Raw genomic sequence first — 57,010 nt, 5'->3', positions numbered from 1 at the left:
ACACAAAAATCTCGTGGTTGATCAATAACTGTGGGGTTCGTTCTCAAGTAACATCGCTGTCAACAAGGCCTATTGGCTATTTATTCACCACCCCTAGCAGAGTGAATAACAACAATTAGGGGTATTGAGCAGGGAAAAGAAGATGTGGATTCCTTCTAAGTTAACCCGACCGGGTCGATTACATAATGCTATCGTTCGTCCGCGAGTTTTAGATTTGTTGCAACAAGCCCCTTGCTACAAACTGGTCCTTTTCCGCTCTCCGGCGGGGTATGGCAAAACCACGATGGCGGCTCAATGGCTATCGGACAAAGTTAACGTCGGTTGGTACAGCATAGACGAAAGTGACAACGACTCTTTCCGTTTTATGAACTACCTATTACAAGCATTGAACAAAGCAACCAACAACGCTTGCCCTAACGCGCAAAAACTCGCCGAGAAACGCCAGTTCTCCTCTCTTCATTCTCTGTTTGGCGAAGTCTTCTCTGAAATGTCGGCGTTCCATCAAGAGTGCTACCTCGTGCTCGATGATTATCACCTGATCAGTGATGAAGAAATCCACGAAGCCATGCGTTTCTTCCTCAAGCACATGCCAGACAACCTAACGCTTGTCGTCACGAGTCGCGCCGCGCCTCCATTGGGCACCGCAAACTTACGCGTTCGTGACTTGATGATTGAAATTGGCAACGAGCTGTTGGCGTTTGATACCGAAGAGACCACAAGATTCTTTAATCAGCGTGTGGCTGATGGCATTGATGACATTACCGCAAACAACCTACGAGCGTACGTTGAGGGGTGGCCTTCCGCATTGCAACTTATCGCGTTGCAAGCGCAGCATCAGCATAAAACCTTAGCCCAGTCCGCCGAGTCATTTTCTGAATTTAACCATGCTCATCTATGGGATTACCTTGTCGAAGAGGTGTTTGATTTACTGGATGCAGAAACTCGCTTATTCCTACTCCAGTGTTCTATCCTTGATCACTTCAATGATGAGTTGGTGTCTGCCCTCACCCAGCGTGATGATGCGCTGAGCATGATTGAATCGTTAAACCGCTTTGGTCTGTTCATTCACCCGCTGGAAGGCGAACAAAACTGGTATCGCTTCCACAATCTGTTTGCGGAGTTCTTAACGCACGAACGCTCTGCGCGTATTCCCCAGCAGGAAACCGAGCTACACCAAACCGCAGCGAAAGCGTGGCTGAAGCTCTCTTCTCCTCATCAAGCGCTTTACCATGCGCAAAAAGCAAAAAATAGCCAGTTAATTGCCGACATCTTGCTGCAATATGGGTGGAAAATGTTCAATGGCGGCGAGCTGCAAAGTGTCGAAAAGGCCATTGAGACGCTCAGCCCTGAGCAACTCTACAGCGAACCGAAACTGTGCATGCTTCAGGCTTGGCTAGCGCAAAGCCAGCACAGATACAATGATGTTGGCGATTTGCTCTCTAAAGCCGATGCGCAAATGAAAGCCTTTAACGTGGTTTTAAGCACCAAAGAGCAAGGCGAGTTCAACGCACTACGTGCCCAAGTTGCAATTAACCAGAATGAGCCTGAAAAAGCCCTTGAGCTAGCGGAATTGTCACTGAGCCAACTCGACAGTACCGTCTATCGTAGTCGTATCGTTGCGACCTCTGTTGTGGGCGAAGTTAACCACGTATTAGGCCACTTAAGCCGTGCACTGCCAATGATGCAACAAACCGAAAAGCTGGCAAGACAATACCAAGTCTACCACCAAGCCTTATGGGCCATGCTGCAACAAAGCGAAATCTTGATCGCTCAAGGTTACGTTCAAGCCGCGTACGAAGTGCAAGACAATGCCTTCAAACTGATAGAAGAGCAGCAGTTACAACAAGTTCCCCTGCATGAGTTTCTGCTTCGTGTTCGAGCGCAAATCCTTTGGTGCTGGAACCGCTTAGATGAAGCGGAAGAGTGCGCATACAAAGGGCTTGATATCCTAGGGAATCACAGTCCAAGTAAGCACTTACATAGCTACTCAATGTTGGCGCGTATTGCCATTGGCCGAGGGGAGCTCGACAAAGCGGGTAAGTTCATCGACCAAATTGTGCATCTGCAGAAACAGTCAACCTACCACGTTGATTGGACAGCGAACGCCTCACTGTCATTGATTTTATTCTGGCAAGCGCGCGGCGATCTGGAGGCCATTCGTCAATGGCTGGACACCACCGTTAAGCCAGAGCAAGCGTGTAACCACTTTACTCAACTTCAATGGCGTAACATTGCCCGCGCGCAGATTGCACTGGAAGAGTTCGAGCAAGCGGAGCAAACCTTAGCTTTCTTGCAAGAACAAGCAAACAATAACGAATTGCTTACCGACACCAACCGCAACTTGATTGTGGAAGCGGTTTTGGCTATTTCTCTCAAGGACGAAGAGAAAGCCCGAGATCGACTTAAGCAGGCGTTGGCGCTGACCAATCAGACGGGTATGTTGGGCAACTTCTTGGTTGATGGCGCGAAGATTGGCCATATTCTGGAGAAACTCAATAACAAGAATGAACTAGGGGATTTGGAACGTCACAGAGCTCAGCAACTGCTGAAGGACATTTCCACTACTCAGCGTAGCCGCTCGGTACATTTCGATGAAGAGTTCGTCGAGAAGTTGGTTAATCACCCAAACATCCCTGAACTTGTTCGTACTAGCCCACTAACCCAACGCGAATGGCAAGTGCTGGGTCTGATTTACTCAGGGTTTAGCAATGAACAAATCGCCCAAGAGTTGGATGTCGCAGGGACAACCATTAAAACTCACATTCGTAACTTGTACCAAAAACTTAATATCGCCAACCGCAAAGAAGCCATCAAAACCGCTGAAAACTTGCTTCAATTGATGGGCTACTAGCTCAAATAGAAACAAAAAGCGCAGCGATACCGCTGCGCTTTTCTCACCCGTAAAAGAAGAAGTTAATCATCGATCTCTGGCAAACTCGCCACTTCAATGTCTAACTGTGCACCCCATGATGGGTCATCACGCTCTTGCTTCACAACACCACGATTGTTTAGCCAAACAACGTTCTTGTCTGTTACAGGGTTAGCAGCGCCAGCTCCCCAATGGGTGTAACTGACCATATGACAAACATCAAACTCACCCGCCGCCACTTCAATCGAACGTTTGCCTAAGAACTGCTGAGTATAGGTAAAGTATTCCGATTGAAGCTGCTCAACCAAGGTACCTTCCGCTGCCTCAGTCACTTGAGTTAAGCTCGCGACTGCTGCGTCTTCATGCTCAACCGTTTTGCCCAACAGCAGTTCAGACTTCGCTACAGGGGTTGGTAGAACCACTTTGACATTACCCCAGCTGTTGCCACTTTCATCACGACCAATTTGACCGTAGTAATGATCTTGGTCTTCATACTGCGCTTCCACAAACACCACGCTATTGGCTTCATCATAGCCTTTCACTCGTGTTTGAGTTAGCGCTCCAGACGCATACTGCGCAGGTAAATCAGTGACATTGGAATCTGCAAGCCAAGAGAAGTTATCTCCCATATGCTCTAAGTGATACGTCCAATGCTGAGTATGACCCACCCAAGACATATTACGCGTTACATTTTGAACCCAAGTATCGCCTACTTGTTTTTCATAGTCGGCATCAGGCAATGAGTCTAGACAAGCTTGAAGAGTGAAAGGTTGGTAACTCGAGACAATAAATTCAGCAGCGGTTGAACCGAATAGATACTCATCCCCTTCTGCCTCATCACCATCGACATACCAAGTCACGCGCACGAAATCGTTATAAACAGCGAGGTAAAGCTTGTTATCCTCTCTGTTGAAATCACTCCAAGTTAGGTCATCTTCGAACGCTTCAGGGAGCGTGATTTCACGCAAGGTCTGGCCTTTATGTTCGATATCTTGCCAACTTCCTTGCGCCGCAAACTTGGTCAAAGCTTCCTCACCTTGATAGGCGTAATAAACAACGTCACCCACCGTTGTTAGCTGCGCGTATAAAATACCGTGGTTCGTCCCAGCCAATGGGATCAAGTCGGCGGTATCATGTGTTCCACTGCGGTCAGAGTCATTCACCGCAATCGTTGATGCAAGCGTCTTCAACCATACGCCGCCAGCACTAATACCGTTACACATGTTTCCTAGCGCTTGGTAACGATCCGGATCGGACTTCTCACACCAATCTCCTTTGTTGAAACCGTAGTACCCATCTTCAACCATGCTTGATTCAACTTTATAGGCCACACTATTGACTGGGAAAACGAGATCGCTATCAATGTGGTCAAGCCAATATTCAGAGTCATCCGCACCTTCTAGGATTTCACGCACATTCAAGTTGCTGATATTGACACGATCCGCGGAGATTTCCTGATCCAGTTCAGACAGCGCTGTTTTAACAAGTACGCTGCCGTCTTCACGACTCACCACTTCAACAACCGTATCATCCGCTGCAACCCAACCTTCTGCGCTTAGGAGCATTTGACCATCATCAGAGCCCGGCTCTTGGTGATGTTGCTCGAAGTCACCGGTTTGGTAGTCGTAGAAGAATTTAAGCTCTTCCACTTCAGATTCTTTGTTCACGCGGATGGCGCCAAACTCCAACTCAGGTGGAGCGTAGTCCTCTGCGTAGCTGTCAAACCAAACTAAACCGTCCGATTTTAGAACCTTAAGCAGGTCAACATCTTCACTGTTTTTAACCGCATCAAGCTCATCAAGTTTGTCTTTCAAGTTTTCTTGAGCCAGTTCTAACGGGAGTTCCTCAAGAATCTTGTCAATGTCGATGTCATCTTCTGCATTCCCGATATGAGACAACACGTCATCGACCACCTGCATCACTTGCTCGATGATCAGCTCCTTAAGTTCGTCGTCTTCAATGCCGGCCTTTGAAGCATCCAAAGAGTCGGTCGCGTTGGCCATCACCGATGCTGCAACTTGTGCAACCTTGTGAAGAGACATATACGCTTCGCGTTCCTCTTGAGTCATGGTGCTCGAAGCCTTTGCCGCAACATAGTCTTGTTCGAGATCGACTTTACCACCTAAGCTACCAAGTTGTCCTTTCACGACCGCTTTTGCATCTTCTAAGCTCTTGCCCTTTTCCACTTCATTTTGAACCAGTGTCGTCAACGGGCTAACAAATTCTGAGCCCGGAGGCGCGGTAAGTGTGTAGGCTTTAGTGAGGGGCGTGCCGGGGTTGTCTTGGTCGATGGTTTGACCTGGCACCACTTCAATCACAACCACGCCGCTTTGGCGCTGCTGAGCGGTCAGATTTGTTAGAGTGAACTCGCCATTTTCATCGGTCACCGCTGATGGCTCATCCGCATCACATGCCTTGTTCGCATTCAGATCCAGACACGCTATCGCGCCCTCTAGATAACCATCTGCCGCCCTTGCGGTAAAGGAAGATGTTGCCGGTGCGGTCGGGTCCGGATCCGAGCTTCCACCTCCGCCGCCACAAGCAGTTAAGCCGATTGCCACAGCCATCGCTAATACGGTACGTTGTGTGTTCATATCATTTCTCCGTTGAGTGAACTAATTCTTATAGCGCAGAGATATATAACCAATACTCAATAGAATCATTCAGTTACATTACAAGCGCGAATATGTCGCAAACATAGCAACTCAACGCGTAGGGAAATAATGTCATCATCGATTTTCATGATGACCATAGCGAGAACCAACAAAGAACAGATGTGAATTGCGGCGCACATCTAAACTTTGATGTCCATTGACAATAATTTTCACAACGTTCACTGAAAATAACGACCAACTCCCGCTAATTGGCATTTCACTGCATATCACCAAATTCGCTCCTCATGTTGCACTCTCTCTCAAAGCTGCCAAAATGCACATTAGTCACGGTGTAATAGGATTAAATTCAATGGGTTGGTTTCGCTCTAATAGGCTCAATCTCGCTGTTTGTGCAGCACTGGTTCTCCCAGCAACAGGTCATGCCGAAGTGGGTCAAACCCCTCTAATCGGTGGATTGTTTAACTCATCTGAGGTACTGAAAAACCAGATCGCTGACTCACTCTCTTATTCGACGCGCTTTGCCCGAGACATGACTCTGTTCACTGTGGGCGGATTAACTCTCGAAGCCTACCTGCTCACTCTGCCACTTGACGCCAAAACCAAAGCCAAAGTGATGGCGCAGCTTGCCAACCCAAACTACGCCATTCCTTTGGGTTATTTTCTCTATCAGTTTTATGACCGTTATACCGGCATCGGCAACGAAGATACGTTTAAGCAATATTTGAAAACCGTCTACGACGATGAGGTACTGACCGGATTTGAGCACTCACTGTTTACGCTTAGTGAGCAAAGCGCCCAGCCAGAAAAAGAGCACCACAAAGATCAAGCACACCGAGAAGGCTTAAAAGTCGATCGCCACTTTATGGCGTCAATGGTGACGGTCTATGATGCGTTGGTTCAGGTTGGTGAATGGCAAGACCTCGACCGCCTACCAGACACCTATACCTATTTATCCAACCGCCCAGAAGACTTAGCGCTGGTAGCCAAAATTCAACCCATTGTCGTCGGTATCTTGAATCAAGTTGGTCAGGGTATGGATGAGGGCGACATGAAGAATGCCATTTTGGCTATTGCTCAAGATGGTTTGCCACAGTATGTCGACAAAACCAACAACAAAGCTCAAGCGATTACCATTAGTTTGATCGATTTTGTGCGACTCAACGTGCTTAAAGCGTATCGACAGTTTGTGTTTCAAGATGAAAGACAGCATAAGCTGAACGACTGGCTGCAAACCAACTTTGATGACCACCCAGAGTCGGTGATTGCTTTCTTAGAATCGCAGCAGAATCGACGCTTTGCCGTTCAGATTACCGTCGACGGGTTACAGCAAGGTTTGATGGAAGGCTTAGTCGACCCTGAAAAGCCCTTCATTAAGCACGCGTATCAACAGCATCTTACACTCACCGCCGAGCAGCCTGCTTTTGCTCGAGCCACGCCAGATCATGTCCAAAGTGTTCGATTCTTAGAGATTTTATCGGAGCAAACCTACAAAGACCCGCACTACCTGCCGTTCTTCAAACGCCTTTACCGAGACCATTCGGATTCCATCGCTCAGGTGGGCATCTCTTCAACGCCGACCATCAGTGTGCGCAACTTGCCCATCATTAAAACGGGCGCAAAGGTCTCTGGAAAAGAAGGGACTGGTATTCCCAATTTCCATTTTGTCGATCGAGAGCAAGACCGCGCCTACTACTTTTTTGGTAACGATGCACTGCAACTCGATAGGCTAATGCAAGTCAACAAGGTTCAAACCATGTTTGATCGTCTTGTCCACCTTAAAACTCTCAACTGTAACGCGCAGTACGATTGGAACGCGCACACTAGCTATGATGGATTAGTCAACCTGGGAGCAGGCGAAGCGTTGAGGGACTTTGGCGAAAAACGCTGCCTAAGAGAGCTGGACGAACGCTCTGTGGTTGAGATTGAGTTAACCAAAAAACGTCAATCTCTGATCGATAACATCCAAGGCTATCAAGACATCCCAGTGTGGGACTTCTATACCCGCTTAACGCGCAAATGGAAAATTGAACAGGATTTGGAAGACTACACCAAACTTGATGGCAAAGGGATGCCCGACTTCACCTTAATCTATAACCCTTGGCCGGATCATTTTGCCCATTTTGTAGGCCCGTTTAGTGATGAAATCATCATGCCAAGTGGTGAGCTAAATAGACTCGATTACTGGATTACCTCCGTTGAGCAAGCCTATAAGCGCGCTGGGGTGTATCACAACACCCTATTCGGCATGGCAGGCGATCATGGTTTAGCGCCGGTCTATCATGCGCTTAACCCTGAAAAAGCCATTTTCCCACCGCTAGAGAAACAGCTCGGCTACCCGCTGATCATCCGCAAAATTTCATCGGACGAAGGGGAAGGTCCTAAGATCACCAATGCGCTTAGCTACCCAAGTAACAAGAACATCGATGTGGTTGTCGCCTCGACAGCTGGCGGTAATTTCATGATGGATATGTTTAACTCGCAGCAAGGTTGGCATGTACAACCCGTCTACCATGAGTTGACACAGTGGGCGCCCGTCAATGCGCCACAAGGTGAAACCGTTGATATTATTCAACGCTCACTGGATTACTTGGGCGCAAGTTTAGACTACCTCGTGGTACGAGAATCTCAGTGCAGCGAACAGTCTTGCCACATTCGTTTGGTATCAACTCGAGAAGGTCAACGCGTTGATGAGGAAATCATCCGCAAAGGAGACAGGTTTTTCTATCGTGGGCTCAACGACAAACCTCGATTATTGCAAACCCAAATATTGAACCCATACCTACCGGCGCCGACAGATGCCGCCTTGTCACGATTTGGTCAGTTGGTCGACAAATGCCTCTACCAAGCCGAGGTGAGTAATCCTAACTCTTGGTGTAACGCGGAAGAATGGAAGTCACTGACTCGCTTCACGCCGCGCCCAGACTCTGTCGTCGAACTGGCTCAGTTATATGCAGAAGATAGAGCGGGCACCATTAACTTGTTCCCAGCAGAAGGCGTCGGCTACAACACTAAGGTGCCTGGGCGACACGCAGGTGAAAGCTATCTAGAGAAAGACGCATTTATCGGCTTTTGGGGCAAGCCCATTGGCAAAAACGTTACGCCATTGGAAAGTGAGGCGAATGGTTCGCTGGCGCCAACACTGTATCAGTACCTAACGGGAGAAGAGGTGGTCGTAAACGAGAACGGCTGGGGCTATCCTTCCTTACTGAATAAACTGGACATCCAATAAGCAAAAAGCGCCGTGAAGGCGCTTTTTTAATGAATCTGATTAAAATGGTTTAGGCGCGTAACCTGTCATCACTTTCAGGTGAAGCTCTTTGCCTAATTTTGTCATTGGGTGAACCACAACCAACCCTTTTACTGACTTTTTGAGTTTACCCATATCTGCCTGCTCTGCTTTAGTGATTTCGCGCGAAAATGGCATGTCCAACAAGCTCTTACGCTCCTTGTTCATATCATATTGCTGCTTGTGTTTAACCGAGCTCGCTTTCTTGGTCAGCTTTTCAATCTCATCAGTAAACTTAGAAATCATTTCCTGATCACCACGACCTTTTGCTGCATCCAGCTTACGTTGACACGCGTCTAGACGGTTATGAAGGTTTTGCAGTTCTTTCTTTAGGCTCATGGTATATATCTCACTGTGACAGAAAAGGGCGGCGAGTGTAGCACAAGCTGCCCCACCACCCTAACAATTATCTAAGCGACTTGTCTTAATCGCCCGAGGACCATTCATTTCACTAGCCGTATCAATGTTGAGTATCGGAGTAAGCGAAAAGCCCATTTTTATGTCAGTATAAAGTAAAGCTATCGATTGATTAGAATAATAAGGATTTTTTATGTTTTCTCGTTCTCTGCTGCTTGTTGGCGCATTGCTTAGCGCACAGGCGGTCGTAGCCAGCGACAACATCACCATTCGTTATCTTGAGCCACTTGATGCAAAAGAAGCACAGGCACTCAAAGAGATTCAGCAAAGCGGCGTCAACGACACAATGGTCGCCTTATCCGAACGCTTGATGCCGTTCAACAAGCCGCTTGTTATTGAGTATGGCAGTGATGATGGTCCACTCTATGATCCGCAAAAGCATGTCGTTCAAATGCCTTACACCTTCTATCAAGAAGCATGGAGCTACTTCAAAAAGAACAAATACGATGAAAAGTATGGTAAATCTGCCGAACTTGGTGCAATCGACACCATACTCTATACCCTCATTCACGAAGCTGGGCACGCCTACATCGCGGATCAAAACATTCCCATTCTCGGAAAAGAAGAAGATGCAGTAGACAACTTGGCCGCTCTGCTGATGATTGATTATGTCGACAACGGGGATGATGCCGCAATCAGTGCCGCCGACATGTTTGCTTTTGAATCGGGAGACAAACCCGACTATTACGAATTTGGCGAATACATTGATGAGCACAGTTTTGACTTGCAGCGTTACTTCTCTACTTTGTGTCTGGTGTATGGCAGCGATCCAGAAAAGCACAAACAACTTTTAGATGAAGTCGAAAAAGATTACCTAACGGAGCGCAAAGACTTTTGCATCTATCAATATCAAACTATTAGCCAGAACTGGCACCACTACTTAAAGCAGGCTGATTCAAAAGAATAGATTAAAATCGTCGTAGAAAGTCTCATGCATTTCCAGACGATGTGCATGCCTTTCTTCGACGGCTACTTTTAAACTTTGGCTCTCATCCAACGACTCCAAACCATTGTTAAAGGAGGGTAGATTTAGCTCTTACCCATTTTCGCTTCCTACGTTCGCCATTCCATTTCAGACAGTTTCATATTACCGTGATTGCTATCACTTAAATTTAAATGCCACTGATATTTATTATCATTTGTATTTTTATGAGTTTGTTTTCTTGTGATAATCCACACGTATACAAAATGGATGGAATACTATGTTTAATAAATCAATCGCATTGCTAGCCACTTTATGTTTAGCATTTAGCGCTAATGCCAAAATAACGGTTCAAGATGAACTTGGTGAAATGGTTCTAGAATCGGTACCCAAAAGAGTTGTTGCCCTAGAGTTTTCTTTTGTTGATGCCCTAGCTAACTTAGACGTTAAACCAATTGGCGTCGCCGATGATGGTGATAAAACACGAGTAATAGAGCCGATTCGAACCCGAATTGGTGACGATTGGACATCACTTGGCAAACGTTCTCAGCCGAGCTTAGAAGTGATTGCATCACTAAAACCGGATCTCATCATTGCTGACCGCGAACGTCACGAAGCTATTTACGAAGACCTCAAACGAATTGCACCGACTCTAATCCTCAAAAGCCGCGGGGAGACTTACGAGGATAACCTCAAGGCTGTCGTGAAAGTCGCAGCCGCATTTGATCGTGAAGATGAGATGAAACGGCTGGTTGCCGAGCACAGCGCTCGCATGGATGAATACGCCACAAAAATCAACTCTGATGCCTCAGTCCTTTTTGCCGTATCAAGTTCACGCGGTGTCACAATGCATACGCCCAAAGCCTACGCAGGTGGTGTCATTAATCGATTGGGCCTAAATTCCCCAGTGCCGGAAGAAACGGAAAAGGCTTATGTGCGCATCACCATGGAGCGCCTATTAAAAGCTAACCCTGACTACTTTTTGGTCGGTGAGTATGGCGATGAAACAGCGATTGATGAGTTTAAGAAAAACGGTCTTTGGAAGGTGATGACAGCGGTCAAAAATGACAAATATGTTGAAACCGATCCACGTTTATGGTCTCTCAACCGTGGGATGATCGCGGCTGAAATCATGGCAGAGCAAGTAGTAAATCTGGTTCAGTGATGTCTCAATTAGCCCTCTCCGCGCCAGCGTCCCGCTGGCGTTTTTCTGTTTTCATCCCTGTCGTTTTAGGGCTACTCGTGCTCGGCTTTGGCTGGTCTTTGTTTGTTGGCTCCGATTTCGAAATGGGGTGGATTGACGTTTGGCATTGGTTAATCGGTGCAACGGGTAACGAAATCCATCAGCACATCATCAAAGAAGTGCGCCTGCCGAGAGTGCTGTGCGCTGTTGGTGTGGGAGCCAGTCTGGCTGTCGCGGGTTTATTGATGCAGGCATTGACAAGAAACCCTATCGCTTCCCCCTCAGTTTTTGGTGTGAGTGCTGGCGCTTCCTTTGCGTTTGCTTTCGCCTCTACTGGACTTATCGGCTGGTTTTCCGCTCTACCGATATTAGTCGTCACCTTTATCGGCGCAACGATCGCGGGGCTTGCGGTCTTTTTCCTTGCAGGGTTGCACCAACATCAAGTCAATCCCGTGCGCGTTGTGCTCGCGGGCGTTGCTCTGAACTTCCTTTTCTTATCTCTTACTCGTGCCGCCGTTATTCTTGCCGACGAAAGCGCTTATGGGGTTATGCATTGGATAACAGGTACGATAGCGAATGTAGATTGGAGCCACGTACAGGTGCTCTATTGGAGTTTGCTTGTCGGTCTTGCCGCTGCCCTGTACCTAAGCTACCAACTTAACCTGCTTGCCTTGGGTGAATCCATGATGAAAAACTTGGGTGGGAAGCTTGCTCTTGTACGCATCGGTACGAGTTTAACGCTCATTTTGCTAATCGCAGCGTCTGTATCTGTAGCGGGGCCCATCGCTTTCATTGGTCTAGTCATTCCCCACCTTTCGCGCAGCTTAGTCGGGCATGATCTTCGCCTACTCGTGCCGGTCTGCGCTCTACTTGGTGCCAATTTATTGGTCTACGCAGACGCAATTACTCAACTTCTCGCCCGAGGTTCAGAGAGTCCAGTCGGCATTCTCACTAACTTTATTGGCGCGAGTTTCTTCCTCCTACTGGCCAAAAAACAGGTTAAAAAGCAATATGCCTAACGCGATCAAAGTAACCTTGTCCCTTTTTGTTGTCTGGCTGCTATTTGCAATCTGGCATGTTGGAGCGGGCGCAGTACAAATATCAGCGACAGAGGTGGTCAATACACTGCTTGGCGATTCTAGTGATAATGAGTTCATTGTCATGGGTTACCGTCTGCCCCGAATGTTAGTCGCAACACTCGTGGGGGCTTCGTTAGCTTTATCCGGATTGCTGGTACAAGGTATTGTCAGAAACCCTCTCGCATCGCCCGATATTCTTGGCGTTACGACTGGAGCGAGTTTAGCGGTCGTAGCAGTGAATGCCATGTTTCCCGATGTATCCGCGACTCTGTTTCCCTTCATTGCTATGGTGGGCGGTGGTATCGCAACGTTAGTACTATTTTCCCTCGCCAGGCACGTTCTCAACCATGCAGCCGCTCTCGCACTGATCGGGGTCGCTCTAGCGGCACTATTTAGCGCAGGCGTCGATTTTCTTTTGCTTGCTTTCCCCTTGGAAATCAACGTTTCAATGATTTGGTTAACGGGGTCCGTTTGGGGGCGTAACTGGACGCACATTCCCTACCTTATCGGCTTTTTATCAGCATTGCTGCCTATCGCGGTTGTTCTTGCCTACAAGTTGGATTTGTTCGCATTAGGCGATGAAACAGCACAGGGGTTAGGTGCGAACATCGACAAAGTGAGGCTACTGACCTTGTGCGTTGCAATCACTCTGGCTTGTGTTGCGGTATCCGTTTGCGGCAACATCGGCTTTATTGGCCTAATTGCACCTCATGCGGCACGTTTTCTTCTGGGGAACCGGCATATAGCATTGATACCTGTATGCATGTTGATAGGAGGCAGCTTACTGTTAAGTGCCGATTTGTTTGCCCGAATTCTAATGCCCCCAACCGAGCTCCCTGCTGGTGTCATGACTGCCATGATCGGTGGTCCATACTTCATTTTCTTATTAAGCCGCTACAAACATTGGTAATCGATATGAACGCAATCAATATCCAAGATCTCACTGTACGTTATAGCGATAAGCTAGTGTTAGACCAAGTTAGCTGCGCATTTAAAAACAATCACCTAACCGCATTAATTGGTGCAAATGGCTGTGGAAAATCAACGCTGCTCAAAACAATTAATGGCAATATTCGCGCTCAATCCGGCCAGATAACATTGGCTGATGGTCAAAACACATACCAAATAGACACCAAACTGTTAGCAAAAAGAATATCTATGCTGCCACAAACGCCCATTACCCCTGAAGGCGTAACGGTAAAACAGTTGGTCAGCTACGGACGTGCGCCGTACTTAAACTTTCTTGGTCAACTCAGTGATGACGACAAGGAACATGTCGACAAAGCGATGAAGCTCGCAGATATAAGTGACCTAGCTGATCGTTCGGTGTCCGCTCTATCCGGGGGTCAAAGACAACGCGCTTGGATAGCCATGGTGCTCGCACAAGACACTGAAACCATTTTGTTGGATGAACCCACCACCTATTTGGACATGTCACACCAATATGAACTTTTAGACATTGCAAGAGACTTAGTAGACCGCTATGGAAAAACCGTCATCGTCGTGCTTCACGATCTAAATCAGGCATGTCGATATGCTGACCAACTCGTGATCGTGCATAAACAGACTATTTATGACCAAGGCTCACCAAAAAAAGTATTCACAGAGCAGATGCTTTCTGAAGTGTTTAATTTAGACGCTAGAGTGATTGAAGATCCGGAGAGCAAAACACCAATGGCAATTCCTCGTGCTACACGCCAAACACCAACAGCGGCTCTTATCTAAACACTCTTACCCTATAAACCTTATGTGGGTGCGAAACCGCACCCTTTGTCATTTCCCACTCCACCTCGTAAACCAGCAAAAAAGCCACCGCTATACCGTCTCTAAGTGACTGACAAGAAAGAGCAAATGTGACAGCGGTCAATGTTCCCGCTGACCTAGTACTAATGTCTAATAACTGATGCCTAATTAATCATCAAGAATCACAGATGACTGCCGATAAATTAGCTAATCTTATGCACGATAAACTTAAGATTGACTACTATTAAATCTATAACAACAACTACTTTAACAACACTTAACGACAATTACTGTGTTAAGGCATCACGGAATCAGGATGTTTGTATGAGTCTTACTATCAAAAGCCGCCTCTATATTTTAGCACTTGTGCCACTGCTCGTTATTGCTTTGGGCATGCTCAGTTTTACGTACATCAAAACCAATGAACTGAACAACGAGCAAATCGAAATCACCCGCACCAACATGATGAACATGAAGAAGGCGGAATTAAGAAACTATCTGCAAATGGCAAAGTCTGCCATTCAGCCTTTCCTTGATAAAGGCGCTTCATTTGAAGAAGCGTATCCAACGCTGAAGACCCTAGAATACGGCAAAACAGGCTACGTATTTGGCTACGACTCCAAAGGGATTCGTCGAGTACAAGGGAAAAGCGAAGCAGGTATTGGCGACAATATGTGGAACCTGCAAGATAAGCAGGGGAACTACCTTATCCAAGACCTGATTCGCAACGCGAAAACGGGTGAGTTCACCACCTATTACTTTCCAAAACCTGGTGAAACGGTTGCCCTGCCAAAGCTGAGTTACTCCATTTTTGTTCCAGAATGGGATTTAATGCTTGGCACTGGCTTTTACACCGATGACATCGATGCGATCATTGCCGAGATGGAAGAAGCCACCAACAGCGCACTACAAACCACACTTTCCGCTATTATCGTTTTCTGTTTAGTTATCGCGATCATTGTCGCTATCTTCGCCGTTGCGGTTAACCGCACCATCATCAAACCGCTGGAAATGTTTGACGACTCAATCCGTTCGTTCGCTAGTGGTGATGCAGATCTGACAGCACGAATGGAAGATTTCAAGGCGCCTGAATTCGCCCAACTCAGCAAAAACTTCAACGCCTTTGTTGCCAGCCTGCAAAACATCATTCGTAGCGTGAGTGATGTTGGCCAACAAGTCGTGTCAGAAACAACCAATATGTCTCAGCGTGCAGCCAAAGTAGATGAGCTTGCGACAGGTCAACGTGAAGAGACAGAGCAAGTTGCCACAGCAATGACAGAAATGACCACCACGGCAACCGAGATTTCAAGCAACGCGAATCAAGCCGCTCAGTCAGCAAAAGAAGCGGACGATAATGCCAAAGACGCGCAAAATATTGTTAACTCTGCGGCTCAATCGGTGGAAGCGCTAGCAGAGGAAGTTTCGCAGGCTAGTGGCGTTATTTCTCGCTTAGAAGGTGATGTACAAAACATTTCATCGTCCCTAGAGGTTATTCAAGATATCGCAGAGCAAACCAACCTACTCGCTCTGAATGCCGCAATCGAGGCAGCGCGTGCAGGGGAGCAAGGCCGAGGCTTTGCTGTCGTTGCCGATGAAGTTCGTAAACTCGCGAGCCGCACTCAAGACAGTACGGGTGAGATCCATAAAATGATCGAGCAGTTAAAAGCCGCTTCTGACGACGCAGTAAAAGCCATGGAATCAAGCCAGAAACGTGGCGCGAGTACTGTTGAAGAAGCCAATGCTGCCGCTAGAGCATTGATTCAGATTCAAGAGTCGATTGGCACCATCATGGATATGAACTCCCTGATCGCAACGGCAACCGAAGAGCAAAGCCTAGTGGGTCAGGAGATTTCACAGCGTATTGTGGTAATTTCAGACCAAAGTGCCCAGTCTGCCGAACTGGCGAACGAGAACCGAGCAGGCAGCCAAGAGCTCAACCAAAGAGCTAACGAGCTATACGAATTGGTTGACCGATTTACAGTGTAATTTGAGCTTTATAAGACAAAGCCCGCGACACAGTCGCGGGCTTTTTTGATCAGCTATTGGGGGCAAGAAGGCTGTGTGATTTGCGACAGAAAAGCTTCGCACTCTTTCGGGCTACCAAGCCGAATAAAGTGGATGTGTTGATAATCAGGGTTGCGCATGTCGTCTAAGTATCGCTCTCGGTTTGAATGATACGTTCTTATTGTCCAGGCAATAATGGAGTCTTTGCTACAAAACGATTTTTGAAATGTCTCTCTATTGCCCGTATTTGGCCAAAGCTCTTGACCTGTCCACACTCGGTCAATCGCCCGCTTTACTGCTTGCAGCAAAGTTCGAGCGAAGGAGTAGTCAATCCAGATCACCGTATCAACATCTCTCCATTTGGTCTCACGAGTACGATTGTAATTACCATCCAATACCCAACTAGGGCAGTCTAACGCACGTTCAATATTAGAGAAAAATACCTCATCGCTAGACTCTTGCCAATTCGGTAGCCAGAAAAGAGTATCCATTTCGATATGCTGACAACCCAGCACTTTCGCAAGCTCGGCACTAAACGTCGATTTACCACTTCCACTGGTGCCAACCACATTTACTCTACGCATTTCAACTCCTTGTATAGGCAATAAAATTGGGGGCGAGAGTAGAGCACACAATAAACGGCGGTTCAACAGCTTTTATGCATATTTTTCGAGCATTTCACGCATCCAATCCAGTTGAAAGGGTTTCGCCAACACATCATCAAATCCAGCACTCAAGTACGCGTTCACATCACTGTCAAAGGTATTAGCGGTGAGTGCAATAATGGCTGAGTTTGGCGCGAGTTGATGGCGCGTGATCTGCTTGAGCGTTTCCAACCCATCCATAACGGGCATTTGAATGTCCATGAAAATCACATCAAATTCTTGGTCTTGCAGACAATCGAGACACTCTTGACCATTATTGACCATAGTCACGTCGACATTAAGCAGTGACAACATCTTCTGCGCGACGATTTGGTTAATCTCCATATCCTCAACCACCAGCACGCGCAAGGTACTTAAAAATGACTGCGAACTAGTGGCTGATGCCTGCGTTATTCCCGTTACCATCGAGCCAATGGCATTCGCAACAGAGAAAAAGTCGTAGGGCTTGCTTACTCTGAACACATCATCTTGGTCAAGGGTCATTGTCGCGTTACACAAAACAATATGATGGCAATTCGTCACTCCCTCTTGTGACAGGGTTTCTCTGCCTGAAAGATAAGTGAGCGTCACCTCCGCGTCCTCATCATACAAGTCCGCATTGATTAACTCACGCTTGATAAGGCGCTCAGCAAATTCGTTGGACGCCTGTACTCGCACTTTTTGCCCTGCCGCGGCGGTGGGGACTTTCGGCTTTTGTTCCATTAACATCACAGGAACTCGGACGGTAAAGGTCGTCCCTCTCTCCAGCTCACTCTCAACGTCGATTTTGCCTCCCATTAGTTCAATTAACGATTGGCTAATCGATAAGCCTAAGCCGGTTCCCCCGTACAAACGAGAAATAGAATCGTCCGCTTGGGTAAACTCGTTAAAGACCTGTCCAAGCTGCGCTTCGCTCATGCCTATCCCGGTATCGGAGACGGTCAGAATCAAGCTTTGTAATTGAGAATCCAGCGTAAGATTGACTTCAACATGGCCATGGTGGGTAAACTTTAGTGAGTTGTAGCCAAGGTTTGTAATCACTTGCAGCAACTTAGTTTTATCGGCCATAAGCAAATAATCAGCCGCTAATTGATGGGAAAAGAACACATCCACATCCTCTTTACCCGCCTCAACAAAGACGATTTTCGCGGCATCGATAAGTTCGCTGCAGTAGAAACGCTCCTCGTACAAGGTAACATTCCCTTGCTCGATCTTGCTGAGATCCAACACACTATTGATCAATTTCAATAAGTGCTGACCAGAACGATTGATTAATGACGCATAGTTTTTTACTTGTTCATCACTCGCAAGGTAATGCTCTTTCTGGCTCAACCCGATGATCGCATTCAGAGGGGTACGCATCTCATGGGACATGTTGGCTAAAAATCGCGCTTTCGCTATCGCACTTTGTTCCGCAAGCCGTCTTGCCTCTTCCAAATTCAACGTCCGCTCGGTTAAGTCTCGGCTTAGCTTGGTTTGATTAAAGTACAACCACGAAACGATCAGAATCATCGCAATGGTACACAGCAAAATAATACCCAAATTGAAAAACTGTTCCTTGTAGATATCTTCTTTGTGTTGATTAAACTGCAACTGGTCTTTTTGAACTTGGGAGATAAAGTCGGAGAGATAGCTGTTGAGCATCACGTAGATATCATCCACTTTTTGAGAAGCAATTTTAAGGGGCTGACTGTTGTCTAGCGTTATCTGCTGGATCAACGCGGATGAAACTTCCAACTGGGAGACGATTTTTTTCAGTATGGTAACGTCACCATATTGCTCGTGAACATTCAATGTCCGCCTAGCGTTGAAATCTTGCAGTATGCTGGATTTATAGATCCTCGCTTTTATCTGCAAACTTCGTAACGCTTGAACTGATGGCGCCAGTTCAAAACGCTGCAACTCCGCTTTTAACAACAGCACCTTGTTTTTGGCGGACATATTATTATTCACGATGGTGACGTAAGGCTGTGGAGAAATGTTGCGAATTTCGATCAACGAAGAGAAGAAATTCACAATCAATAAAATGAGCGCAAAACACAGTGCTCCGATCGCAACCATAACAATTCGCCGAACATGTCGGTGTTGACTTACCCGTGTGCTATTCAACAAACACTTCCTTCACTTGCCAAGCTGATAAGCTGTAATAGAAGTCGTTTCTCAATTCAGGGTATTCACTAAATGGAAACACGACGAACAATGGGCCTTTGTCATCAAGCGTCATTTTGTTTCCTGCTTCATGGGTTGCCAGTAGGACGCCGTATTTCTCTATATCGCTGACGGCTATCCTCACTACATAATCATCCCACGCAGTAATACGAACATGTGTACCTTTTGCACCCACATAATCAAGCAAACTCTTGATCGTCGGGCCACGATACTCCACTGCTTGACTGACAACATGATTGCTTGTCTTGATACTTTGGATATCTAGCGCTTGCAGCATTTGCTCATCAAACACAACGCCATCACCGGTATTGAGTTGGCTCAGATTGCCGTTGACCCACAAAATGGGCTCACCTTGTGGGGTGGGTATACTGTATGCGTTAAAGCTCACCACCAACGTTAATAATGTAATCAGCCGATGAATCATATTTATGCTCTTCCTTAAGTTAGTGACCGAAAAGACGCTCTAACAAGTATAGACAAGGAAAACCCACTACCTAATACGATTGCCTAATTTTCAAATATTTACTTACCCCCTTAATGACAATCGTCCGCACACTGAGTAACGAAAATGGTGTATCACTCGACGTTATAGATGACTGGCGTTTTAGACTGCCATTGTTGCCACAGAGAGTCGTCCAACACCAACTGACATAGCGCGTGAGCAACATTAATTCGACTCGTCTCCCCTGCGTTAAACAATGCGCTCCGTGTTGGGCTAGAGTGCCATGAGTATTCGCTGACCTTGGCCCTATCAATTAACGTGTCTGGGCGCACCATCACCCATTGGAGAGCGTGATGGCGACTTCCTTGACGTTGTAGAAACTGCGCTGCACGCTCATTGTCGCGATGAGGAGGGAGCAGCCAACGCAGCAAGACATTAATCGATCGTTCTAGCGATGGAACAGACTCTTTTAACAACACGTTGCGAACGCCCGTCGAGCTCATTAATGCGATCTTAAGCGGTTGCTCTCTCTTGACTGAGAGTAAAGATGCCACTCTCTGTAGGCTATCTCGGACAAGCATTCGAGGTGCGCCATACACGCCTTGCAACGTCAGGTTATGGCCTAAACAACAGACAAGCGCATCACTGTCAGCCAGTAAGGACTCAAGCTGTTCACTCTCCATTGATAAAGCGGTTTCCTTAACCTGTTGAAGATGTGTATGCGCCTCTAACACACTTAAGTTTCTCACCAACGCAGTCACTTGGCACCCAGAGTCCAATAACTGCGCGACAACCAAACGTCCCGTTGCGCCTGTTGCGCCTAAAACCACCACTTTCATCGCCATTTCCTTCATCTATTGGATGAGCAGTCAGTGTAACAATTCAAAATTGTTTGGAAATCCACCAATAGTGTATAACAATCATTCATTATTGAATGGATTAGGAACGATTCATGGATTGGAAACACATTCAGTTTGATTGGAATCATGCTCGCGCCTTTCTTGTGGTTGCCGAGGAAGGGTCATTCTCGGCTGCCGGACGAGCGCTCAATATGAGCCAGCCAACGCTTGGGCGCCAAATTGCCGCCTTTGAGCACGAGCTAAAACTCACGCTGTTCGAGCGAGTAGGCAAGAAACTGGTACTTACCGACAGTGGCCAAAAACTCTATCAGCATGTGAGTCACATGGCCGAGTCCGCCAACCAACTGTTACTGACGGCCCTTGGCCAAGATGAAAGCATCGCGGGCAAAGTGAGTATTTCTCTTACCGAGCTCGATGCGTTTTTTCGCTTTCCGCCGTTAGTCAGTCAGCTTAACGAGTTAGCGCCAAACATCGATATCGAATTGATCGTCTCCAATCAAGTCAGCGATTTGAAACGTCGAGAAGCGGATATCGCCCTGCGCTATCAAAGGCCCACCGACCTTGATCTGATTGCCAAAAAAATCGGCCGGGAGACCGTGTACCTTTATGGGCGCAAAGAGTTGGTCAACAGCTTTGAAGGTAAGTCACCGAACGAGGTCGCTAACGTCCAGATCATCGGCTTTGATTACACTGACCATCTAACTCAACACCTCAAGCACTCGAACTGGCAACTCAAACACAATCCATTTACTCTAGTGTGCAACAATCAATTGGTTCAATGGCAGTTGGCTCAACATACGCGAACGCTCATCCTCTTACCCGAGCACATTGCTCGCGCCCATCCAGATTTACGCATCGCGTTTAAAGAACACTTCAACCCTTTTGAAATCGATGCGTGGCTGGTGAGTCACCGCGAATTGCACACCAGTAAAAGAGTCCGTTTAGTGTATGACTTTTTGGCACAGCATATGGCCATCTAATATTGATAGAAAGCCACAACAAGTTTCCTCGTAGCTGTGACCTTACTAAATATAAGCTCAGCAATTATTTGTTAGCTTACGTATAAATTAAGGTAATAAAGTTGGATGCCGAATGCTGACAAATAATGAAACGCAATATTGCTCGCACTGTGATATGAGCACCAATCACATTGTGGTACTCGTCCGAGATGAGCCCAAAGCAAATAAAATCAAAGACTTCTTCAGCGGCTTTATTAAGAGCGCTGCAGTGGGCGCATTTGAGGCAACAATGGATGACTTCTCGCGGCATAGCATCTGCGAGAAGTGTGGTAAGAAGACCATCAATGACAATCTTACCTAACAATGATGTGGCAGAGAAACATGTCACCTTATATTCCCTTCGCTAGTTAGCTCTTGGAAAAAAGACTTTGAAATACTCTTATGGCCCAGATGAGATGGGCGCTTTTTGCTGCAACTGTAAGACAGTCACTCAGCATAAATACCATGCGTTTAGTCAAGAGCAACCTGCCAATGAAACCGCGACCCGAGGCTTTTTGTCCGGCCTGTTTTACGCTATCGCCAGTGCGTTAATGGAAGGAGCAGCAAGTGGTGATTACAAATGTACTAAGTGCGGTACCTATCTCAACACGCCTGACTATCTTGATTAAAAAAGGGTAAGTGACGAATCACTTACCCTTTTCAGTACTTTTGTATCAATCAAGAAAACTTAACGAAAAGCCATTGCACCTTTACCAACACCTTCATAGGCGATGATTTGCAAAGATTGCCCGGCGTCTAAAGTCGGTTTAACCTGATCAGCAATATAGCCTGCGAGCAGCTCAACGGTTGTATCTGTCGGCAGAATCTCGGTTTCAATCTTTGCAATGGCTAACTCAAATTCGCCTTGAGGCGCGGTATAGCGAAAGCCATAATGACTCTCATCAGTAATGGCGCTAGCGTTATCACTTAGATTCAGCGTATCCAGCGTCACTACGTCCTCTTCTGATCCTAAATAAATGTCTTCCCAACGCTGGGCAAACGCCGCTTCTCGCTCGCTGTCACGTTGACCATCCACCAAAATTTCTACTGGTGAGCGGTGACCGTGAGCAATACGCTGGCAGTTACCATCGTGCTTTTTCAGACCATGGGTATAGTGATAAAACGCCCCGTCGATATTCTCATGGCGTAGAGTAATCTCGATACCAGTCACGTTGCTTGGCAGGTTGTCACGAAGGATGTCATACACATGCTTGGTAATGCTCTCGATCGTAATCTTGTCAGAGTCAATTAAGCAGTAGGCTTCATTTGGGCAATGAAGGTGAAGGCTTTTCTCTCCGCGCAGTACATCGAGCGTTGCATAGCCCGCTTTGCTTGGTTGGAGCACAATGGCTGTGCTTTGCATAGGCACAAGCAGACGGTGATCGACAAATTCATCCACCAGATGCTTGATCTGCTTTTTAACGCGACCAAAGTCCAGCACCATACTCATCTCATTAAGTTCACCAGACATGGTGACGTCTAAAATCCAACTATCTCCTACGACCCCTCTGGTTTCACAGATGTATGAAGAATCGATAACGGTAAGATCTCTTACAAATAGGTTCAAGTTGAACTCCTTACTACTTAATGAGATACGGGAGGCTGATTAAATGTTCAGCAGGCACTTCGTCTCATTGATTAGGTTGAATGAATTAGGAGCGGCAGGATGGAACAACACCTTCGCAAAGTCCACCTTTTTCATGCCACTCACTTAAAGTAAACGTTTAAATGGCGTAATTTTCCATTAATCAAACTTTAGCAGTAACATAACCCTGCGAGCCGAAATGGAATAAAGCACAGCACAACTCGCCAAATATAGCAGAAAGCCCCTATCCCAAAAAGCAAGCACACTAGCCCGCTCTATCTTGCAACCATTGTCTGGGCGACACACCACAAACCTGCTGAAACGCTCGCGCAAAACCCGAGTAGCTGCTATACCCCACTTCATCGGCCACCCAGTTGAGAGGCTTACTTTGTAGCAGCAAGGACTGAGCCACCGAGATTCGCCATTTCTGAACGTACTCCCCTGGCGTCTCTCCTACCGCTTGTTTAAATGTCTCCGTAAACTGACTGCGAGACATGGCGGCTAATGCAGCCATCTCTGCAATTTGAAAATGACGAGCAGGAAGCTGATGCACTGCACTCACAACCGGCTCTAGACGCGGATGCGCCAATGCGGAAAACAGCCCTCGTTCGATTTTTTGTGCCTCAATAAGATAGCGGAAGATCAGCGCCATCAGCGTATCGCTCAATGTATCCATTAAAAACTGCTGACCTACGCTCGCGCTGTCTGACTCTGTAAACAACATATCGACAACCGACGTTAAACTCGGCGCAGACTCAAAGGGAATGACGATCAATTCCGGTAACGCAGACAACAAGGGGTTCATTTTCCCCGCTCGATACTCCACATTGGCGCAGACCAACTCTACACCTTCTCCAACCGCTTCAATCGTGTGGGGGGCACTACTCGGCAGATAAATGACACAAGGCTGGGTAAAGAGCTGGGCTGTCCCCTCGCCGTTAACCAGTTTTAAGTGACCCGCATTTAACACATGCAGATGGCCCTGATTGATACTGCGATCTTTGAATGAGGAGATGCCGCACAGACGCCCCGAATGAAACACGCCTGTGCGTATTGAAAAATGTTCCATCAACTGAGAAAGCAAATCCATGTAACCTCCGGACGATTCGCGCAGTTTTTCGGTTTTTAGTCCCTCTACAGACCGGAGAGGTCGGCTAATTTATTCATCAGAGATAACTCATACAGACAAGGAGCTTGTTATGTCTCACACCAAATCTACCGGAAAAAAATTGACGCTGATGACAGCGTTGCTCGGTACTAGCTTTTCACTGATGGCAGCGGATATCGATATGAGCGTAGACGCGAACGATCTTGCCATTAAAGGCTATGACCCTGTCGCTTACTTCACCGAAGAAGGCGCCGTTCAAGGTAATCCACAATTTACCGCCACATACAAAAATGCCATTTACCATTTCGCGAGTAGTGAAAACCGAGATCAGTTTAAAGCCGATCCACAAGCGTATGCACCGCAATACGGTGGCTACTGTGCATTTGGCGTAGCAATGGGTAAGAAGTTTGAAACCGACCCACAAGCGTGGAAAGTGGAAGATGGAAAACTCTATTTGAATCTTGATAAAAGCGTCCAGAAACGCTGGTTAGAAGATACCCAAGGCTTCATTCAAGATGCCGACAGCAACTGGCCGACCATTAAAACAGTCTCGGCAGATAAGTTGTAATTCGGCTCCTACTGCCTTTCTCCCCTTTCCTCCCACGGAAACGCTGGCGCTTTTCCGTGGGCTTTTTGATTACGCTGTGAAAGTCTACGTATGACGTGGTAAGTGAGCCGAGTTTGAGCCTATTGCCCCGTTTGTAGCGTGAGTAATATCTCGGAAAGCGGTGTGGACTGGAAATTCTCCCCAAGCGCCTTTCTCATCTTTTTACCACTCAAAATTACTGGTTGTTGCCACAAATATCGCATCTTAACCACTTCGCCAATTACCGGCTTAAACAGACCAATGACTTTTAGCAACCACCAAGAAAAGCGCGTTGTTTTGAGCAACTGACCATTGGCAAGAAAAGCCTGCTGCCAATCCTTTTGACTCAGTGTTAATCCTTCGTCATGCCAGACTTCAAAACGCGATTGTGGGAGCGACATCAGCTTCGCAGTATTTGCGCAAAAGTCAGGAAGATAACACCAGAAATGCTCATGCTGCTCATCATGAGGAAACTGCATCGTAGCGCGATCCTGTTTTTGCTTTAAGATGGCATCGAGCCAACCGAGCTGTGTCTTTGGCCCAATGTAATCCCCAGCCCGCACAATGGTAGTACTTGCTCCTTGCTGACTCGCCAAACGAAGCCTCTGCTCCATGTTCACGCGGATAACGCCTTTCTCTGTAACAGGGGACATCGAGGTATCCTCTGTGATTGGCTCAGAACTTGGGGCGAAGTTGTATACGTTGCCAGGAAACAGCAAGCGCAGATTGTGCTTTTCCGCAACTCGAACCGATGGTTCTAACAGCCTAAGCGCATCTTGTGGCCAACGGTCAAAAGTGGGATTAACGCCGTAAACAATCAAGTCAACGCCAGCCGCCGCTTGCTCAACAGCCTTCTCATCACTGGCATCACCCAGCCAAACATTCTCTGACGAGACCCAATTTGGCGCTTTCGATTTATCTCGGACTAACGCTCGTATTTGCCAGTTTTCCTCATGCAAGGCCATTGCCATCTGCGCGCCAAAATTACCAGATATTCCTAAAATTAGTGCAGTTTTCATCTTGTTCCCTCCAGTCGATAACACTATTCTAAGATTCACCTGGGAATAATAAAGCCGTATTAATTACTAGTGGATATGCAAAAATGAATAGCAATTGGCAATGGTGGCACTACTTTCTGGCGATCGCCGAGCACGGCAGTCTCAGCCAAGCGGCAACTTGGTTAGACGTCTCTCAGCCAACCCTGAGCAGGCAACTACAGCTTATGGAAAAGCGCCTTGGACAACCCCTATTCGATCGCAGTACGCAAGGCTTAACACTGACTGGATTTGGCGAAAGCTTATTGGAAGAGTGCCGCAACATGCAAGCCAGCGCAGAGCGTTTAGCGCGTCTTGCGGCGGGGCAAGCAACATCACTGAGTGGACGAATTCGACTGGCAGCAAACGAACTGATAGCGCTGCATTATCTGCCTAAGATTTTGCCTCTTTTCATGGATACCTACCCAGAAGTGTCACTCGAAGTGGAAGTCAGTAATCAAGTCAGCAGTCTGGATAAGCGTGATGCGGACGTGGCAATTAGAATGTTTCCACCCACACAGCAAGACTTAATCTGTCGACGTCTGTTTGACATCCCTTTGGGCTTTTTCGCAAGCAACGACTATTTGCGCGTCAATGGCACGCCAGATAACGCTCAAGCGCTATTTCAACACCGAATTATCGGCTATGACCGAGACCGACAATTTGAGAAAGGTGGGCAAGAGTTGGGTTGGCAAATCCGCAATGAACAATTTCTCTTTCGCACCGATTTTATGCCAATGCATCTAGAATTAGCCCGAAATCACGGCGGCATTGCGGTCTCGCATAAACACTTGTGTGAAGAGCTCGGCTTGCAAGAGATCAAGGTTGGCATCGACATCCCCAAACTTCCCCTGTACCTAGCGTGTCACCGAGACGTTCAACACAATAAGAAAATTCGTGTACTGATGGACTTTTTAGCTGAGCATCTACCAAAAACTTATCGAGAGACTCACAACAGCTAGCCTAATTTCAGGGGAGACAATCGCTCAAGTTTGAGAACGGCAATCATGGAAAGGTAGCTACTGGACGTAGTCTTCCGGAAGCAGAGCCTCTCCCTGACTTTCGGCCAGATACATCAAGGCATCAATCACTCGCAACGGCGTTAAGAGCGTCTCATCGTTGCAGTCTTCAAGTTCAAAAGCAAGGTAGAGGTTATTACTCTCAACCTTGAGGAACAAATTGCCTTGTGGTGCGCGTTCTTGTGAGAGAGCAAACACGCCAACACCAACAAAGTGTGAACAGCTGCGATTACTGGTCGCGTAAATATCGCACCGGAGCTTATGGGCGAGCGTTAGAAAATCAAGCGCTAAATTGAGTTGTTCATCCGAGACACTGTCCACTTCAATCATCTGTGTTTCCTTGCAGAAACGATCCAAATAGCGCAGCATATCGTCAATATTGTTGTTAAATAGCATGGTTTATTGCCCGTCGTGTGGAGTTCGCAATTGTACCGCGAATGCCGGCCATAACAACATTCATGTGCAAGCCCCCCCTTCAATCGCAATCGTACCTATTGAAAAATAAGCACCCGCTTACGTTAAAAAAATCTGTTATATTCGCTTATCACTCAATACGACAGAGAGCGATATCCAGCGCGACAATAAGGATACCTATGAACAATCAAGATTTATCTCGAATGGGTGCAGCCAGAGTCTCTATTGAGATGATTGACGGCGTCGAGTGCATCCGAAAACGTGGCGCTTCTGAAGTGGAAATCAATCTTTATCAAACCGCCGCTCCACATCTGACTGGCGTAAACATTCCAGCTCTAGTTAAACTTGATGAGAAAGATCTCTATATTGAGCGGGTGCCCAACCCAATATCTTTAACTGCTCTACGCTCAAAGCCTAGGGAGCTGTTCTCTCAGCTGGCGAGCCTTCATCACTCCAACTATTCGCCCCCGTTTCCTGTTAAAACGCACCAATGGACAACAGAAGCGACGGAAGACGCTCTCAATGTATTACGCCTTCCAGAGCACCACGCGTCGAAAGTTATCGAGATACAACAGCTGTCGTCATGCTTATTTCAGCAGCCAAACCTAATATCTGGTGATACCAATGACGGGAACTGGGGGACAAGAGCCAACGGTGACCTTGTGTTGTTCGATTGGGAATGATTCGGGAAGGGAAGCCCTGCTATCGATCTCGCTCCCTTAGTTGCTGGCCTTGGGACCTTAGAAGATTATAGAGAGATCATTCGGCAATATACTCAATACAGCACGTTGTTGACGAAACAAGAGCTTGAAAGACACCTTGTCATCGCGAAGTGTTGGATCATCATTGAAGTTGTCAACATTCTAGTCAGCCGCGACAACTCCGATAAAGAAAAATACATCACTTGGTATCGCAACCACATACCCGATTGGCTCGATAGAGTAATGCATGTGTTGTGATTTCACCCCGTATGTTCGGCGAAATTTAAACCTATTCCGCAAGACGATAACAGTTTTTGCCTGACGTTTTGGCTTGATAGAGCGCTTCATCAGCACGACGAAACGTTGCTGTTTGACTCGAATCCTGATGGAGTGCTAATCCACAACTGATCGTTACTGGGCGCCCTAAACCAAAATCATTGCCCTCTACCGCAGCATGAATTGCCCGCACGTAACGCTCAACTAGCGCGCAATCTTCCACTTCAAATGCGATCAAAAACTCTTCACCACCCCATCGACCGACTTGACCTACGGAGTCGGTCTGCTGCTCTAAAATACGGGCAGTTTGGACTAAAACTTGATCGCCAACGTCATGGCCATAGTCATCATTGATGCGCTTAAAATCGTCCACGTCGATGATGGCTACCCAACGCACCTTTTTCGGTTCAAGGAGCAAAGCCTCCATATGGCGACGATTAAACAGCTGCGTTAACATGTCGGTGTGCGACAGAATTTGCAATTGTCGATTCGATTCCCGAAGCAAAGCCATGGTTTTTCGTCGGCCAGAGTCATAAAAGTAGGCTATCGAGAATAGAAACAAATACACGATGGTCAGATGAATAAAACTGATCGTGTCAAAAGGAATTGGTGGCCAGTTATGCATATCAATTAAGCAGATGTATGCGACAACCGCAAAGTTGACCAAGCTGTATACAGACCCTATTTTGTAACCCAATACAAACACGGCAACAACCGGTGTTAAAAAAGCAAAGGCCAGCGCAAATTCGTTGTGCCCTGAGCTGACAATAAATAACAAACTCACCGATGTCATGACCGAGACCATAATGGTTGCGGCAATTTTGACACTTCGATTGCGCCACAACCAGAAATAAGCCATCAAGCACAATCCCAAACCCGTTATCTCAATCGCCGCCAACAGAAGGCTAGGGATATAGAAGATATTGTATAGAGCAAGCAATCCCAATATGGAAGACAATACCGTCAAAGCTGAGAAGACAAATAAGCTCTCTCGGTAGCTTTCATCCGTGCGGCTTATCCCAAGCCACTTTTCAAATCCGTTGTTAAGCACTGCAGTTCACGTCGCTCTCATTTTCGATACAGCTAATATAACTGACGGTCTAATGAGCGTCACCTTAAAAACAAAATTGTCGCTATATCCACTTGAGTTGAATGAAATTGTGTGGCAAACCGCACCAAATAATGGTTCAAATCTAATTACTTAGTATCTAAAGAAGACTCAAACCACGAATTCGGAACTCTTACCGCCACCACATTAGCTCGGCAACAGACTTGCGATTGCGAGTAGAGTTCGCATTCTATGGTGATCTTCTTATCTGAGGCTTCTAAAACGCGAGCCACGAGCTGAACGGGATGATGAATAGAAACGGGTTTTAAGAAAGAAACCTCAAGACTGCCTGTCGCATACCAAACCGGAGCACCAATGCCTACCATTTGCCCCTGCAACTCGTAACCTTTCGCGATCGCCATACACACACAATGACAGTCAATAATGGTGGAAATGATCCCACCGTTTAGAAAGTGGGTGGGGCCAGCACAATGATGATGAGAGGGAGTAAAACTGCAGTTTGCTTCGCTGTCAGATTGCCAATAACTTTTGATTTGCAAGCCCTGCTCGTTCAAAGTTCCGCAGCCGTAGCAGTGGTTGTTGGGGATCTGATCTTGAATCGCCACACTCATCGAAACCTCTTACCGAAAACCATCTAGGAATCTTATAGTTATAGTACATAGATGAGATGTTGATGAAGCTAGAACGCCATTGGATATGAGAACTAAAAAAAGCAGCCAACATCGGTTGGCTGCTCAAACTAGTGAATGACCCGAGACGGCGCGCTTTGTCGCAATACCTGTGACAGATCAATCGTGAAAATCATCACGGTCGGCTTACGTGGCAAGGCTCCCATAATCGAGAACTCCTGCCCGGATGGAACGAGAGGGAAATTCAGTGAAGCCGGCCAATCAGATGACGCTTCACCACGACCTGATATTGAGAACGAAAACGCGGGTAAACGGACCATAACACTCACCTCAACACGGTAAGTTAGCGGGTTTACAAGCCCGCTAACTGTAGGCTCAAAGACTTATATTATTTAAGTAAGACCATTACTTATCGTGTTCTTTGTCTTCTACCAAATCCGACACCATTGCCTCAGTAGTGATCATTAGACCTGCAACCGATGCGGCGAATTGCAATGCTGAACGCGTCACTTTGGCTGGGTCAAGGATGCCCATGTCAATCATATTGCCATATTCACCAGTCGCAGCGTTGTAGCCGTATTCGGCATCACCCGCTTTAACCGCATTGGCAACCACAGACGCTTCATCACCTGCGTTGATGGCAATCTGACGCAATGGCTCTTCCATGGCACGAATCGCCACACGAATCCCCATATTTTGATCGTCGTTGTCACCGCGCAGATCAGAAAGCTCTTTCGCAATTTTGGTCAGAGCTACACCGCCACCAGCGACAATGCCCTCTTCAACCGCCGCTCTGGTCGCATGAAGCGCATCATCAACACGATCTTTCTTCTCTTTCATCTCGACTTCGGTCGCAGCACCAATCTTGATCACCGCAACGCCACCAGACAGTTTCGCAATGCGCTGTTGCAACTTGTCTTTGTCGTATTGAGAGGTGGTTGCTTCGATTTGCTTCTCAATCGATGCGACCCTGTCAGCAATGGTGCTCGCCTCTGCAGCGCCGCCCACAATGGTGGTCGCGTCTTTTGTGATGGTCACTTTCTTCGCCGAACCCAGTTGTTCAAGCGTTGTTTTCTCAAGCTCTAGGCCGAGGTCTTCAGAAATCACCGTGCCCGCAGTAAGGACAGCAATATCTTCCATCATCGCTTTACGGTTATCACCAAAGCCAGGCGCCTTCACCGCACTCGCACGAACGATGCCACGCATGTTGTTCACAACCAATGTCGCAAGCGCTTCGCCTTCAATATCTTCCGCGATGATTAATAGCGAGCGAGATGCCTGAGCCACTGCTTCCAACACAGGGAGCAGTTCACGAATATTGCTGACTTTTTTATCCACTAACAGGATGTAAGGATTGTCGAGCTCGACAGTACCGCTATCTTGGTTGGTAATAAAGTATGGCGATAGATAGCCACGGTCAAACTGCATACCTTCGACCACGGACAGTTCATTATCTAGGCCTTGACCTTCTTCAACGGTGATAACGCCATTACGCCCCACCTTTTCCATCGCCTCAGCAATGATTTCACCAATCGCTCGATCGCTGTTAGCGGAAATACTGCCCACTTGCGTGATCGATTCTTTATCACTGCATGGTTTCGACATATCCCGCAACTTGCTTACTGCCGCTTCGGTTGCTTTATCGATACCGCGTTTTAGATCCATCGGATTCATGCCCGATGCGACCGCTTTAAGCCCTTCGTTAATAAACGCTTGCGCCAATACCGTGGCCGTTGTGGTGCCATCGCCTGCTTCATCGTTCGCTTTGGATGCCACCTGCTTGACCATCTGCGCACCCATGTTTTCAAACTTATCTTTTAGCTCGATCTCTTTAGCAACCGAAACACCATCTTTGGTGATGGTCGGCGAGCCGAACGATTTATCCAGCACCACATTGCGACCTTTCGGCCCAAGCGTCACCTTTACGGCATCGGCAAGCAGGTTAACCCCTGTAAGCATCTTTTGACGTGCGTCATTCGCAAATAAGACTTCTTTAGCAGCCATGATTTATCTCCTTAAAACGACCAAAAACCATTACTCGACGATAGCTAACACATCAGATTCCGACAGAATTAAATATTCGGTCCCATCTATCTTTTCGGTTTTCACACCGTATCCGTCATTAAAGATGATGTGGTCGCCAACCTTAACTTCCATCGCAGCGCGCTCACCATTTTCAAGACGTTTACCTAGGCCCGCGGCAATAACTTTGCCTCGGTTGGACTTTTTGACAGATTGGGAAGTGAGAACAATCCCCCCTTCAGATTTGTTTTCCACTTCTTGTCGTTCAACAAGCAGCTTGTCATTTAAAGGACGAATTTTCATATTGAAGTGCCTCCTACTTAGTACCAAAAATAAAAGACAGGGTTAGACAATTGATTGATTTGCGAATGGGTCAACTCGCTTTCGGTAAAATAAATAGGGTCACGAAAAACAAGTTCAAGGGTCAATTTTGATAAAAAATATTTATCGTTGTAATTAAAGTTAATAATCGAAATTTCAGTAACAACGGATATTGAAGCAGCAGAGTTAGATCCTCCCCTCATCGCCCCAACCTAACAGCACGTATAATCAGTGTCAGACCGTTGCCAAAAGGGTACTAAGAAGAATGAAAAACCAAATTGCTATTGTATTGACTTGTTTGAGCTTGAGTTTTGTTGCGCCATCGGTGGTGGCATCAGAGCGGGCTGATATCGGTTGGGAGTGGATTGAACAAGGCGCAGTGATTGTTGATGTCCGCACACCTCAGGAATTTGCCGCTGGCCACTTAGATAACGCCAAGAACTACCCGCTGTCAGAGCTGGACAAACACTTTGCCAACATCGACAAAGATACCCAGATTGTACTGTATTGCCGCAGTGGTAATCGCTCTGGTCAAGCCTTCCGTTATCTTCAATCACAAGGCTTTACCAACCTTCACAACGCGGGCGGTTTGGTGGAAATGCAGCAAGCCAAATAAGACATAGAATATAAGCGAGTAAGCACCTACTCATTGCGTTGCTTACTCAATTCTTTGCAAAACAGGAGGTCGATACATTTCGATACCTAATTGGTCAATGTTCTCGTTGTTTTTTCGGCTTTTTTCACAGAGTCCAGAGAACTTCACCATACAATTCGCCTCTAAGCAGTGAAATGTAGTAGAGTCTCATTCCTATTTATAAAATCCATCAGCAAAAGGAAAGGCTATGCATTTAAAGGCCTTAGCTCTGGCGACCTCAGTCTTACTTGGCGGAAGCATACCAACCGCACTTGCAAATCAAACCGAACAACAACAGGTACAGCAGATGACAATACAATATCCGAACACCAAAACAGTGGACGTGGTGGACGAATACTTTGGCACTCCCGTCAAAGATCCTTACCGTTGGTTGGAAGACGACCGCAGCGCAGAGACCGCAGGCTGGGTTGAAGCTCAGAACAAAGTCACCAACGACTATCTCGGCCAAATTCCGTTTCGCGACCAAATCGAGAAACGCCTTACCCAGTTGATGGACTATGAAAAAGTGGGCAGCCCTTTCAAAGAAGGGAAATACACCTACTTCTACAAAAATGATGGTCTTCAGAATCAAGATGTTCTGTATCGCCAGCTTGGCGACGGCGAGCCTGAAGTCTTCCTTGACCCAAATACGTTTAGCGAAGAAGGCACAACCTCGCTGGGTGGAACAAGTTTTTCTAAAGACGGCTCTCTGTTCGCGTACAGCATATCTGAGGGCGGCAGTGACTGGCGCAAAGTGATTGTGCTCGACACAGAAACCAAACAACAGATTGGTGAAACCTTGGTTGATGTAAAGTTCAGCGGCATTAGCTGGCTCAACAACGAAGGTTTTTACTACTCAAGTTACGATAAACCAGAAGGCAGTGAGCTATCAGCAAAAACCGATCAACACAAGCTCTACTTCCACAAACTGGGCACCAAGCAAAGTGAAGATACGCTTGTATTCGGTGGCACAGATCAAGAGAAACATCGCTACGTGGCAGGATACACCACTGAAGATGGTCGCTACTTGGTGATAGGCGCGATGGAATCGACGTCGGGCAACAAACTCTACGTGAAAGACTTAACCAAGCCAGATAGCGAGCTCGTTACTGTGTTGGATCATACCGATTCAGACACTTGGATCATCGACTCGCAAGGTGACACCCTATACGTCGAGACCAACCTCGACGCACCAAATATGCGTGTTGCGAAGTTCAATCTTGCCAAGCCGCAACCTGAGCAGTGGCAAGACGTGATCGCAGAAACCAAGCACGTGCTCAACGTCTCCACCGCAGGTGGCAATTTGTTTGCGCAATACATGGTAGATGCGACTTCACAAGTCAAACAATACGACATGGATGGCAAATTCATTCGCGATATTGCTCTGCCTGACATCGGTAGCGCTCACGGCTTTGGCGCTAAAGAGCACGAAAGCGAGCTTTACTACACCTTTACCAACTACAAGATGCCGGGCACAACCTACAAGCTGAACATCAAAACGGGCGAGAGCAGCGTTTATCATGAGTCAGCGGCGCCATTCGACTCCGATCTGTTTGAGTCTAAGCAAGTCTTCTACACCTCGAAAGATGGCACCAAAGTACCAATGATTTTGACCTACAAAAAAGGCATCAAACTCAATGGCACAGCACCAACCATTCTGTATGGCTACGGCGGCTTTAACGTCAGCTTAACCCCTGGCTTTAGCCCAAGCCGCGCAGCGTGGTTAGAGCTTGGCGGTATCTACGCGGTAGCCAACCTTCGTGGTGGCGGCGAGTATGGCAAAGCGTGGCACAATGCAGGCACACAACTACAAAAGCAAAACGTATTTGATGATTTCATTGCCGCGGCAGAATACCTGATTGATGAAAGTTACACTTCGTCAGACAAACTCGCCATTCACGGAGGTTCCAATGGCGGACTCCTCGTTGGCGCCGCAATGACGCAGCGTCCAGAGCTGTTCAAAGTGGCTCTACCAGCGGTGGGGGTACTGGATATGCTTCGCTACCATACGTTTACCGCAGGTGCTGGCTGGGCGTATGACTACGGCACCGCCGATCAAAACAAAGAGATGTTCGAGTATTTGAAAAACTACTCTCCTGTGCACAACGTGAAAGCGGGGGTTGAATACCCGGCAACAATGATTACCACCGGTGATCACGATGACCGCGTTGTACCAGCCCACTCTTATAAGTTTGCCGCAGAATTGCAATCTAAGCAGTTTGGTCAACAACCTAGGTTGATTCGAATCGAAACCGACGCTGGCCATGGCGCGGGCACCCCGACCAGCAAGGTGATCGACCTTTATGCCGATATGTACAGCTTTACCCTGTTTAATATGGGGGTAAAAGCGATTTAACTAGCTAGAGAACCTACAGGCACTGTGATTCTGCAGTGCCTTTGTAGTTTAAGCTAACGATTCCCCACCCAAACTTACTCACAGCTAGAAAGCGCATTAAAGTAATCATCAAGCGTGTGAACGCCATATGTAGGAGCGATGCTATCGCGCCCCAACATCGTCAAGAAAAACTCGGCAGGACCGCCAAATTTCTCCGGCAAGTGACGCACTAACGACAACCCGACTCTGCGCAGAATGTCCGGTAGGTGCGTAATTTTCTCCGCTTTACTTTGAGATTTGAACGCGAGCCGAGCAATATCATTGACAGACAAAACATCTGGGCCACCAACATCTAATTCTGTGTCATTGCGCTCAATCGCTTCTACACAAAATCTCGCCAAATCTTTTCCGTGAATGGGATTAAGCAAGTTGTCACCATCACCAAAAGTAAATACTCGACCTGATTTCGCCATGTTGTACACCTCGGTAATATCAGAGAAAAAGCCGTTCGGGCGAATCACACAAGGGGTTAATTTTGTTGACTGTAAAAGCCGATTCGCAAAGCGTTCTTTCGCCTCTAGCAAACGAACTTGAGGGTATCTCTGAGCATTAAACGCAGAGATGTAAATGAATTTACCGACCCCTGCTCGCTCTGCTTCTTCAAGCAAGTTCAAATTTGCTTGGTAGTCGACATCCAAATAGCCTAATCCATCTTGTTGGCGAGTAATGCCCAAGCATGAGATAACAACATCGACACCGTCACAAACACCTTTTATCTCATCGGGGTGAGTCACCTGAGCTTCTACTACCTGCGACTCTTGTAAGCCCATCGCAAGGAGTTTAGTTTTGTTTCTCGCCAACGCTTTAAATTCGACCTGCTCAGACGTCAGTAGCTCAACAATATGCGAACCTAAATATCCAGTAGAGCCTGCAATTAAAATCCTAGGAAGCGTTTTCATGTCAAACCTTATTTAGACCAGATGGTCTTTTTAAATTAGTACGGTTTAAGAGCTAGGTAAAGATTTTTTTGTCCACTCGGTCTAAATAAAGGACCTTGTGTTATACTGCGGGGCATTGCGCTAACAAAAGCTGAGAAGAAAACCATGCCGAAGATCGTCGATCATGAAAGCAGACGTAGAGAAATTGCCTTAAAAGCAACTGAAGTGTTCCTTGAGTTCGGTTACAAAAATATTGGTATGAGACAACTGTGCGAACAGTTAGGAATGAGCAAAAGTGCGGTTTATCACTATTACAAAAGTAAGGATGAACTGTTCAAAGCCGCAACAGAGGCCATCGTCAACTTTGATGCAGAAGTGCTAGCAGACAGACTAAACTCAAGTGAAGCGAATACAGAGCAACAAGTCGAAAACTTCGTATTGATCTTCCAGCAAATGGCTCCGCGTTTCTTCCAAGAAATGAAGCTTGTCTCTGATTACATTGATGTGATTGGGCAAGAAAACTTAGCTACCGATCCATGCATGTTACTTGCGAATCAAAAGTACATGACGATGCTAGAAAATTACGTTTCAGCGCAACACAAAGAATCGCTTTATACCCTTATGCTAGGACTACTGAACCATCAATTGATGTTGGGTAAAGCGCTAGAAGATTCGTATGTTATTGAGCAAGTTGAGCGAGTGTTGAGATAAGTAAACTCATCACAACTTGTTCTTCTCTATCTGGACTCTGTTTGCGTCTTACATTAGGTTTGAATAAGACACTTTTGTAGGACCAAACCATCATGCACATCAGTTATGAGCAAGTCACCGCCTTTGTCGCTGTTGCCGAATGTGGCTCCTTTAGCGCAGCAGCAAAACAATTAAATAAGCATCGCACGACGCTTGGTCAGGTGATCACCAACCTCGAAATTGAAATCAACATGACCTTGTTTGACCGTTCGACACGCTATCCTCAATTGACGGAAGAAGGCTTAGCACTGTATCAACATGCTAAAAACCTCGCGGAAACGACCAAGTCTTTTGAGCGTCTTTGTCAGAGCACCGAACAAGGGAATGAGAGCCAAATTACTATCTGCCATAGTGAATTGGTACCGGGAAAACTGATTCAAGATGTAATGATTGGAATACGCAAAAAATTTCCGCTAGTCAAAGTGAACTGGCTTCACAAAAACAATCACGAAACGAAAGCGCTGTTCGAACAAGACGCCGCAGACCTTGCTGTCATGCTCGTTCCAACGGGTAATGCCACGACAGCATTCAGCTACACCTATCTGCTCAATCTTCCTTTTGTTGTTTGTGCCACCAGCGAATTTATTAAGCAACATCAGGTTGTTGACCTCACCTCTCTAAAGCGAGCAAGACAACTATTGATGGCAGATTTTCACCATACTGGCATCGCACAAACATTGACGATATCGAATCTCGCTCAACAAATTGAAAGTGTGAATGTGCTCAAAAACCTGTTAGTCGCAGGTGATGGATGGGCAATTGTCCCTACCCATTGCGTGGAGGATCTTTTAGCCACCCAGCAATTACAGACCATTGAGATAGACGAACTCCATGCCGTGCTTCAGTTTCCTATCAACCTTTGGCAACACAACCGCTTAGCAGGCCCTGTTACGCGAGAATTGATTCGACTGTTTAAAGAACACAGTCACACTCACACTATTCCAAGTGAGGATTGAATACTCATAACGTGATTTAGGTATTTTTGTTTTCCACCGTACACTCCAAATCGTTCCTAAACATGAATCGGAGTTACTATGAAATTGAAAGCAATCACCCTGGCCCTTCTTGCTGGCACTCTTACTACTGGTGTAGCGCACGCTTGTACCTCAGTCGCATGGAATACCGACTTGGGCACTTTCACTTCTAGAACGATGGATTGGATGGAATCAACCTCACCTGTGCTAGGTACGATCAACAAAGGCGACGTTCGTTCGCTTCAAGGTAATGGTCTAGACAATACCTATACGGTGAAATACGACATGGTTGCGGTACTGGCTTATGGTGAACTGGTTGCCGATGGTGTAAACAGCGAGGGCATGCAAGTCAACGCGCTGTTCTATCCAGATATGACCATGAAAAACGCGGAAACAGGTTCAGAAGTCACGCAATTTACCATCGCTGAATACCTACTTGCTAACTACGCAACGGTAGATGACGTGGTTAAAGCGCTACCAACATTGGAATACGCGACTATCCCTATGGAAGGCATGCCCGTTGAAATCAAACTTCACTGGTCTGTCACGGATAAGAGCGGTGATCGCCTAGTGATTGAAATGGATGAAGACGGCTTGAATACCTATCGCGGCGAAGAAGCGATGGTGATGACTAACGACCCTTCGATGAAGGAACACATCGAAATGCGCAAGAAGGTTCAACCAATGTGGGAAAACGCGAGTCGTGATACTGACTATGGCTCCATCGGCAACGGTAACTCACACAGTCGCTTTGTTCACGCGAGCTACTTTATGAGCAAACTCACGGAGCCAACCAGCATCACCAACGGTATGATGAAGCTGTCGACAGTTCCTTACCGTGTGCCTGCGGATGCGCCATACAAAGACTTTGGCAACGGCAATGGTATGTCTAGTTACGCAACAGAGTGGACCATGACACAAAGCTTGGATACGGGTGACAGCGTGTTCGAATACAACTTTGAAGAAAACTGGAACACGGTGACATTCAACGTTTATGAAATGATGGGCAAAGATTTCCGCCTACCACTGACGAAATCATTTATGGCGAAGTTCTAATCGCTAACAAAATACTGAGCGCCATTTCGCACTCAAACAAAAGCACCGCAATGTCGGTGCTTTTTTATACATAATGAGTACTTATTCTCTGATTAATATGAACCGGCGGGCAAAATTTAGCCTTTAAGCTGCATATTGGTTCATCTGCCGCTAGACTCAGCCCCATCGAATCACCAAAAGTGGCAACACTTACAACGAAATTAAGGAGGAATTTATGTCTTTGTGGTGTTCAATCAACCCACGTTTTTATGGCATGAAGGACCGCTCAAGAGTTTCAGATTTCGCGCTGCGATAATCTCGACTTGAGCGAATAATTACCTTTCGACGAAAACACGTCCCGAGTACTATCCCTCAAGCTCGAAGAATTATTGTCAGCTATGACAATGGCGTCTTACGCCCAAAATTCTTGAGAACATTATGAGTACTTTTTTAACTGCACAATCACTAACCCTTTCTCACACAGCAACACCCATCTTCAAAGATCTGACGTTTACGATTCATCGTGGCGACAAAATTGGTCTTATCGGTCATAACGGCTGTGGTAAAAGCTCCCTACTCAAACTGCTTAGCGGTCAATTTGAACCAAGCCAAGGCACGGTTGCCAAAGCCAGTTCATGTTTGATGCGTTATGTTGAGCAGCATTTACCTGAATCTTTAAACAGACATTCTGTCTTAGATGCGTTAGCAGACTCTTTATCCGATGATGAGATTTGGCGCGCCGAACTCTTATTGGATGAACTAGGATTTTCGACCACAGAACGACAAATGCCGGTTGAGAATTGCAGCGGAGGTCAGCAAATGCGACTCCTGCTTGCACGTGCGATTGTCCATCAACCTGACTTACTGCTTCTGGATGAGCCGAGTAACCACTTGGACTTGCCCTCGCTCCTTTGGTTAGAGCAATTCTTATCAAACTGGAAAGGCTCATTCGTGTTGGTATCTCACGATCAAACCTTACTCGACCGCGTTACCAACACCACTTGGGTCATGCGAGATCGGTCTCTGCATCATTTCTCTTTGCCTTGTTCTCAAGCAAGACAAGCATTGAAAGAGAAAGATGAAACCGATCAACTTCGCCATGCCAGCGAGCAGAAAGAGATCGACCGAATCGAGAAAAGCGCCAAGCGTTTAGCTACTTGGGGCAAAGTCTACGACAACGAAGATCTTGCTCGAAAAGCTAAGACCATGTTTGCGCGCAAAGAACGTTTAGAGGAAGAGCAGACCGAGCTGACAGAAGGCACACCGTGGGCGCTACAACTTCAAGGTGAGTCAATGCCAGCAAATCGACTGTTAGAAATTTTGCCTTTCTCGGTAACGCCACCAAACAGTGATTATCATTTGTTTGATATGGCAGAAATGCGCGTAAAAAGTGGCGACCGAATTGCTGTTCTAGGCAGTAATGGTTGCGGTAAATCGACTTTGTTGAATCTGCTTTATCGTCAGTATGAAGCCATCCAAACCGACCTAGGCAACCAACATGAGAGTGTAACTTTCCACGACCGCTGCCGCTTGGGTTACTACGATCAATCCCTAAAGCAACTCGACGATGCTCACTCCATCACAGATGCGTTGCAGTCGTTTGCCAGCATAAGCAGTGAACAGGCAAAACGTTCGCTAATTGGTGCAGGATTCGAGTACGCAAGACACGAACAGAAAGTCGTCAGTCTAAGTGGTGGAGAGCGAGCAAGGCTGCTGTTTGTGGGCTTAACCCTCGCTCGTTATCACATTTTGTTTTTAGATGAACCGACCAACCATTTGGATATGGAAGGCAAAGAAGAGCTGATTGAAACTTTGCAAAACTTCGAGGGTGCCGCCTTATTGGTGAGTCACGACCGAAGCCTGATAGAGCAGAGCTGTAATCGATTCTGGTTTATTGAAAATGGCTTACTGACGGAGTATTTAAGCGCGGAAGAAGTGTATCAACGCGTAACTGATACTGCTCCCAAATCAGCCATGTCGCATCATGTAAACGATGCTGGGGTCGTTGAAGCCGAAACAAGCGCCGATGAGCAATCCGAAGAGCAAATTCTGGAAAGACTGTTGGAACTGGAAAGCTTGCTGGAAGCCGATTTAGGGCGGAAACCCAAGCATCAAAAACCAGCGATGCAAAAACAGTGGCAACACGAAATCTCGCAGATTATGGAGCAGCTTTAAAACCAAATGGTATAGCCAAAAAACACAAGGCCAGAGTCTGACTCTGGCCTTGTGTTATCAATGGAATCATCACCAATTAGAGAGATTCTATCTCTTCAGTGCTTGGCACATATTCCAAAATATCCCCGGGTTGGCAATCGAGATGCTTGCAGATAGCTTCCAGCGTCGCCAGCTTTACCGCTTTCGCACGCCCGTTTTTCAGTATCGACAAGTTTTGCTCGGTAATGCCCACCCGTTTTGCTAACTCATTTGAGCGCATTTTCCGTTTGGCTAACATTACGTCAAGATTGATTACAATCGCCATATTTGTTCCGTTAAATCGTCAGCTCACTTTCTTCTTGAAGTTCTGCTGCTCTTTCCATTACCACCGCGATAACACGGACAATAAGACCGATTACCATCATTGTGATGTCCACGTCATCGACTTGTACCGAAAAGTACCAAGACTCGCCATTGTACGATAAAGCGAGGCTAAGCAGTAGGTCACTCAACGCACCAATAAAAGGAGTTGCGATCAATAAGTAACTCAGTTTCTTGTAACAGCAGGCATTTTTCTGCTCAAAAATCTGGCCTTGCTCGTAGAGTCTGAACAACACGATCAACTGCCACAGCATCGCCATTGTCAAAAATGCAGAGAACATACTCGGGATATACCCGACCAATGAGCGAGTGACCGACAAGGGTAACTCCACCTCAACAGGGAAGCCTGCGGTGAACCATTGCGCGTTAAACATGGTGGCGCTAAACCATAAAGTGGTATCAAGTGCAGCGACGAAAAAGAAAGAAAACCAAAACAAAATAAGCAACTTACGACTAAAAGTACTAATGGATTGGTGCGACATAGTAAGCCTCATAACAAATAATTCATGTGTATATTAGTGGCCAAACCATAAATAAACAATAAAAAATTATCGTTTTACGATAATTTTTTATTGATTTAATCGACACTAACATTTACCTTATAAATCAAATTTAGCTCAACCATTGATTATTTGAGGTCCCTATGTCACTAAAACACTCCGCCTTGAGCACCTTAATGATTTTGTTCTCTTGCTCTGCAATGGCAGATGATGCGTTGTTAAAAAGCATCGAGGCCAATAACTACCTGATCGACTCGATGAGCAAGCTCGACAGTCCATCTAGCCTACCCGGCCAACAAGGGTTTGCTGGACACGACTGCTACGGTTCCACCAGCCGACCATTCAGTGGCAGTGGCATGTCAGCAGGCCATGGCAGCACAGATTGTTACGTGACGGAGTATGATTTGGGAGATAGCAATGTGAAGACTTACTACCACAGCGATCCTTACGGGAGCTACGGGGTTGGATTCTCTTGGAGCTTTGAATAGAAAGGACTTCGATGAAGTTTTTGTTTGATAATAATGCGACACTTACCCGTTCTCTCATTGGATTTAACTATTTAAGTCATAGATAAAACCAAATTTTCTTCTCTAAAGATGAATCGTAGTATGTCTCTATCGGCAGCAAATACTGCAAAGCACTTTTAAAACTTTGTATCAATCACCGTGAACTATTGGCTCATTACTGCAGATTGATACCATCTCCGAGGAGCAAAATGATGAACAAACAGGTAAGCTTAATTGGTCTAGATCATGAACAATCAGCACAGCTAGCTCAGCAGCTCAATCAGCTACTCGCGCATTACCAAGTGTTGTACATGAATTCACGTGGCTACCACTGGAACATCAAAGGTCAACAATTCTTCGAACTCCATGTGAAATTTGAAGAGATCTACACGGATCTACAAACAAAAATTGATGAACTTGCAGAGCGTATTCTGACGTTAGGACACACTCCTGCGCATGCCTTTAGCAATTACTTGGAAATCAGTGAAATCAAAGAGCATCAAAACGCGACGTCTGGTGAGGAGTGCGTGCAAGGTCTGGTGCAAGGCTTTAGCGTTTTACTTCTAAAACAGCGTGAGATCCTGCAAAATGCGGGGGATGCTGAGGATGAAGGTACCGCTGCATTGATGGGTGACTACATCCGTGAGCAAGAAAAACTGATGTGGATGCTTAACGCCTACTTACAACACTAAGTTTGAATCACCGAGTAATTAGTAGTGTTATCACTATCAGAGATAGCGAACACTTCATGTTGAAGGTATAAAACTCAATACGCATAAAAAAGGCCCACCAGCTTTCGCTAGTGGGCCTTTTTAATCTCAATACAATTATGCGCTTGCCGCGTCTTCGACCATAGCTTTAGATAGCGCTTCCGCCACCTTGATGCCATCGATACCCGCAGACAAAATACCACCCGCGTAACCTGCACCTTCACCTGCAGGGTAGAAGCCTTTCAGGTTAACACTCTGAAAGTCTTTACCGCGCTTGATGCACACAGGAGAAGACGTGCGAGTCTCAACACCCGTTAACAGAGCATCGGCACTCGCAAAGCCTTTGATCTTTTTATCGAACGCAGGAATCGCTTCACGAATCGCTTCGATTGCGAAATCCGGTAGCGCTTTCGAGATGTCCGTTAGGTGGATACCCGGCGTGAAAGACGGTTGCACATCACCTAACTCACTTGGATCGCGACCTTTCAGGAAGTCACCCACTTTCTGCGCTGGCGCATCGTACGTTTCGCCGCCCAGTACATAGGCACCAGATTCAAGTTTACGCTGCAACTCGATACCTGCGAGTGGATGCTCTGGATAGTCACGCTCTGGGTCGATACCAACCACGATAGCCGCGTTGGCGTTACGCTCTGAGCGAGAGTATTGGCTCATGCCGTTTGTTACCACGCGATTTTCTTCAGACGTTGCCGCCACTACCGTACCACCTGGGCACATACAGAAGCTGTAAACCGTGCGACCATTCTTACAGTGGTGAACCAATTTGTAGTCTGCCGCGCCTAAGATTGGGTTACCCGCATTTGGTCCGAAACGCGCTTCATCGATCATCGCCTGTTTATGTTCGATACGGAAGCCAACCGAGAAAGGTTTTGCTTCCATATACACGCCGCGATCGTGGAGCATTTCAAACGTATCACGCGCACTGTGGCCAACCGCAAGTACCACGTAACGAGATTTGATCTCTTCGCCGTTAGACAGCGTTAAACCAGTGATTTGATCGCCATCCATATGGATATCATCGACGCGAGTGCTAAAGCGGATTTCACCACCCAGTTCGATGATTTTCGCGCGCATTTTCTCGATCATCGTGACCAGTTTGAACGTACCGATGTGCGGCTTACTTACGTAGAGAATTTCTTCTGGAGCGCCAGCTTCAACAAACTCAGTGATCACTTTGCGGCCATAGAAGTTTGGATCTTTGACTTGGCTGTAAAGTTTACCGTCGGAGAACGTACCTGCACCACCTTCACCAAACTGAACGTTTGATTCCGTGTTGAGTGTGCGCTTACGCCAGAAGCCGAAGGTATCTTTCGTACGCTCACGCACCTCTTTACCACGCTCTACCACAATAGGTTTAAAGCCTGCTTGGGCAAGAATCAGCGCAGCAAACAAACCACATGGACCAAAGCCAATAACCACTGGACGCTCTGTGAGATTTTCAGGCGCTTTCGCGACGAACTTGTACTCCATGTCTGGCGTTTCTTTCACGTGCGGGTCACTCACGAACTGCTCTAACAATGCAGCTTCATTTTCAACGATCACGTCTAGCGTGTAGATAAGGAGAATATTGGCTTTCTTACGAGCATCGTAACCACGACGGAAAACATTGTAAGAGATGACTTGGTCTTCAGAGATACCAAGTTTCTTGGTGATGGCAGAGGTCAGCGCCTCTTCCTCATGATCAAGAGGAAGTTTGATTTCGTTTAAACGTATCATGTAGATGTCTCGTATAGATAGGTGTCTTAGCCAAAACCGCTTGAGAGGCGGTCAGCTCACAATGGCGCGCATTTTACGAGAAATTGATTTGTCTGTCATACTAAATCAAACATATTGAATTTTGGCAGGGGATGAGTATTATCCCATTCCTTAATTTTGACTAAAGATAAGAGACCCATCATGGCGTTTGTCGTAACCGATAACTGTATCCAATGTAAATACACTGACTGTGTCGCTGTATGTCCGGCAGATGCATTCCATGAAGGGCCAAACTTTATGGTCATTAATCCAATCGAGTGTATTGATTGCGGTCTTTGTGTTGACGAGTGTGACGCCCACGCGATCTTCCAAGAAGATGAAGTGCCAGAGGACCAAAAAATCTACATTGAACTCAATGCAGAGTTAGCGGAGCTTTGGCCAGTACAAACCGAAGTGAAGCCTGCGATGGATGAAGCAGAAAAGTGGAATGGTGTGCCTGATAAGTTAGGCATGCTTGAGAAGTAACGAGCACCATTCTGCACATAACGAGAAACACAAAGAGGGCTGACAGTGGTTGTCAGCCCTCTTTTCGTTTTAGTGGTTATACGCAAAGAGATACTTGCTATGATGCGTGTCGTCCCACTTCAATCCGCTTACAGTCCTACGATAGCCTCGATTTCTATCTGCAAATCAGAATGAATCAGTTTGGACACTTCTACCAGAGAACATGCTGGCAAGTGACCGTCATAGAAATCAAATAGAAGCTCTCGGATACTACCTAACATAGACATGTCGCGAACGAAAATAGTGAGTTTGATTAGATCACTTTTTGAGCGTTCTTCTACCTTAAGGATTTCTGAGAGTTGTCCGAGAATCTCTTGAGTCTGCTCTATTAAACCAGACGTTTGAGCACCTGTTCCATAAGCTGTAAGCCCGGAGACATAAAGTGTTTTGTTGTGCTTTGCTGCATGAACATAAGGCCCTGCGATTTGAGGTAGCCTGTCGTAAGTCATCCTTTCTACCACTTAACTTCTCCTTATATGCAACGCTTTGTTATATGTTTGGTTAAACCTTGTCCGCAAAGTAAGCCATGATTTCTGCTGTCGTCATTTCCTTGGTTTCGTTGGAAAAGCAGTAGTAACTTGGACGCATGTCGCTAAAGTACTGCATGTCCATTTTCAAACCTTCCAAGTTTGGAAATAAGCCTACAGGCATGTTGTATTCACCAGTTTCTTTGAACTTGTAAAACAAATGAGTACCACACTCTGCGCAGAAACCACGAGAAGCCCAAGAGGATGACTTGTACATTTTAACTTTGTTTTCGCCCTCTATTTTCACTTGTGTCCCACATTTAACTGCGAAAAATGGAGCACCTCCCCAAGTTCGACATGACTGACAATGACAAACTGTAAAGTTAGGGTTGATGTTTTCTGCTGTGATTTTCACAGAACCACATAGACAGCTAGTCTGAGCGTAAGACATAAAATTACTCCTGAATTGATGAAAACATGTAACGCAGCATTAAGGTGCGAGCAAAGCTATCACTTGCCTTATAAACATGAAACCCAACGATAGACTGAAAGAGCCACGCGTTGGGTTTCGCCTTTAAATACCTTGTTATTACTTGCTTACCAGCGTCACCTTCGTGCTATCAATTTTGAGCTGAGAAAGCTTCTGAAGAAATTTAGTTATATTACTTTTTGCAGAACCTTCGTTGGCAACTTTTAAACGCTCGACACCACTAAATGCATCCCCAAAAGTTGCCGTATATGGCGCTTTAATAAGTTCATCAAAGATTATTTGGTTTGTGCTTTTTTCAACAAGAATGTACCTAACCGTAGATGTAACTTCCATATCCAAACCAAACGTAGGTTGCTCAACTTCCATCAATGTAGCTGAAAGTTCATAGATTGATTGACTATCTCTGGACAAAAGATACTGGGACTTTAAGGAGCTCTTCAATGCAGCTTCAAATTCTTTATTACCTATTTCAGAAGTCCACATTGGATTTGTTTCTTCACCACCACCAACCTGGTTTAACTCTATTGCGCTATTTAGGTTTTCATCGAAAGCTAGGTTTACGGACTCATCAACTTTCATATTTTTAACTTGAGCAGGAGACGCACAACCAAACATGAGTACAGCACTAAGAGTAACAATTGAGATTTTTAATAGATTCATCATTAAGCCATTGATTTTTATTGAAAACAGGAATTTACACACATAGCATCACTAATTCCAGAACTCAGATCTCAAATATTCGTAAAATCAAAGAGTAAGCACGAATAATCAATAGAAATTATAACTATCGTTATCTCCACAGAGCACGTCTAACCTTTTTCTGACCAGAGCGCGGTGCACCACAGTGCCATCCAACAATTTATGTAAGAATTTCCACATCTAAAAAGTAGCTTGAGTGGCATTCTGTATAACGTTCTCACACGGTAAGAAATCGTTATTAAGGCAAGCTAAGACGTATTTGAGTTTCGTAGGCACAAAAAAAGCGCAGTGACTGGTCATCACTGCGCTTTTTTAACATCTTGATTTGGCTTAACTGTGCTGGCGACGCAAGTTATCCAAAATAATGCCTGTAGCCATCGCGACATTCAGCGACTCTGCACCGCCAAAGGCTGGAATCGTGATCTTATCGGTCACAAACTTTGCCGCTTGTTCGCGAATACCGTGAGACTCACTGCCCATCAACAAAATGCCTTCGGCAGCAAACTCGGTTTTATGCACGCTTTCACCTTCTAGGAATGCACCATAAACCGGCAGATTAGATTGTTCTAAATAGCTTGGTAAATCTAGCTGGCTGACTGTCACACGCCCAAAGCTACCCATTGTCGCACTGATGGTTTTTGGGTTGTATGGGTCAGCACAATCGGTGCTCGCCACAATATGTTTAATACCATACCAGTCGGCAACTCGAATGATGGTACCTAGATTACCTGGGTCAGACACGCCATCTAAGGCAATCATTAAGCCCTGTGCTTTTGGCGTTTCGACACTTGGAATTTCAACCACCGCAATCGCGGCATTATTGCTGACCAGCGTGCTCGCTTTGGTTAAATCATCAAGCGACGCTTCTATGCACTCAAAGCCGCTCAGCTCGCTGTGGTTCTGTGCGAGAAACTCTTGCGTAGCAAAAATCTGCTTAACGGTTAGCGAGCTATTAGCCAACTCAAGTACGTTCTTTTCACCTTGCACCAAAAACAGACCATGCGCTTTGCGCTGTTTCTTTTGGCCAAGAGCTCGAAGTAATTTAAGTTGGTTTTTTGAAATCATAATTTGTCCAAGGTAATAGGGGTAACCCAAATAAAAGCGCGGCAATTATAGAGTAAAGCCTTGGTGAGCTAAAGAGGCGAACTTCGATTACTGACCACTTGCCCATCCTCTTCGCCACCACTTTAGGACCTTGTACACAGCTTGCCACAAGTTGTCGTGATACCATCTCTGCATAATCGTTTATGGAACAATAAGATGGCGACATTCGAACACTTCGAACCTCAGCTTTTGGCATTTATTCGCCAAGAGATGGTCCAAGACCCTGCACATGACCTTAGCCATGTCGCTAGAGTCGTCAAAACCGCTCGCGAATTGTGCGCGCAGGAAGGCGGAAAAATTGACATTGTCCTTCCTGCCGCCTATTTGCATGACTGTTTTACCTTCCCTAAGAATCACCCTGATCGCGCTAAAAGCTCTCTTATGGCAGCGGACAAAGCAACGGAATTTTTGAAGAGCATTGGCTATCCGGAACAATGTCTAGCGGAGATTCACCACGCCATTTGCGCCCACAGTTATAGCGCTAATATTGCGCCAACCACGTTAGAAGCCCAGATCGTTCAAGATGCAGACCGATTGGATGCGTTGGGCGCAGTCGGAATTGCCCGATGTTTGCAAGTGAGTGCTAGCTTTGGCTCTAGCCTTTATCACGTTGACGATCCATTTTGTCACCAGCGCGAGTTGGATGACAAACGCTACACAGTGGACCACTTCTATAACAAGCTGTTTAAACTTGAAGCCATGATGAACACACCGGCGGCAAAACAAGAGGCGAAAAGACGCACTGATTATATGAAAGGCTTTCTCGCTCAACTTCAGGGCGAAATTGAGCGATAAAACCAGCCGATCATCACCCTTGTAATGGCTGGCTAACTTCAGAAAGTTGATTCCCTACTTTTTGATCAAAAAAGTGAATACGGGCGATAAATTCGGGTTTATCGTCCGGTGATATGGATGTCGCCAAAGGTAAATCCGCTTTCATCGGATCCACGGCTCGGTTTCGCACCAATACCTCGAAGTGCAAATGTGGCCCAGTTAACCGCCCCGTCGCGCCAGACAAGGCGATTTTTTGCCCGCGCTTTACCCTTTGACCTTTCTTAACCAAGAACTTGCTTAAATGTAGGTAACGCGTGGTGTACACGCTGTTGTGCTTAATGACTAAATACTTCCCCGCGTAAGGGTGATTTCGCACCCCTACAACCTTACCATCACCCGTCGCATAGATGGGGGCACCGACTGGGGTGGCGAAATCGGTCCCATTATGTGGCGTCACTCGACCTGTCACTGGGTGCTTGCGCCTTGGGTTAAATGCTGAGGTAATACGGCGATATTGAGAATCAACCGGAAAGCGATTAAACGCTCGTTCCAAGCTATTTCCATCTCGATCATAAAAGCGTCCATCTTTAGCAAGAAATGCAGAGACCTCTTTGCCCGACAGGTTAAACGAAATCGCTTGGATTTCACTTTTTCCAGTTGGATGCTCACCAAGAAATTGACGATTCACAAGTACATCGAAGCGGTCACCGGCTCTCAACGAGCGAGCAAAATTTACCTTATCTCGTAACACGCGTGTGATGTTGGCGATTTGACTGGCCGATAACCCCATCCTATGCGCCGATAAAGAGAAACTGCCATCAATGGTTCCACTATAAAGTACCTCACGCCACTCGCTAGGCTCCTCGTCTAGTTGATATTGAAACGTTTCTGGATTCGCTTTATCCCTAGAGTAAATAGCATGCTCAACCATACTCACATGATAAGTCAAAGAGTCTAGCTGTCGCTGCTCTCCCTTAAACACGAATTCCAAGTGATCTCCCGGTTGAATGGTATCTAGTTGCAAATGGACGGAATCAGCTGATAGCACTTCTAGCAACGTGGTGTAGGGAATATCCCAAGCAGAGAAAATATCACTGAGCGTATCTCCGACTTTAACAAAATAGTGCGCACGAACTTCTCCACTAGTGGCTGTGGGCACCGTTGCTGGGGCTTGCGTTATTTGTATTTCTGTCGGTGGTGATAGAGGCTCGGGGTCTTCTGTAGGAATCAAAAACGCAACGGAGAGCGCAGCAATCGCGACAGCAGAGGCGAGAATTTTAAAGTGTTTCATTTCTGGTGGCCAAGCATGTAACATTTGTTATGTTATAACATATCTTAAAAAACAGTTCAGCTTACGCGTTAGGTAAGTGAACAAATCCAAAGGAACAGCAAGGCATGGCACAATTGAATCAAGTTTTACTCGTAGCTGGAACACACGGCAACGAGCTATCAGGGGTATATCTACAGAAGCTCATCAATGAACGCTTGTTCGATGCAAATCGAACCACCTTTTCGTCATCAAGCGTCATCGCTAACCCTGAAGCGGTAAAACGGAATGTTCGCTATGTCGATACCGACCTCAATCGATGCTTTTCTGACCGTGCTCAGACCATGCCACTTGATTTACATGAACACGGTGTCGCTCAACAATGGATAGAAAACCTAGATACAACCGCCAACCAACTGGTCATCGATCTTCACAATACCACCAGCAATATGGGAGCAACGCTCATTTTGCTCTCACAAGACCCGTTTTACACACACATGGGGGCTTACGTTAAGCAGCGAATGCCGGAGGCAAACATACTGTTTGAGGATAGGAAAACTTGGCAGGAGCAACCCTACCTTTGCACGGCAGGTAAGTATGGGATCATGATCGAGGTAGGAGCCCAAGCTCATGGCGCTTTAAAATCTGATGTACTGGAAAACATGAAAAAGATGCTGAGTTTTGTATTGGATTACCTAGAAAAATACAATCTAGGGCAGCTAGATAGCCTCAGCAATTACGACGCCTATTTCTACACCGAAGAGGTGACAATACCGCTTGGGCAAGACGGGCTGAGAAGCGCTCTGGTCCACCCAACCATTTGTGGCAGAGACTTCAACGTTGTCAAACCGGGCGAACCATTACTGACGACACTCTCTGGTTATGACATCTGTTGGGAAAAAGACCATGATATCTACCCTCACTTCATCAATGAAAGTGCTTACGCTTCGTCTCATGTTGCGATGGCATTGGCAGAGAAAAAAACCATCGTCGTCAAATAGCGGCTATGTGAAGACAGCCCGAGCAACGACTCGGACTATTTGATTGATGGCGCGATCTATCGGTTAAAACTCAGTCGCATTGCACTGCCCGGCGCTTGGTTGATGTTTCCATCCACAAACATTGAGTGCCCATTGACCCATGTTTGCTTAATGGCAGCGTGAAACTGATGACCAGCAAAGGGTGACCACTGACAGTGATAAAGGGTGTTCTCATCACTGACGTCGGTCGTCGTCGAACGGTCAACCAGAACGAGATCGGCATAGTACCCCTCGCGGATAAAACCACGATCTTGAATCGCATAGCGAATAGCTGGATTGTGCGCGGTTTTCTCAACCACTTGTTCCATGGTCATACGGCCATGATGAACATGATCCAACAAAGTCAGCAGCGCATGCTGAACTAAAGGTAACCCAGCAGGCGCCTGATCGTACTCCACCTGTTTTTCTTCCAGCGTGTGAGGTGCATGATCGGTCGCGATAATATCAATTTGTCCGGTCGATAGCGCGTTCAAAAGTGCAGCTCGGTCGCTGTTGTGTTTGATGGCTGGGTTGCACTTAATTCGATTGCCACGCTCTGCGTAGTCGTCGGCACTAAACCACAAATGATGAACACAAGCTTCTGCGGTAATACTTTTACCCTCAACAGGGCCAGCTTCAAATAAAGCCAGCTCTTTTTCGGTGGTAATGTGGAGTACATGAAGTTGGCTTGAATACTTTTTCGCTAAGCTAACCGCGTACGACGAAGAGGCGTAACACGCTTCGTCATCGCGGAGAATAGGATGGTCATGAATGGTAAGAGGCGCGTTGTCCATTAATCGTCGCGCTCTATTTTTTGCGATAACTGGACCACTTTCACAATGAGTCACAATCAGCACTGGCGACTCACGAAAAATATCTTCCAACGCTTTTGGTGACTCAACCAAAAGGTTTCCAGTGGATGCTCCCATAAAGACCTTCACACCACAGTGCGATTTGGGATCAAGGCGCTTAATTTCGGCTAAGTTATCTTCTGTCGCTCCTAAGTAAAACGAATAATTGGCATAAGCTGCTTCGGCTGCCAAGGCGAATTTGTCTTCCAACGCTTCAATCGTCGTCGTGGCAGGTGCAACGTTAGGCATTTCCATGAAGCTCGTGATTCCACCTGCAACCGCCGCACGAGATTCGGATGCAATGGTGCCTTTATGGGTTAAGCCAGGCTCTCTAAAATGAACTTGATCATCAATCATTCCGGGCAATAAATAGGCGCCGTCAGCGTCTACAATGGTATCACCTGCCTGAGCTTTAATATGCGCATCTATTTTTGCGATACGTTGATCCACAATACGAAGATCGGCTCGTTGTACACTTCCTTCATTTACTATTCGGGCATTTTTAATCAATGTCGATGTCATGATCTATTCGGCTCTCCTTGAGGTTTAGAGTTCATGGACGGAAAAGAGGAGAGAAAGGCTACGAAGACTTCACACACTCGTCACACACGCAGTTGATTTCAATCTGGGGCTGGATCACGGTAAATCCTTGTTGGCGGGCATGGTTTTGCAACCCAGACATCAAAGAAGGATCGACGATCTGTTCGCTGATTTTGTTGCATTTTGAGCAGATGAAAAACTGGGGTGTGCCATGTTCATGCTCGCACTCAATATGAGCGCAAACAATAAACTTATTGGAAGCCTGTATCTTGTGCACAAGTTTCAGATCCTCTAGAAACTCCAGAATCCGATACACCGACATGGCTTGAATCGAATGCCCCATTTCTTGTTGGCAATAATCAACAATTTCATAAGCAGACATCGCTTGATCGGCTTTCAATAAAGCATGTAAAACGAGCTGACGTTTGGCAGTCAGTTGCTTTCCTTGCTGCTTGCATTCGGCTTTTACTCTTTCAATGAGTTCTTCGATCTGCACAGCGCTCTCCTTTCCAATTGAGGTTATGTTATATCATAACAAAACTAAAAACTCCGTAGCCTGAAAAAGAAAGACACAAAAAGCCTAACGTTTGAACGCTAGGCTCAGAGGATAGGAAAGAGTATTGATCGGCTATGGTTAGCCATGCGTCATTTGAGTCGCCACTGCAAATCGATTCCACGCGTTGATCATGATGACTTGCATCATCGCCTGAGCAAGAAGCGGTTCTCCCAATTCCGCCAGAGCTGCGTCATACACTTGCTCAGAAACGCCGTGTTGCGCGATCTGCGTCATCTCATCGGTTAAGGCAAGCACTGCGCGCTCTTGCGGATTAAACAATGGGGACTCTCTCCATGCGGCTAACGCGAACAATTTCTGCGTAGACACGCCAACATTGTCCGCTTCTGCCACATGCATCTCGATACAGTAAGCACATTGGTTGACCATCGATGCGCGAACCTTAATCAGTTTCTTTAATGACGTAGATAACTCCGCGCCCTCCAAATAGCCTTCCACTTCCAACATGGCTTTGAGCGCTTTAGGTTCAACACTGGCAATATTAATTCGTGAATTCATCTTCGTTCCTTTTCATTTCTGTGAAGTCAAATTCATTGTGCATCAATCCAAATATCTTCAGAATACCAACCAAACGCAGTTTAATTTTGCATAAAACGCAAAGGTGAGGCATGGCATGTTTGAGTTGATTAGAGTGTTCAATCAGGTGGTCGAATCGGGGAGCTTTTCTCAAGCGGCGAATGCACTGAGCATGGCGCCTTCTTCAGTGGCACGAAACATAGACAACCTAGAGGCAAAGCTGCAAACGACTCTGTTTAAACGCAGCACTCGCCAACTGGTTCTCACTGACGAAGGGCGTTACTTTCATCATCAAGCCTTATCTCTGGTGGAAGAAGCGGATGCGTTAGTCAATCAAATGAAGCAATCACCTAGCCAACCCCAAGGATTACTGCGTATTTCAGCATTTGAGAGCTTTGGTAATGCCTTCTTAGCGCCTTTGATCCCAAGGTTTCTTGCCCGATATCCAAAAGTTCAAATCGAGCTTGAACTCGATAACCATGTGGTCGACTTAAATAGTGACAACATCGATTTAGCCATTCGTATTGGCACGCCTAAAGACAGTCGATTAAAGGCACGAAAACTCCTCACTAACCGCACCGTATTGGTCGCATCACCTCAGTACCTAAAAGCGAACCCAGCCATCACTGAGCCAAACGATCTGAGTGGACACAATTGTTTATTGATTAGCCAGCAGCGGCAGAAGTGTCATTGGTATTTCAGCCGAGAAAACGAGCGACACAAAGTTCAAGTCACGGGTAATTTTAGCTCAAGAGGTGGCTCGCCCATATTGCAAGGCGCACTGCATGGTAGCGGCGTGTTGCTGCTGTCAGATTGGATGGTCGCTCCCTACCTAAAGCAGGGAACCTTAATTAATATTTTGCCCGAATGGCAGGTCTCTTATGGAGAGAAACGCAGCGATGAAATCTACGCGCTGTACAAGCCATCTCACTACCCGAAACCTCACATTCGCGCATTTATCGATTTTATTGTCCAACACTTGGATTCGATTGATGGCTTAACTGGCGAGTAGCCAAACACCAACGCCCATCATTAATGTGCCAGCAATCCGGTTCATTAAACGCACGTTCTGAGATTGACCAAGAAGACGCTTTAAGCCTTTGCCGCCTGTGGCGTAAAGTGTCATACAGATAAATTCAAACAGCAATATGATCGACACCAAGACAATCAACTGGGGCGTAAGAGCCGCATTTTGGTCGATAAAAGGCGGCAACAGCGAGATCATAAATGCCCATCCTTTCGGGTTGGCGATCGCAGTAACAAACCCTTGTACGACCAAGTCCCAATCGCTTTGTGGCGCCGAGTCTTGTTGTTCAACGTTAATCGCCAGTTTGCCGCGCGAGCGCCACATTTGAACACCCAGATAGAACAGGTAGCCTCCGCCAATCAACTTCAATGCGACAAACAACCAAGGGTAGTTGAGCATCACTGCGGCGATTCCGAGTACCGCAGCCACTGCCACCAGCCCTACGCCAACAAGCTCTCCGGCCATCATCCATAAGGTACGTTTGTAGCCCACACTCATGCCAAGTGTCAGCGCCAATGTCATGCACATCCCCGGCGTAATCGAAACAAAAAAGAAAGTTGGAATAAACATTCCCAGCAAAGCGGTATTCATGGTTGAGTCATTATATGGTTATTAGTTTGTTAGGCGAGATTAACACGGTTCACTGGCAAGGGAACTAGAGATTGAGCGGTTTCTCAATATGATGGTCATGGATTCACCCGCAGCAAATTACGATTGATAATGGTTTTCGATTTACGCGTTTAGCAAATACCGTTATGGTGAGTTCGTAACCCTATCGAATAACAAAAACAAGGACGTCATGCCATCATGAACAGTACCATTGAAACCATTCTCAGCCATTGCTCCATTCGAAAGTTCACTCAAGATCCAATTAAAAGTGAGCGGTTACAAACCATCATTCAAGCGGGCTTAGCTGCCTCTTCTTCGAGCTTATTGCAGGTTGTGTCGATCATCCGCGTTACCGACAAAGAAAAACGCAAGCAACTGGCACAATACGCAGGTAACCAAGCGTATGTTGAAAGTGCGGCAGAGTTCTTGGTGTTTTGTATTGATTATCAACGCCACTCGGCCATCAGACCGGATGTGCAGGTAGATTTCACCGAGTTGACGCTTATCGGTGCGGTGGATTCAGGCATCATGGCACAAAACTGCTTACTGGCCGCAGAATCTATGGGACTGGGCGGGGTGTATATTGGCGGTCTAAGAAACAATGCGGCGCATGTGGATGAACTACTCGGTTTACCAAGCAATACCGCAATTCTGTTTGGTATGTGCTTAGGGCACCCTGACCAAAAACCCGAGGTAAAACCGCGGCTACCAAGCGAAGTTATTTTGCACGAAAACCAATATCAAGCGCTTGATTTAGAAGCGATTAAAACCTATGACCAAACTATGCAAGACTACTATGCGAATCGCTCTAGCAATCAGAAGCAAAGTACTTGGTCACAGGAAGTCACAGGAAAATTAGCGGGCGAGTCTCGCCCTCATATTCTGCCTTACTTGCACAGCAAAGGGTTGGCAAAACGCTAGCACGAAAGGAAGTCGAAGAGGCTTGTTTGAGTCTTCTACAGCGACAATGTTGAGCACCAACCTCATAGGATTGACGTTGGTTGCTCAATCATCACTTTTTGAGCATGTTGGCTAAATCCGCAAATGGGTTGTACGTCGCTCCTTGGTGGTCATCTTCACCCGGTTTTACTTCACTGCCATAGCGTTCATGTTCTAGGTATTTACTGTGCTCATGATCGTGACAATAAAGGCACAATAGCTCCCAGTTGCTGCCATCTTCTGGATTGTTTGTGTGGTCATGATCTTTATGATGAACGGTGAGCTCACGCAGATTTGAGTAAACGAATTCTCTTGCACAGCTTCCGCATACCCAAGGATAGAGCTTTAGCGCTTTCTCTCTGTAACCCGCTTCTTGGCGCTTGTAACTTGCGCTGGTTCCGTAACGATCTGATGACATGTTTGTACCTTAAGTCGAAATCAAGGTTCGATGCTAGCACGAGCGCAAACCGGAAAACAGTGAACTGGGCTACACCTCAATTGAATGTTCACGTTTCGCTAGCAACCACAAAAAAAGAGCGACGAATCGCTCTTTTTTCTTCAATCATGTCGCTACTGATGAGCTTTAAGAATACGCTGGTGAAGATTATCTTTTTGCATCGCCCTATCGTGTTTCATTTGATGCATTTCTTCATCGCTGATCGGAGAGTCTCTCAACTCTAACGTTCTTATCTCCTTATCTAGCCCGTCATACGCTTTCATGTCGGTTAAAAACACATCGTCTGTTTTCGCTAGAGCAAGGATTGTCTCCTTAAATTCTGGAAACTCACTGAGTAATGAATGATCTTCACCTAACATAGTTACCCCTTTCGTTGTGATAGCAAAATGCTGATTTCTGCCGAATAAACTGGTTACTATGTGTACTACCCTAACATCTAAAATGGCACGTATCTGAGACCAAGATCGCCTCTTTCACCATCAATGCAT

Annotated in this window: 56 protein-coding genes and 1 pseudogene; 27 read left to right on the top strand and 30 right to left on the bottom strand. The window is 46.4% G+C overall.

Features of this window, described 5'->3' with window-relative positions:
• Nucleotides 1–142: 142 nt before the first annotated feature.
• Nucleotides 143–2,851, top strand: a complete 2,709-nt coding sequence (malT, locus tag ACUALS_RS14910; RefSeq protein ID WP_454449723.1) for an HTH-type transcriptional regulator MalT — start codon at nt 143–145, stop codon at nt 2,849–2,851.
• Between the two features lie 62 nt (nt 2,852–2,913).
• Here malT and ACUALS_RS14905 read toward each other — a convergent pair whose 3' ends face one another.
• On the bottom strand, nt 2,914–5,463 hold the full coding sequence (locus tag ACUALS_RS14905) for a hypothetical protein (protein ID WP_454449722.1): 2,550 nt from the start codon (nt 5,461–5,463) through the stop codon (nt 2,914–2,916).
• Between the two features lie 370 nt (nt 5,464–5,833).
• Between ACUALS_RS14905 and ACUALS_RS14900 the strand changes: the two genes are divergently transcribed.
• Nucleotides 5,834–8,713, top strand: a complete 2,880-nt coding sequence (locus tag ACUALS_RS14900) for an alkaline phosphatase family protein (RefSeq protein WP_454449721.1) — start codon at nt 5,834–5,836, stop codon at nt 8,711–8,713.
• Between the two features lie 39 nt (nt 8,714–8,752).
• Here ACUALS_RS14900 and ACUALS_RS14895 read toward each other — a convergent pair whose 3' ends face one another.
• Nucleotides 8,753–9,109 carry a YibL family ribosome-associated protein gene (locus ACUALS_RS14895; protein WP_038135393.1) on the bottom strand — a complete coding sequence of 119 codons (357 nt, stop codon included), beginning with the start codon at nt 9,107–9,109 and terminating at the stop codon, nt 8,753–8,755.
• Nucleotides 9,110–9,320: 211 nt separating this feature from the next.
• Here ACUALS_RS14895 and ACUALS_RS14890 point away from each other — a divergent pair, with 211 nt between their 5' ends.
• The 6 genes from ACUALS_RS14890 (at nt 9,321) to ACUALS_RS14865 (ending at nt 16,100) form a co-directional block, all read left to right on the top strand.
• On the top strand, nt 9,321–10,094 hold the full coding sequence (locus ACUALS_RS14890; RefSeq protein ID WP_454449720.1) for a DUF4344 domain-containing metallopeptidase: 774 nt from the start codon (nt 9,321–9,323) through the stop codon (nt 10,092–10,094).
• A 295-nt stretch (nt 10,095–10,389) separates the two neighbouring features.
• A complete protein-coding gene (locus ACUALS_RS14885; protein WP_454449719.1) occupies nt 10,390–11,274 on the top strand; it encodes a Fe(3+) dicitrate ABC transporter substrate-binding protein in 885 nt (294 codons plus the stop codon).
• Nucleotides 11,274–12,311 (top strand): FecCD family ABC transporter permease, encoded by a 1,038-nt coding sequence (locus ACUALS_RS14880; RefSeq protein ID WP_454449718.1) that lies wholly within the window; start codon nt 11,274–11,276, stop codon nt 12,309–12,311. Before ACUALS_RS14885 ends, ACUALS_RS14880 begins: the two co-directional genes overlap by 1 nt.
• On the top strand, nt 12,304–13,281 hold the full coding sequence (locus tag ACUALS_RS14875; RefSeq protein WP_454449717.1) for a FecCD family ABC transporter permease: 978 nt from the start codon (nt 12,304–12,306) through the stop codon (nt 13,279–13,281). The genes ACUALS_RS14880 and ACUALS_RS14875 overlap by 8 nt, the downstream gene beginning before the upstream one ends.
• 5 nt (nt 13,282–13,286) lie before the next feature.
• Nucleotides 13,287–14,096, top strand: coding sequence for an ABC transporter ATP-binding protein (locus tag ACUALS_RS14870; RefSeq protein ID WP_454449716.1), 810 nt, complete (start codon nt 13,287–13,289; stop codon nt 14,094–14,096).
• A gap of 342 nt (nt 14,097–14,438) precedes the next feature.
• Entirely contained in the window at nt 14,439–16,100 is a 1,662-nt protein-coding gene (locus ACUALS_RS14865; protein ID WP_454449715.1) for a methyl-accepting chemotaxis protein, read from the top strand.
• 53 nt (nt 16,101–16,153) lie between these two features.
• On the opposite strand, the gene ACUALS_RS14860 is transcribed toward ACUALS_RS14865, so the two are convergent.
• The 4 genes from ACUALS_RS14860 to ACUALS_RS14845 all read right to left on the bottom strand — a co-directional run bounded on the left by ACUALS_RS14860 (nt 16,154) and on the right by ACUALS_RS14845 (nt 20,212).
• Entirely contained in the window at nt 16,154–16,702 is a 549-nt protein-coding gene (locus tag ACUALS_RS14860; protein WP_454449714.1) for an adenylate kinase, read from the bottom strand.
• Between the two features lie 72 nt (nt 16,703–16,774).
• Complete coding sequence (locus ACUALS_RS14855; protein WP_454449713.1) at nt 16,775–18,823, bottom strand: ATP-binding protein; 2,049 nt, start codon at nt 18,821–18,823, stop codon at nt 16,775–16,777.
• Between the two features lie 40 nt (nt 18,824–18,863).
• Nucleotides 18,864–19,355: a hypothetical protein gene (locus ACUALS_RS14850; protein ID WP_005469327.1), complete on the bottom strand. Its 492-nt coding sequence runs from the start codon at nt 19,353–19,355 to the stop codon at nt 18,864–18,866.
• A gap of 152 nt (nt 19,356–19,507) precedes the next feature.
• Nucleotides 19,508–20,212, bottom strand: coding sequence for an NAD(P)-dependent oxidoreductase (locus ACUALS_RS14845; RefSeq protein ID WP_454449712.1), 705 nt, complete (start codon nt 20,210–20,212; stop codon nt 19,508–19,510).
• Between the two features lie 113 nt (nt 20,213–20,325).
• Here ACUALS_RS14845 and ACUALS_RS14840 point away from each other — a divergent pair, with 113 nt between their 5' ends.
• The 3 genes from ACUALS_RS14840 to ACUALS_RS14830 all read left to right on the top strand — a co-directional run bounded on the left by ACUALS_RS14840 (nt 20,326) and on the right by ACUALS_RS14830 (nt 21,860).
• Nucleotides 20,326–21,213: a LysR family transcriptional regulator gene (locus tag ACUALS_RS14840; protein ID WP_038212149.1), complete on the top strand. Its 888-nt coding sequence runs from the start codon at nt 20,326–20,328 to the stop codon at nt 21,211–21,213.
• Nucleotides 21,214–21,325: 112 nt separating this feature from the next.
• Nucleotides 21,326–21,553, top strand: a complete 228-nt coding sequence (locus ACUALS_RS14835) for a hypothetical protein (protein ID WP_038212151.1) — start codon at nt 21,326–21,328, stop codon at nt 21,551–21,553.
• Between the two features lie 94 nt (nt 21,554–21,647).
• Nucleotides 21,648–21,860: a hypothetical protein gene (locus ACUALS_RS14830; protein WP_038212745.1), complete on the top strand. Its 213-nt coding sequence runs from the start codon at nt 21,648–21,650 to the stop codon at nt 21,858–21,860.
• Nucleotides 21,861–21,919: 59 nt separating this feature from the next.
• On the opposite strand, the gene ACUALS_RS14825 is transcribed toward ACUALS_RS14830, so the two are convergent.
• Together ACUALS_RS14825 and ACUALS_RS14820 are read right to left on the bottom strand one after the other, a co-directional pair.
• Nucleotides 21,920–22,798 (bottom strand): 6-pyruvoyl trahydropterin synthase family protein, encoded by an 879-nt coding sequence (locus ACUALS_RS14825; RefSeq protein WP_454449711.1) that lies wholly within the window; start codon nt 22,796–22,798, stop codon nt 21,920–21,922.
• Nucleotides 22,799–23,081: 283 nt separating this feature from the next.
• Nucleotides 23,082–23,906, bottom strand: coding sequence for an AraC family transcriptional regulator (locus ACUALS_RS14820; RefSeq protein ID WP_038188076.1), 825 nt, complete (start codon nt 23,904–23,906; stop codon nt 23,082–23,084).
• 109 nt (nt 23,907–24,015) lie between these two features.
• Here ACUALS_RS14820 and ACUALS_RS14815 point away from each other — a divergent pair, with 109 nt between their 5' ends.
• Nucleotides 24,016–24,492: a YHS domain-containing (seleno)protein gene (locus ACUALS_RS14815; RefSeq protein ID WP_454449710.1), complete on the top strand. Its 477-nt coding sequence runs from the start codon at nt 24,016–24,018 to the stop codon at nt 24,490–24,492.
• A 119-nt stretch (nt 24,493–24,611) separates the two neighbouring features.
• Here ACUALS_RS14815 and ACUALS_RS14810 read toward each other — a convergent pair whose 3' ends face one another.
• A complete protein-coding gene (locus ACUALS_RS14810) occupies nt 24,612–25,529 on the bottom strand; it encodes an NAD(P)H-binding protein (protein ID WP_454449709.1) in 918 nt (305 codons plus the stop codon).
• A gap of 83 nt (nt 25,530–25,612) precedes the next feature.
• Between ACUALS_RS14810 and ACUALS_RS14805 the strand changes: the two genes are divergently transcribed.
• Nucleotides 25,613–26,506: a LysR family transcriptional regulator gene (locus ACUALS_RS14805; RefSeq protein WP_454449708.1), complete on the top strand. Its 894-nt coding sequence runs from the start codon at nt 25,613–25,615 to the stop codon at nt 26,504–26,506.
• A gap of 57 nt (nt 26,507–26,563) precedes the next feature.
• Here the strand turns inward: ACUALS_RS14805 and ACUALS_RS14800 are convergent, their stop codons facing one another.
• Nucleotides 26,564–26,959, bottom strand: coding sequence for a hypothetical protein (locus ACUALS_RS14800; RefSeq protein ID WP_038135438.1), 396 nt, complete (start codon nt 26,957–26,959; stop codon nt 26,564–26,566).
• 197 nt (nt 26,960–27,156) lie between these two features.
• Between ACUALS_RS14800 and ACUALS_RS14795 the strand changes: the two are divergent.
• Nucleotides 27,157–27,936 (top strand): annotated as a pseudogene (locus tag ACUALS_RS14795) (phosphotransferase family protein).
• 31 nt (nt 27,937–27,967) lie between these two features.
• Here ACUALS_RS14795 and ACUALS_RS14790 read toward each other — a convergent pair.
• From ACUALS_RS14790 to ACUALS_RS14770, 5 genes are all read right to left on the bottom strand, one after another.
• A complete protein-coding gene (locus tag ACUALS_RS14790) occupies nt 27,968–29,005 on the bottom strand; it encodes a GGDEF domain-containing protein (protein WP_331399914.1) in 1,038 nt (345 codons plus the stop codon).
• 146 nt (nt 29,006–29,151) lie between these two features.
• Nucleotides 29,152–29,634, bottom strand: coding sequence for a PaaI family thioesterase (locus tag ACUALS_RS14785; protein WP_454449707.1), 483 nt, complete (start codon nt 29,632–29,634; stop codon nt 29,152–29,154).
• Between the two features lie 128 nt (nt 29,635–29,762).
• On the bottom strand, nt 29,763–29,972 hold the full coding sequence (locus ACUALS_RS14780) for a hypothetical protein (protein ID WP_072039089.1): 210 nt from the start codon (nt 29,970–29,972) through the stop codon (nt 29,763–29,765).
• 85 nt (nt 29,973–30,057) lie between these two features.
• Complete coding sequence (gene groL / locus ACUALS_RS14775) at nt 30,058–31,656, bottom strand: chaperonin GroEL (protein WP_039624867.1); 1,599 nt, start codon at nt 31,654–31,656, stop codon at nt 30,058–30,060.
• A 30-nt stretch (nt 31,657–31,686) separates the two neighbouring features.
• Complete coding sequence (locus ACUALS_RS14770; protein ID WP_454449706.1) at nt 31,687–31,977, bottom strand: co-chaperone GroES; 291 nt, start codon at nt 31,975–31,977, stop codon at nt 31,687–31,689.
• A 283-nt stretch (nt 31,978–32,260) separates the two neighbouring features.
• On the opposite strand from ACUALS_RS14770, the gene ACUALS_RS14765 reads away from it, so the two are divergent.
• Both ACUALS_RS14765 and ACUALS_RS14760 read left to right on the top strand, forming a co-directional pair.
• The gene (locus ACUALS_RS14765; RefSeq protein ID WP_038135447.1) at nt 32,261–32,611 is read left to right on the top strand and encodes a rhodanese-like domain-containing protein; all 351 of its coding nucleotides are present in this window, start codon (nt 32,261–32,263) and stop codon (nt 32,609–32,611) included.
• Between the two features lie 226 nt (nt 32,612–32,837).
• Nucleotides 32,838–34,985 carry a prolyl oligopeptidase family serine peptidase gene (locus ACUALS_RS14760; protein WP_454449705.1) on the top strand — a complete coding sequence of 716 codons (2,148 nt, stop codon included), beginning with the start codon at nt 32,838–32,840 and terminating at the stop codon, nt 34,983–34,985.
• Between the two features lie 74 nt (nt 34,986–35,059).
• Here ACUALS_RS14760 and ACUALS_RS14755 read toward each other — a convergent pair whose 3' ends face one another.
• Nucleotides 35,060–35,923, bottom strand: coding sequence for an SDR family oxidoreductase (locus tag ACUALS_RS14755; RefSeq protein ID WP_454449704.1), 864 nt, complete (start codon nt 35,921–35,923; stop codon nt 35,060–35,062).
• A gap of 144 nt (nt 35,924–36,067) precedes the next feature.
• On the opposite strand from ACUALS_RS14755, the gene ACUALS_RS14750 reads away from it, so the two are divergent.
• From ACUALS_RS14750 to ACUALS_RS14735, 4 genes are all read left to right on the top strand, one after another.
• Nucleotides 36,068–36,613: a TetR/AcrR family transcriptional regulator gene (locus ACUALS_RS14750; RefSeq protein WP_454449703.1), complete on the top strand. Its 546-nt coding sequence runs from the start codon at nt 36,068–36,070 to the stop codon at nt 36,611–36,613.
• Between the two features lie 92 nt (nt 36,614–36,705).
• Nucleotides 36,706–37,608 (top strand): LysR family transcriptional regulator, encoded by a 903-nt coding sequence (locus ACUALS_RS14745; protein ID WP_454449702.1) that lies wholly within the window; start codon nt 36,706–36,708, stop codon nt 37,606–37,608.
• A gap of 78 nt (nt 37,609–37,686) precedes the next feature.
• Nucleotides 37,687–38,682, top strand: a complete 996-nt coding sequence (locus ACUALS_RS14740) for a linear amide C-N hydrolase (protein ID WP_454449701.1) — start codon at nt 37,687–37,689, stop codon at nt 38,680–38,682.
• A gap of 417 nt (nt 38,683–39,099) precedes the next feature.
• A complete protein-coding gene (locus ACUALS_RS14735; RefSeq protein ID WP_454449700.1) occupies nt 39,100–40,836 on the top strand; it encodes an ABC-F family ATP-binding cassette domain-containing protein in 1,737 nt (578 codons plus the stop codon).
• Between the two features lie 76 nt (nt 40,837–40,912).
• Here ACUALS_RS14735 and ACUALS_RS14730 read toward each other — a convergent pair whose 3' ends face one another.
• Together ACUALS_RS14730 and ACUALS_RS14725 are read right to left on the bottom strand one after the other, a co-directional pair.
• Nucleotides 40,913–41,140, bottom strand: coding sequence for a helix-turn-helix domain-containing protein (locus ACUALS_RS14730; RefSeq protein WP_005469338.1), 228 nt, complete (start codon nt 41,138–41,140; stop codon nt 40,913–40,915).
• 10 nt (nt 41,141–41,150) lie between these two features.
• Entirely contained in the window at nt 41,151–41,678 is a 528-nt protein-coding gene (locus ACUALS_RS14725; RefSeq protein ID WP_038135453.1) for a DUF2975 domain-containing protein, read from the bottom strand.
• 161 nt (nt 41,679–41,839) lie between these two features.
• On the opposite strand from ACUALS_RS14725, the gene ACUALS_RS14720 reads away from it, so the two are divergent.
• On the top strand, nt 41,840–42,184 hold the full coding sequence (locus tag ACUALS_RS14720; RefSeq protein WP_038135457.1) for a hypothetical protein: 345 nt from the start codon (nt 41,840–41,842) through the stop codon (nt 42,182–42,184).
• A gap of 230 nt (nt 42,185–42,414) precedes the next feature.
• Nucleotides 42,415–42,894 (top strand): Dps family protein, encoded by a 480-nt coding sequence (locus ACUALS_RS14715; protein ID WP_038188048.1) that lies wholly within the window; start codon nt 42,415–42,417, stop codon nt 42,892–42,894.
• 135 nt (nt 42,895–43,029) lie between these two features.
• On the opposite strand, the gene ACUALS_RS14710 is transcribed toward ACUALS_RS14715, so the two are convergent.
• The gene (locus tag ACUALS_RS14710) at nt 43,030–44,646 is read right to left on the bottom strand and encodes an NAD(P)/FAD-dependent oxidoreductase (protein WP_334474450.1); all 1,617 of its coding nucleotides are present in this window, start codon (nt 44,644–44,646) and stop codon (nt 43,030–43,032) included.
• A gap of 180 nt (nt 44,647–44,826) precedes the next feature.
• Here ACUALS_RS14710 and fdxA point away from each other — a divergent pair, with 180 nt between their 5' ends.
• Nucleotides 44,827–45,150, top strand: coding sequence for a ferredoxin FdxA (fdxA, locus tag ACUALS_RS14705; RefSeq protein ID WP_038135464.1), 324 nt, complete (start codon nt 44,827–44,829; stop codon nt 45,148–45,150).
• Nucleotides 45,151–45,278: 128 nt separating this feature from the next.
• Here the strand turns inward: fdxA and ACUALS_RS14700 are convergent, their stop codons facing one another.
• The 4 genes from ACUALS_RS14700 to ACUALS_RS14685 all read right to left on the bottom strand — a co-directional run bounded on the left by ACUALS_RS14700 (nt 45,279) and on the right by ACUALS_RS14685 (nt 47,910).
• Nucleotides 45,279–45,650, bottom strand: a complete 372-nt coding sequence (locus tag ACUALS_RS14700; protein WP_454449699.1) for a RidA family protein — start codon at nt 45,648–45,650, stop codon at nt 45,279–45,281.
• A 40-nt stretch (nt 45,651–45,690) separates the two neighbouring features.
• Nucleotides 45,691–46,107 carry a GFA family protein gene (locus ACUALS_RS14695; RefSeq protein ID WP_038212173.1) on the bottom strand — a complete coding sequence of 139 codons (417 nt, stop codon included), beginning with the start codon at nt 46,105–46,107 and terminating at the stop codon, nt 45,691–45,693.
• Between the two features lie 138 nt (nt 46,108–46,245).
• Complete coding sequence (locus tag ACUALS_RS14690; protein ID WP_454449698.1) at nt 46,246–46,809, bottom strand: hypothetical protein; 564 nt, start codon at nt 46,807–46,809, stop codon at nt 46,246–46,248.
• A gap of 366 nt (nt 46,810–47,175) precedes the next feature.
• Nucleotides 47,176–47,910 carry an RNA methyltransferase gene (locus tag ACUALS_RS14685; protein ID WP_038135472.1) on the bottom strand — a complete coding sequence of 245 codons (735 nt, stop codon included), beginning with the start codon at nt 47,908–47,910 and terminating at the stop codon, nt 47,176–47,178.
• 195 nt (nt 47,911–48,105) lie between these two features.
• Between ACUALS_RS14685 and ACUALS_RS14680 the strand changes: the two genes are divergently transcribed.
• Nucleotides 48,106–48,744 carry an HD domain-containing protein gene (locus ACUALS_RS14680; RefSeq protein WP_454449697.1) on the top strand — a complete coding sequence of 213 codons (639 nt, stop codon included), beginning with the start codon at nt 48,106–48,108 and terminating at the stop codon, nt 48,742–48,744.
• A gap of 13 nt (nt 48,745–48,757) precedes the next feature.
• On the opposite strand, the gene ACUALS_RS14675 is transcribed toward ACUALS_RS14680, so the two are convergent.
• Entirely contained in the window at nt 48,758–50,014 is a 1,257-nt protein-coding gene (locus tag ACUALS_RS14675) for a peptidoglycan DD-metalloendopeptidase family protein (RefSeq protein ID WP_454449696.1), read from the bottom strand.
• 104 nt (nt 50,015–50,118) lie between these two features.
• Between ACUALS_RS14675 and ACUALS_RS14670 the strand changes: the two genes are divergently transcribed.
• Nucleotides 50,119–50,991 carry an aspartoacylase gene (locus ACUALS_RS14670; RefSeq protein ID WP_454449695.1) on the top strand — a complete coding sequence of 291 codons (873 nt, stop codon included), beginning with the start codon at nt 50,119–50,121 and terminating at the stop codon, nt 50,989–50,991.
• 56 nt (nt 50,992–51,047) lie between these two features.
• Here the strand turns inward: ACUALS_RS14670 and ACUALS_RS14665 are convergent, their stop codons facing one another.
• From ACUALS_RS14665 to ACUALS_RS14655, 3 genes are all read right to left on the bottom strand, one after another.
• On the bottom strand, nt 51,048–52,382 hold the full coding sequence (locus ACUALS_RS14665; protein WP_454449694.1) for a dihydroorotase: 1,335 nt from the start codon (nt 52,380–52,382) through the stop codon (nt 51,048–51,050).
• A gap of 58 nt (nt 52,383–52,440) precedes the next feature.
• Nucleotides 52,441–52,896: a Fur family transcriptional regulator gene (locus tag ACUALS_RS14660; RefSeq protein ID WP_454449693.1), complete on the bottom strand. Its 456-nt coding sequence runs from the start codon at nt 52,894–52,896 to the stop codon at nt 52,441–52,443.
• A 138-nt stretch (nt 52,897–53,034) separates the two neighbouring features.
• On the bottom strand, nt 53,035–53,472 hold the full coding sequence (locus ACUALS_RS14655; protein WP_454449692.1) for a carboxymuconolactone decarboxylase family protein: 438 nt from the start codon (nt 53,470–53,472) through the stop codon (nt 53,035–53,037).
• A gap of 115 nt (nt 53,473–53,587) precedes the next feature.
• Between ACUALS_RS14655 and ACUALS_RS14650 the strand changes: the two genes are divergently transcribed.
• Nucleotides 53,588–54,502 carry a LysR family transcriptional regulator gene (locus tag ACUALS_RS14650; protein WP_454449691.1) on the top strand — a complete coding sequence of 305 codons (915 nt, stop codon included), beginning with the start codon at nt 53,588–53,590 and terminating at the stop codon, nt 54,500–54,502.
• Here ACUALS_RS14650 and ACUALS_RS14645 read toward each other — a convergent pair.
• Complete coding sequence (locus ACUALS_RS14645) at nt 54,488–55,108, bottom strand: LysE family translocator (protein ID WP_038135482.1); 621 nt, start codon at nt 55,106–55,108, stop codon at nt 54,488–54,490. The genes ACUALS_RS14650 and ACUALS_RS14645 overlap by 15 nt on opposite strands.
• 216 nt (nt 55,109–55,324) lie before the next feature.
• Between ACUALS_RS14645 and nfsA the strand changes: the two genes are divergently transcribed.
• On the top strand, nt 55,325–56,047 hold the full coding sequence (gene nfsA, locus ACUALS_RS14640; RefSeq protein ID WP_454449690.1) for an oxygen-insensitive NADPH nitroreductase: 723 nt from the start codon (nt 55,325–55,327) through the stop codon (nt 56,045–56,047).
• A 91-nt stretch (nt 56,048–56,138) separates the two neighbouring features.
• On the opposite strand, the gene ACUALS_RS14635 is transcribed toward nfsA, so the two are convergent.
• Both ACUALS_RS14635 and ACUALS_RS14630 read right to left on the bottom strand, forming a co-directional pair.
• On the bottom strand, nt 56,139–56,483 hold the full coding sequence (locus ACUALS_RS14635; protein ID WP_038188024.1) for a YajD family HNH nuclease: 345 nt from the start codon (nt 56,481–56,483) through the stop codon (nt 56,139–56,141).
• Between the two features lie 152 nt (nt 56,484–56,635).
• Entirely contained in the window at nt 56,636–56,881 is a 246-nt protein-coding gene (locus ACUALS_RS14630) for a YdcH family protein (RefSeq protein WP_005469192.1), read from the bottom strand.
• Nucleotides 56,882–57,010: the final 129 nt, after the last annotated feature.

The sequence above is a fragment of the Vibrio sp. NH-7 genome, from assembly GCF_053643215.1.
Note: the sequence above shows the minus strand (reverse complement) of the source record. Positions and strands in the feature narration are given on the sequence as shown.

Bases quoted from the DNA above. Each gene is read 5' to 3' on its own strand.
- malT (WP_454449723.1), top strand. From the start codon at position 143: ATGTGGATTCCTTCTAAGTTAACCCGACCGGGTCGATTACATAATGCT.
- ACUALS_RS14905 (WP_454449722.1), bottom strand. From the start codon at position 5,463: ATGAACACACAACGTACCGTATTAGCGATGGCTGTGGCAATCGGCTTA.
- ACUALS_RS14900 (WP_454449721.1), top strand. From the start codon at position 5,834: ATGGGTTGGTTTCGCTCTAATAGGCTCAATCTCGCTGTTTGTGCAGCA.
- ACUALS_RS14895 (WP_038135393.1), bottom strand. From the start codon at position 9,109: ATGAGCCTAAAGAAAGAACTGCAAAACCTTCATAACCGTCTAGACGCG.
- ACUALS_RS14890 (WP_454449720.1), top strand. From the start codon at position 9,321: ATGTTTTCTCGTTCTCTGCTGCTTGTTGGCGCATTGCTTAGCGCACAG.
- ACUALS_RS14885 (WP_454449719.1), top strand. From the start codon at position 10,390: ATGTTTAATAAATCAATCGCATTGCTAGCCACTTTATGTTTAGCATTT.
- ACUALS_RS14880 (WP_454449718.1), top strand. From the start codon at position 11,274: ATGTCTCAATTAGCCCTCTCCGCGCCAGCGTCCCGCTGGCGTTTTTCT.
- ACUALS_RS14875 (WP_454449717.1), top strand. From the start codon at position 12,304: ATGCCTAACGCGATCAAAGTAACCTTGTCCCTTTTTGTTGTCTGGCTG.
- ACUALS_RS14870 (WP_454449716.1), top strand. From the start codon at position 13,287: ATGAACGCAATCAATATCCAAGATCTCACTGTACGTTATAGCGATAAG.
- ACUALS_RS14865 (WP_454449715.1), top strand. From the start codon at position 14,439: ATGAGTCTTACTATCAAAAGCCGCCTCTATATTTTAGCACTTGTGCCA.
- ACUALS_RS14860 (WP_454449714.1), bottom strand. From the start codon at position 16,702: ATGCGTAGAGTAAATGTGGTTGGCACCAGTGGAAGTGGTAAATCGACG.
- ACUALS_RS14855 (WP_454449713.1), bottom strand. From the start codon at position 18,823: ATGGTTGCGATCGGAGCACTGTGTTTTGCGCTCATTTTATTGATTGTG.
- ACUALS_RS14850 (WP_005469327.1), bottom strand. From the start codon at position 19,355: ATGATTCATCGGCTGATTACATTATTAACGTTGGTGGTGAGCTTTAAC.
- ACUALS_RS14845 (WP_454449712.1), bottom strand. From the start codon at position 20,212: ATGAAAGTGGTGGTTTTAGGCGCAACAGGCGCAACGGGACGTTTGGTT.
- ACUALS_RS14840 (WP_038212149.1), top strand. From the start codon at position 20,326: ATGGATTGGAAACACATTCAGTTTGATTGGAATCATGCTCGCGCCTTT.
- ACUALS_RS14835 (WP_038212151.1), top strand. From the start codon at position 21,326: ATGCTGACAAATAATGAAACGCAATATTGCTCGCACTGTGATATGAGC.
- ACUALS_RS14830 (WP_038212745.1), top strand. From the start codon at position 21,648: ATGGGCGCTTTTTGCTGCAACTGTAAGACAGTCACTCAGCATAAATAC.
- ACUALS_RS14820 (WP_038188076.1), bottom strand. From the start codon at position 23,906: ATGGATTTGCTTTCTCAGTTGATGGAACATTTTTCAATACGCACAGGC.
- ACUALS_RS14815 (WP_454449710.1), top strand. From the start codon at position 24,016: ATGTCTCACACCAAATCTACCGGAAAAAAATTGACGCTGATGACAGCG.
- ACUALS_RS14810 (WP_454449709.1), bottom strand. From the start codon at position 25,529: ATGAAAACTGCACTAATTTTAGGAATATCTGGTAATTTTGGCGCGCAG.
- ACUALS_RS14805 (WP_454449708.1), top strand. From the start codon at position 25,613: ATGAATAGCAATTGGCAATGGTGGCACTACTTTCTGGCGATCGCCGAG.
- ACUALS_RS14800 (WP_038135438.1), bottom strand. From the start codon at position 26,959: ATGCTATTTAACAACAATATTGACGATATGCTGCGCTATTTGGATCGT.
- ACUALS_RS14785 (WP_454449707.1), bottom strand. From the start codon at position 29,634: ATGAGTGTGGCGATTCAAGATCAGATCCCCAACAACCACTGCTACGGC.
- ACUALS_RS14780 (WP_072039089.1), bottom strand. From the start codon at position 29,972: ATGGTCCGTTTACCCGCGTTTTCGTTCTCAATATCAGGTCGTGGTGAA.
- groL (WP_039624867.1), bottom strand. From the start codon at position 31,656: ATGGCTGCTAAAGAAGTCTTATTTGCGAATGACGCACGTCAAAAGATG.
- ACUALS_RS14770 (WP_454449706.1), bottom strand. From the start codon at position 31,977: ATGAAAATTCGTCCTTTAAATGACAAGCTGCTTGTTGAACGACAAGAA.
- ACUALS_RS14765 (WP_038135447.1), top strand. From the start codon at position 32,261: ATGAAAAACCAAATTGCTATTGTATTGACTTGTTTGAGCTTGAGTTTT.
- ACUALS_RS14760 (WP_454449705.1), top strand. From the start codon at position 32,838: ATGCATTTAAAGGCCTTAGCTCTGGCGACCTCAGTCTTACTTGGCGGA.
- ACUALS_RS14755 (WP_454449704.1), bottom strand. From the start codon at position 35,923: ATGAAAACGCTTCCTAGGATTTTAATTGCAGGCTCTACTGGATATTTA.
- ACUALS_RS14750 (WP_454449703.1), top strand. From the start codon at position 36,068: ATGCCGAAGATCGTCGATCATGAAAGCAGACGTAGAGAAATTGCCTTA.
- ACUALS_RS14745 (WP_454449702.1), top strand. From the start codon at position 36,706: ATGCACATCAGTTATGAGCAAGTCACCGCCTTTGTCGCTGTTGCCGAA.
- ACUALS_RS14740 (WP_454449701.1), top strand. From the start codon at position 37,687: ATGAAATTGAAAGCAATCACCCTGGCCCTTCTTGCTGGCACTCTTACT.
- ACUALS_RS14735 (WP_454449700.1), top strand. From the start codon at position 39,100: ATGAGTACTTTTTTAACTGCACAATCACTAACCCTTTCTCACACAGCA.
- ACUALS_RS14730 (WP_005469338.1), bottom strand. From the start codon at position 41,140: ATGGCGATTGTAATCAATCTTGACGTAATGTTAGCCAAACGGAAAATG.
- ACUALS_RS14725 (WP_038135453.1), bottom strand. From the start codon at position 41,678: ATGTCGCACCAATCCATTAGTACTTTTAGTCGTAAGTTGCTTATTTTG.
- ACUALS_RS14720 (WP_038135457.1), top strand. From the start codon at position 41,840: ATGTCACTAAAACACTCCGCCTTGAGCACCTTAATGATTTTGTTCTCT.
- ACUALS_RS14715 (WP_038188048.1), top strand. From the start codon at position 42,415: ATGAACAAACAGGTAAGCTTAATTGGTCTAGATCATGAACAATCAGCA.
- ACUALS_RS14710 (WP_334474450.1), bottom strand. From the start codon at position 44,646: ATGATACGTTTAAACGAAATCAAACTTCCTCTTGATCATGAGGAAGAG.
- fdxA (WP_038135464.1), top strand. From the start codon at position 44,827: ATGGCGTTTGTCGTAACCGATAACTGTATCCAATGTAAATACACTGAC.
- ACUALS_RS14695 (WP_038212173.1), bottom strand. From the start codon at position 46,107: ATGTCTTACGCTCAGACTAGCTGTCTATGTGGTTCTGTGAAAATCACA.
- ACUALS_RS14690 (WP_454449698.1), bottom strand. From the start codon at position 46,809: ATGATGAATCTATTAAAAATCTCAATTGTTACTCTTAGTGCTGTACTC.
- ACUALS_RS14685 (WP_038135472.1), bottom strand. From the start codon at position 47,910: ATGATTTCAAAAAACCAACTTAAATTACTTCGAGCTCTTGGCCAAAAG.
- ACUALS_RS14680 (WP_454449697.1), top strand. From the start codon at position 48,106: ATGGCGACATTCGAACACTTCGAACCTCAGCTTTTGGCATTTATTCGC.
- ACUALS_RS14675 (WP_454449696.1), bottom strand. From the start codon at position 50,014: ATGAAACACTTTAAAATTCTCGCCTCTGCTGTCGCGATTGCTGCGCTC.
- ACUALS_RS14670 (WP_454449695.1), top strand. From the start codon at position 50,119: ATGGCACAATTGAATCAAGTTTTACTCGTAGCTGGAACACACGGCAAC.
- ACUALS_RS14665 (WP_454449694.1), bottom strand. From the start codon at position 52,382: ATGACATCGACATTGATTAAAAATGCCCGAATAGTAAATGAAGGAAGT.
- ACUALS_RS14655 (WP_454449692.1), bottom strand. From the start codon at position 53,472: ATGAATTCACGAATTAATATTGCCAGTGTTGAACCTAAAGCGCTCAAA.
- ACUALS_RS14650 (WP_454449691.1), top strand. From the start codon at position 53,588: ATGTTTGAGTTGATTAGAGTGTTCAATCAGGTGGTCGAATCGGGGAGC.
- ACUALS_RS14645 (WP_038135482.1), bottom strand. From the start codon at position 55,108: ATGAATACCGCTTTGCTGGGAATGTTTATTCCAACTTTCTTTTTTGTT.
- nfsA (WP_454449690.1), top strand. From the start codon at position 55,325: ATGAACAGTACCATTGAAACCATTCTCAGCCATTGCTCCATTCGAAAG.
- ACUALS_RS14635 (WP_038188024.1), bottom strand. From the start codon at position 56,483: ATGTCATCAGATCGTTACGGAACCAGCGCAAGTTACAAGCGCCAAGAA.
- ACUALS_RS14630 (WP_005469192.1), bottom strand. From the start codon at position 56,881: ATGTTAGGTGAAGATCATTCATTACTCAGTGAGTTTCCAGAATTTAAG.